Source organism: Paludibacterium sp. (genome assembly GCF_019232825.1).
In the GTDB taxonomy this organism is placed as follows: Bacteria; Pseudomonadota; Gammaproteobacteria; order Burkholderiales; family Chromobacteriaceae; genus Paludibacterium.
Genome location: NZ_JAFAND010000093.1, coordinates 1 through 53231, shown reverse-complemented (window position 1 = coordinate 53231; position 53231 = coordinate 1). Strand labels below are relative to the sequence as shown.

At 61.2% G+C, this 53231-nt stretch carries 52 protein-coding genes, 2 tRNA genes and 2 pseudogenes; 29 read left to right on the top strand and 27 right to left on the bottom strand.

Annotation, left to right across the window (positions count from 1 at the left end; all coding sequences use genetic code 11):
* Positions 1-169: 169 nt before the first annotated feature.
* The 6 genes from JOZ06_RS12530 (at position 170) to JOZ06_RS12505 (ending at position 6296) form a co-directional block, all read left to right on the top strand.
* The gene (locus tag JOZ06_RS12530; protein ID WP_293232894.1) at positions 170-1363 is read left to right on the top strand and encodes a porin; all 1194 of its coding nucleotides are present in this window, start codon (positions 170-172) and stop codon (positions 1361-1363) included.
* A 102-nt stretch (positions 1364-1465) separates the two neighbouring features.
* Positions 1466-2260 carry a type I methionyl aminopeptidase gene (gene map, locus JOZ06_RS12525; protein ID WP_293232892.1) on the top strand — a complete coding sequence of 265 codons (795 nt, stop codon included), beginning with the start codon at positions 1466-1468 and terminating at the stop codon, positions 2258-2260.
* A 351-nt stretch (positions 2261-2611) separates the two neighbouring features.
* Positions 2612-3304: a hypothetical protein gene (locus JOZ06_RS12520; RefSeq protein WP_293232890.1), complete on the top strand. Its 693-nt coding sequence runs from the start codon at positions 2612-2614 to the stop codon at positions 3302-3304.
* Between the two features lie 96 nt (positions 3305-3400).
* Positions 3401-4087 carry a response regulator transcription factor gene (locus JOZ06_RS12515; protein WP_293232900.1) on the top strand — a complete coding sequence of 229 codons (687 nt, stop codon included), beginning with the start codon at positions 3401-3403 and terminating at the stop codon, positions 4085-4087.
* A 1-nt stretch (position 4088) separates the two neighbouring features.
* Positions 4089-5366, top strand: a complete 1278-nt coding sequence (locus tag JOZ06_RS12510; protein WP_293232888.1) for an ATP-binding protein — start codon at positions 4089-4091, stop codon at positions 5364-5366.
* A 72-nt stretch (positions 5367-5438) separates the two neighbouring features.
* On the top strand, positions 5439-6296 hold the full coding sequence (locus JOZ06_RS12505; RefSeq protein ID WP_293232886.1) for a flagellin: 858 nt from the start codon (positions 5439-5441) through the stop codon (positions 6294-6296).
* 59 nt (positions 6297-6355) lie between these two features.
* Here the strand turns inward: JOZ06_RS12505 and JOZ06_RS12500 are convergent, their stop codons facing one another.
* From JOZ06_RS12500 to dnaB, 3 genes are read right to left on the bottom strand one after another with little or no spacing between them, the layout of a single operon-like run.
* Positions 6356-6964, bottom strand: a complete 609-nt coding sequence (locus tag JOZ06_RS12500; protein ID WP_293232884.1) for an alpha/beta fold hydrolase — start codon at positions 6962-6964, stop codon at positions 6356-6358.
* Positions 6957-7271 (bottom strand): (2Fe-2S) ferredoxin domain-containing protein, encoded by a 315-nt coding sequence (locus tag JOZ06_RS12495; protein ID WP_293232882.1) that lies wholly within the window; start codon positions 7269-7271, stop codon positions 6957-6959. The genes JOZ06_RS12500 and JOZ06_RS12495 overlap by 8 nt, the downstream gene beginning before the upstream one ends.
* A gap of 10 nt (positions 7272-7281) precedes the next feature.
* Positions 7282-9729, bottom strand: coding sequence for a replicative DNA helicase (gene dnaB / locus JOZ06_RS12490; protein ID WP_293232880.1), 2448 nt, complete (start codon positions 9727-9729; stop codon positions 7282-7284).
* Between the two features lie 205 nt (positions 9730-9934).
* Between dnaB and sodB the strand changes: the two genes are divergently transcribed.
* A complete protein-coding gene (gene sodB / locus JOZ06_RS12485; RefSeq protein WP_293232878.1) occupies positions 9935-10516 on the top strand; it encodes a superoxide dismutase [Fe] in 582 nt (193 codons plus the stop codon).
* Positions 10517-10588: 72 nt separating this feature from the next.
* Here the strand turns inward: sodB and JOZ06_RS12480 are convergent, their stop codons facing one another.
* Complete coding sequence (locus tag JOZ06_RS12480) at positions 10589-11032, bottom strand: carboxymuconolactone decarboxylase family protein (RefSeq protein WP_293232876.1); 444 nt, start codon at positions 11030-11032, stop codon at positions 10589-10591.
* 199 nt (positions 11033-11231) lie between these two features.
* Between JOZ06_RS12480 and JOZ06_RS12475 the strand changes: the two genes are divergently transcribed.
* The gene (locus tag JOZ06_RS12475) at positions 11232-11726 is read left to right on the top strand and encodes a hypothetical protein (RefSeq protein ID WP_366814763.1); all 495 of its coding nucleotides are present in this window, start codon (positions 11232-11234) and stop codon (positions 11724-11726) included.
* Positions 11727-11770: 44 nt separating this feature from the next.
* Here the strand turns inward: JOZ06_RS12475 and JOZ06_RS12470 are convergent, their stop codons facing one another.
* From JOZ06_RS12470 to tig, 8 genes are all read right to left on the bottom strand, one after another.
* Positions 11771-13615 carry a peptidylprolyl isomerase gene (locus tag JOZ06_RS12470; RefSeq protein ID WP_293232874.1) on the bottom strand — a complete coding sequence of 615 codons (1845 nt, stop codon included), beginning with the start codon at positions 13613-13615 and terminating at the stop codon, positions 11771-11773.
* A gap of 67 nt (positions 13616-13682) precedes the next feature.
* Positions 13683-13759: transfer RNA gene (locus tag JOZ06_RS12465), tRNA-Asp, on the bottom strand.
* 4 nt (positions 13760-13763) lie between these two features.
* Positions 13764-13839 (bottom strand) — tRNA-Val (locus JOZ06_RS12460).
* A gap of 48 nt (positions 13840-13887) precedes the next feature.
* Positions 13888-14157 carry an HU family DNA-binding protein gene (locus tag JOZ06_RS12455; RefSeq protein ID WP_293232872.1) on the bottom strand — a complete coding sequence of 90 codons (270 nt, stop codon included), beginning with the start codon at positions 14155-14157 and terminating at the stop codon, positions 13888-13890.
* A gap of 175 nt (positions 14158-14332) precedes the next feature.
* Positions 14333-16744, bottom strand: a complete 2412-nt coding sequence (gene lon / locus JOZ06_RS12450) for an endopeptidase La (RefSeq protein ID WP_293232870.1) — start codon at positions 16742-16744, stop codon at positions 14333-14335.
* Between the two features lie 146 nt (positions 16745-16890).
* Positions 16891-18174: an ATP-dependent Clp protease ATP-binding subunit ClpX gene (gene clpX, locus JOZ06_RS12445; protein ID WP_293232868.1), complete on the bottom strand. Its 1284-nt coding sequence runs from the start codon at positions 18172-18174 to the stop codon at positions 16891-16893.
* A gap of 19 nt (positions 18175-18193) precedes the next feature.
* Positions 18194-18829 (bottom strand): ATP-dependent Clp endopeptidase proteolytic subunit ClpP, encoded by a 636-nt coding sequence (gene clpP / locus JOZ06_RS12440; RefSeq protein ID WP_293232866.1) that lies wholly within the window; start codon positions 18827-18829, stop codon positions 18194-18196.
* Between the two features lie 24 nt (positions 18830-18853).
* Positions 18854-20161, bottom strand: a complete 1308-nt coding sequence (tig, locus tag JOZ06_RS12435) for a trigger factor (protein ID WP_293232864.1) — start codon at positions 20159-20161, stop codon at positions 18854-18856.
* A 432-nt stretch (positions 20162-20593) separates the two neighbouring features.
* On the opposite strand from tig, the gene umuD reads away from it, so the two are divergent.
* Together umuD and JOZ06_RS12425 are read left to right on the top strand one after the other, a co-directional pair.
* Positions 20594-21025, top strand: a complete 432-nt coding sequence (umuD, locus tag JOZ06_RS12430; RefSeq protein ID WP_366515099.1) for a translesion error-prone DNA polymerase V autoproteolytic subunit — start codon at positions 20594-20596, stop codon at positions 21023-21025.
* Positions 21007-22305, top strand: a complete 1299-nt coding sequence (locus JOZ06_RS12425) for a Y-family DNA polymerase (protein ID WP_293232861.1) — start codon at positions 21007-21009, stop codon at positions 22303-22305. Before umuD ends, JOZ06_RS12425 begins: the two co-directional genes overlap by 19 nt.
* Before the next feature lie 73 nt (positions 22306-22378).
* Here JOZ06_RS12425 and JOZ06_RS12420 read toward each other — a convergent pair whose 3' ends face one another.
* Both JOZ06_RS12420 and JOZ06_RS12415 read right to left on the bottom strand, forming a co-directional pair.
* Entirely contained in the window at positions 22379-23170 is a 792-nt protein-coding gene (locus tag JOZ06_RS12420; RefSeq protein ID WP_293232859.1) for a hypothetical protein, read from the bottom strand.
* A gap of 25 nt (positions 23171-23195) precedes the next feature.
* A complete protein-coding gene (locus tag JOZ06_RS12415) occupies positions 23196-23705 on the bottom strand; it encodes a hypothetical protein (RefSeq protein ID WP_293232858.1) in 510 nt (169 codons plus the stop codon).
* A gap of 389 nt (positions 23706-24094) precedes the next feature.
* Between JOZ06_RS12415 and JOZ06_RS12410 the strand changes: the two genes are divergently transcribed.
* Positions 24095-25246 (top strand): anthrax toxin-like adenylyl cyclase domain-containing protein, encoded by a 1152-nt coding sequence (locus tag JOZ06_RS12410; protein WP_293232856.1) that lies wholly within the window; start codon positions 24095-24097, stop codon positions 25244-25246.
* Between the two features lie 10 nt (positions 25247-25256).
* On the opposite strand, the gene JOZ06_RS12405 is transcribed toward JOZ06_RS12410, so the two are convergent.
* The 6 genes from JOZ06_RS12405 to JOZ06_RS12380 are packed head-to-tail and all read right to left on the bottom strand — an operon-like array spanning position 25257 to position 32297.
* Positions 25257-26663, bottom strand: coding sequence for an efflux transporter outer membrane subunit (locus JOZ06_RS12405; protein ID WP_293232854.1), 1407 nt, complete (start codon positions 26661-26663; stop codon positions 25257-25259).
* Positions 26664-26679: 16 nt separating this feature from the next.
* Positions 26680-27786 carry an ABC transporter permease gene (locus JOZ06_RS12400; RefSeq protein ID WP_293232852.1) on the bottom strand — a complete coding sequence of 369 codons (1107 nt, stop codon included), beginning with the start codon at positions 27784-27786 and terminating at the stop codon, positions 26680-26682.
* A gap of 8 nt (positions 27787-27794) precedes the next feature.
* Positions 27795-28922 (bottom strand): ABC transporter permease, encoded by a 1128-nt coding sequence (locus JOZ06_RS12395; RefSeq protein WP_366814758.1) that lies wholly within the window; start codon positions 28920-28922, stop codon positions 27795-27797.
* Positions 28919-30664 (bottom strand): ATP-binding cassette domain-containing protein, encoded by a 1746-nt coding sequence (locus JOZ06_RS12390; protein WP_293232850.1) that lies wholly within the window; start codon positions 30662-30664, stop codon positions 28919-28921. Before JOZ06_RS12390 ends, JOZ06_RS12395 begins: the two co-directional genes overlap by 4 nt.
* A 1-nt stretch (position 30665) precedes the next feature.
* Positions 30666-31655 carry a secretion protein HlyD gene (gene hlyD / locus JOZ06_RS12385; protein ID WP_293232848.1) on the bottom strand — a complete coding sequence of 330 codons (990 nt, stop codon included), beginning with the start codon at positions 31653-31655 and terminating at the stop codon, positions 30666-30668.
* Between the two features lie 9 nt (positions 31656-31664).
* Positions 31665-32297 carry a TetR/AcrR family transcriptional regulator gene (locus tag JOZ06_RS12380; RefSeq protein ID WP_293232846.1) on the bottom strand — a complete coding sequence of 211 codons (633 nt, stop codon included), beginning with the start codon at positions 32295-32297 and terminating at the stop codon, positions 31665-31667.
* Between the two features lie 197 nt (positions 32298-32494).
* Between JOZ06_RS12380 and JOZ06_RS12375 the strand changes: the two genes are divergently transcribed.
* From JOZ06_RS12375 to JOZ06_RS12365, 3 genes are all read left to right on the top strand, one after another.
* Positions 32495-34042 (top strand): sensor domain-containing diguanylate cyclase, encoded by a 1548-nt coding sequence (locus JOZ06_RS12375; protein WP_293232844.1) that lies wholly within the window; start codon positions 32495-32497, stop codon positions 34040-34042.
* 233 nt (positions 34043-34275) lie between these two features.
* Positions 34276-35559: a patatin-like phospholipase family protein gene (locus tag JOZ06_RS12370; RefSeq protein ID WP_293232842.1), complete on the top strand. Its 1284-nt coding sequence runs from the start codon at positions 34276-34278 to the stop codon at positions 35557-35559.
* A 6-nt stretch (positions 35560-35565) separates the two neighbouring features.
* Complete coding sequence (locus tag JOZ06_RS12365; protein WP_293232840.1) at positions 35566-35973, top strand: hypothetical protein; 408 nt, start codon at positions 35566-35568, stop codon at positions 35971-35973.
* Between the two features lie 45 nt (positions 35974-36018).
* On the opposite strand, the gene JOZ06_RS12360 is transcribed toward JOZ06_RS12365, so the two are convergent.
* The 3 genes from JOZ06_RS12360 to JOZ06_RS12350 form a co-directional block, all read right to left on the bottom strand.
* Positions 36019-36201, bottom strand: a complete 183-nt coding sequence (locus tag JOZ06_RS12360; protein ID WP_293232838.1) for a hypothetical protein — start codon at positions 36199-36201, stop codon at positions 36019-36021.
* 100 nt (positions 36202-36301) lie between these two features.
* On the bottom strand, positions 36302-36550 hold the full coding sequence (locus JOZ06_RS12355) for a hypothetical protein (RefSeq protein ID WP_293232836.1): 249 nt from the start codon (positions 36548-36550) through the stop codon (positions 36302-36304).
* 94 nt (positions 36551-36644) lie between these two features.
* The gene (locus tag JOZ06_RS12350; protein WP_293232834.1) at positions 36645-37223 is read right to left on the bottom strand and encodes an HD family hydrolase; all 579 of its coding nucleotides are present in this window, start codon (positions 37221-37223) and stop codon (positions 36645-36647) included.
* A gap of 489 nt (positions 37224-37712) precedes the next feature.
* Here JOZ06_RS12350 and JOZ06_RS12345 point away from each other — a divergent pair.
* The 10 genes and pseudogenes from JOZ06_RS12345 to JOZ06_RS12300 all read left to right on the top strand — a co-directional run.
* Positions 37713-38117, top strand: a pseudogene (locus JOZ06_RS12345) (methyl-accepting chemotaxis protein); the annotation flags it as partial.
* Positions 38094-38477 carry a CZB domain-containing protein gene (locus tag JOZ06_RS12340; RefSeq protein WP_293232896.1) on the top strand — a complete coding sequence of 128 codons (384 nt, stop codon included), beginning with the start codon at positions 38094-38096 and terminating at the stop codon, positions 38475-38477. The pseudogene JOZ06_RS12345 and the gene JOZ06_RS12340, both read left to right, overlap by 24 nt.
* 295 nt (positions 38478-38772) lie before the next feature.
* Entirely contained in the window at positions 38773-41604 is a 2832-nt protein-coding gene (locus JOZ06_RS12335) for a ribonucleoside-diphosphate reductase subunit alpha (RefSeq protein WP_293232832.1), read from the top strand.
* Between the two features lie 43 nt (positions 41605-41647).
* Positions 41648-41848: a hypothetical protein gene (locus JOZ06_RS12330; RefSeq protein WP_293232831.1), complete on the top strand. Its 201-nt coding sequence runs from the start codon at positions 41648-41650 to the stop codon at positions 41846-41848.
* Between the two features lie 99 nt (positions 41849-41947).
* Positions 41948-43012 carry a ribonucleotide-diphosphate reductase subunit beta gene (locus JOZ06_RS12325; RefSeq protein ID WP_293232829.1) on the top strand — a complete coding sequence of 355 codons (1065 nt, stop codon included), beginning with the start codon at positions 41948-41950 and terminating at the stop codon, positions 43010-43012.
* Between the two features lie 3 nt (positions 43013-43015).
* Positions 43016-43579 (top strand): TIGR00730 family Rossman fold protein, encoded by a 564-nt coding sequence (locus tag JOZ06_RS12320; protein ID WP_293232828.1) that lies wholly within the window; start codon positions 43016-43018, stop codon positions 43577-43579.
* Between the two features lie 222 nt (positions 43580-43801).
* The gene (locus JOZ06_RS12315; protein ID WP_293232826.1) at positions 43802-43951 is read left to right on the top strand and encodes a hypothetical protein; all 150 of its coding nucleotides are present in this window, start codon (positions 43802-43804) and stop codon (positions 43949-43951) included.
* Positions 43952-44468: 517 nt separating this feature from the next.
* Positions 44469-44657, top strand: coding sequence for a hypothetical protein (locus tag JOZ06_RS12310; protein WP_293232824.1), 189 nt, complete (start codon positions 44469-44471; stop codon positions 44655-44657).
* Positions 44654-45406, top strand: a complete 753-nt coding sequence (locus JOZ06_RS12305) for a hypothetical protein (protein ID WP_293232823.1) — start codon at positions 44654-44656, stop codon at positions 45404-45406. The genes JOZ06_RS12310 and JOZ06_RS12305 overlap by 4 nt, the downstream gene beginning before the upstream one ends.
* A gap of 128 nt (positions 45407-45534) precedes the next feature.
* Positions 45535-46074, top strand: a complete 540-nt coding sequence (locus JOZ06_RS12300; RefSeq protein ID WP_293232821.1) for an AAA family ATPase — start codon at positions 45535-45537, stop codon at positions 46072-46074.
* 13 nt (positions 46075-46087) lie between these two features.
* On the opposite strand, the gene JOZ06_RS12295 is transcribed toward JOZ06_RS12300, so the two are convergent.
* Positions 46088-46912 carry a LysR family transcriptional regulator gene (locus tag JOZ06_RS12295; RefSeq protein WP_293232819.1) on the bottom strand — a complete coding sequence of 275 codons (825 nt, stop codon included), beginning with the start codon at positions 46910-46912 and terminating at the stop codon, positions 46088-46090.
* Between the two features lie 105 nt (positions 46913-47017).
* Here JOZ06_RS12295 and JOZ06_RS12290 point away from each other — a divergent pair, with 105 nt between their 5' ends.
* Together JOZ06_RS12290 and JOZ06_RS12285 are read left to right on the top strand one after the other, a co-directional pair.
* The gene (locus JOZ06_RS12290) at positions 47018-48082 is read left to right on the top strand and encodes an aspartate-semialdehyde dehydrogenase (protein WP_293232817.1); all 1065 of its coding nucleotides are present in this window, start codon (positions 47018-47020) and stop codon (positions 48080-48082) included.
* A gap of 160 nt (positions 48083-48242) precedes the next feature.
* A complete protein-coding gene (locus tag JOZ06_RS12285; protein WP_293232815.1) occupies positions 48243-48944 on the top strand; it encodes a Crp/Fnr family transcriptional regulator in 702 nt (233 codons plus the stop codon).
* Between the two features lie 12 nt (positions 48945-48956).
* Here JOZ06_RS12285 and JOZ06_RS12280 read toward each other — a convergent pair whose 3' ends face one another.
* Complete coding sequence (locus JOZ06_RS12280) at positions 48957-49517, bottom strand: hypothetical protein (protein ID WP_293232813.1); 561 nt, start codon at positions 49515-49517, stop codon at positions 48957-48959.
* 165 nt (positions 49518-49682) lie between these two features.
* Between JOZ06_RS12280 and JOZ06_RS12275 the strand changes: the two genes are divergently transcribed.
* A complete protein-coding gene (locus JOZ06_RS12275; RefSeq protein ID WP_293232811.1) occupies positions 49683-50648 on the top strand; it encodes a quinone oxidoreductase in 966 nt (321 codons plus the stop codon).
* Between the two features lie 193 nt (positions 50649-50841).
* Entirely contained in the window at positions 50842-51168 is a 327-nt protein-coding gene (locus JOZ06_RS12270) for a DUF2442 domain-containing protein (RefSeq protein WP_293232809.1), read from the top strand.
* Positions 51169-51492: 324 nt separating this feature from the next.
* Here the strand turns inward: JOZ06_RS12270 and JOZ06_RS12265 are convergent, their stop codons facing one another.
* A complete protein-coding gene (locus JOZ06_RS12265; protein ID WP_293232807.1) occupies positions 51493-52215 on the bottom strand; it encodes a hypothetical protein in 723 nt (240 codons plus the stop codon).
* Positions 52216-52401: 186 nt separating this feature from the next.
* On the bottom strand, positions 52402-52659 hold the full coding sequence (locus JOZ06_RS12260) for a hypothetical protein (RefSeq protein ID WP_293232805.1): 258 nt from the start codon (positions 52657-52659) through the stop codon (positions 52402-52404).
* A gap of 344 nt (positions 52660-53003) precedes the next feature.
* Between JOZ06_RS12260 and JOZ06_RS12255 the strand changes: the two are divergent.
* Positions 53004-53231: pseudogene (locus tag JOZ06_RS12255) on the top strand (phospholipase); the annotation flags it as partial.

The window sequence follows — 53231 nt, the reverse complement described above, 5'->3', positions numbered from 1 at the left end:
CGACAACTATGTCGCCTGTACGAAAGGTATTTGTCGCATTTATGTAGGTTGTTGTATATGTAATACGAATGTAACAAGCTTTAACAATAATCCCCACCAACCCAGGCAGCAGTCCTGGTGACCCGTTACCTACAACCTGACTTCTATTAAGTCGATTCGGGAGCTTTGCATGAACAAGAAAATCATCGCCGTCGCTCTGGCTGGCGCTTTCATCACCCCGCTGGCAATGGCCGACGTTACCCTGTACGGCTTCATCAGCGCTGGCCTGGAAAGCGCCACCGCTTCCGGCACCTCGGCTGCCGCCAACAACACCTATGTTGGCCGCACCCGCGTTTCCGACGAAAACTCGCGCATTGGTTTCAAGGGCACGGAAGACCTGGGCAACGGCACCAAGACCGTTTGGCAAGTTGAAAGCAGCCTGAAGAGCTTCACCCAAGGCGGCACCAACGACAAGGGCGAAACCGCAACCTTCGCTACCCGCAACAGCTTCGTCGGCTTGTCCGATGCGACGCTCGGTCAATTGGTGCTGGGCTACAACGACTCGGCCTACAAGCGCTACACCAACGTCGGCGCCAACGTCATGGCCGACACCACCGCCGACATTTCCGGCGACAACGGTGGCGTATTCAACATCATCGGCCGTGGCTATGCCCGTCTGAAGAACTCGGTGCACTATGATTCGCCGACCTGGGCCGGCATCAAGTTTGGTGCATCCTACGGCTTCGACGAAACCACCGGTAACGGCCGCGACGCCGCCCGTGCTAGCTTGGGTGCCGCGTACACTAACGGCGGCTTGAAGATCGGCGCTGGCTGGGATCGCGTCAACGACAGCTCGGCTTCGCTGTCCGGCACCTCCGGCTTCGCCTTCAAGAACAACGGCAACACCACGTCGCCGACCGCCTCGGTGGTGGGTACTCACGTCACCTACATGCAGTTGGGCACCAGCTACACCTTCGAAACCGACACCATGTTGGCCGCCCAAATCGAACGTGCTGACTATGGCCTGGCCAGTGGCGCGAGCGACATGACCCAGACCGCCTGGACCCTGGCTGCGACGCAAGCCTTCGGCAACGCCTCGATCAAGTTGTCGTACACCAAGCTGGGCGATCTGAACAACCCGACCGTCGGCAACCCGAGCGACTACGACGCTACTCAGTGGGTATTGGGCGCAACTTACAACCTGTCGAAGCAAACCCAACTGCTGGCCTTTGCAACCCGCATCGACAACAAGGCGTTGCAAAACGTGAACTTCTCGGTCAACCCGCTGTACACCACTCCGGCTTCCGGCACCACCTCTGCGACCTCGTTGTCCCCGGGCAACACGCTGAAGGCCATCGGCGCCGGCATCAAGTACAACTTCTAAGCCATTTGCCGCACGAAGTCAGTTATATCGGGCATCCCATCGGGATGCCCGTTTTTCTTTACTTTGCTAAAATGACGCTTTAGCCCCCAATAAAGAATTCGCATGCCCGTTACCATCAAGACCGCCGAAGACATCGAAAAAATGCGCATTGCCGGCCGCCTGGCGGCCGAGGTGCTCGATTTCATCGCGCCCCATGTCAAGCCCGGCGTCACCACGGAAGAACTCGATCGCCTGTGCCACGACTACATGGTCAACACCCAGGGCACGATCCCGGCGCCGCTGAATTACGCGCCGGAGGGCATGACGCCCTACCCCAAATCGATTTGCACGTCGATCAACCACGTCATCTGCCACGGCATCCCTAATGACAAGCCGCTGAAAAACGGCGAGGTTCTCAATATCGACATCACGGTGATCAAAGACGGCTATCACGGCGATACCAGCCGCATGTTTTACGTCGGCGAGGTCAGCCCGCAGGCGCGGCGGCTGTCCAAGATCACCTATGAATGCATGTGGCTCGGCATCGAGAAGGTTCGCCCCGGCGCCCATCTCGGCGACATCGGCAGCGTCATCCAGCGTCACGCCGAGTCGAGCGGCTATAGCGTGGTGCAGGAGTTCTGCGGCCACGGCATTGGCAAGAAATTCCACGAAGAACCGCAGGTATTGCACTACGGCCGACCCGGCACCGGCATCGTGCTCGCGCCGGGCATGATCTTCACCATCGAGCCGATGATCAATCAAGGCAAGCGCCACCTGCGCGTGCTGGCCGACGGCTGGACCGTGGTCACCAAGGACCGCAGCTTGTCGGCGCAGTGGGAGCACACCGTGCTCGTCACCGAAACCGGCTACGAGGTACTGACCTTGTCCGATGGCGCGCCGCCCAAACCGGTTTTCTGAGGCGAACGGTAGGTTTTGTAAAAAAAGCGGCAAATTTGCCGCTTTTTTATTTTTGCCGGCGGAAATTTTTGCCGCCCGGCAGCAAACCACCCACGAATAATGCATATTGGCATACTACTGCACCATCAAAATCCCTTGAACTGACCAATACTTGCACGAGGCCGCGGCAAAAATCTCCGGCAATGCTCTTTCATTTATTTTTTCTTGGCGATTCTTTACTTTTCTTTACCTGCAAAAACCTGCTTTCAGGCACAGGCTGGCCGATAAATTGCTGGCATGGGCAGGCGCCCGGCACGAATGACACGCCCGATGGCGCGCGCACATCATTCATCAAGGTAGAGGGAGAGCATCATGACAATATCCAGTATCAGTAACAGTTGGGCCACGCAAAGCACCACCGGCACGTCAGGTACCACGCAGACACGACATGGGCACCACCACCGCGCCGACATGCAGTCGCAGCAAGGCGGCGATCAAGGGGGCGGCCTGATGCAAAGCGTATCGGAAGCGTTGAACCAGATGGGCATCAGCTTGCCGCAACCGGGTAGTGACAGTAGTGCCAGCAGCGACAGCAATTCCAGCAGCGACGGCAGCACCAGCAGCACAAGCGCCACCAGCAGCGCCAGCAATTCGGACAATGTGCCGCAAGCCATGGGCCAGTTGATGCACGATCTGTTCGATGCGATTCGCTCGCAATCGTCGGCGTCCGGCACCAGTAGCGATAGCAGTTCAACCAGCACCAGCAGCACGAGCGGCAGCAGCAACTCGCCCTACGCCAATTTCTCCAGCGGCCTGCAATCGCTGATCAGCCAGCTCTCCAGCGGTTCGAGCGACTCGAGCAACAGCACCGATTCGCAACTGTCGACCGACTTCACCAATCTGGTATCGGCCATCCAGGCGCAGAACGGCAGCGGGTCCTCGTCGTCGACCAGCAGCAGTAGCAGTAGCAACGCGACGCTGTTGACCTTCCTGCAGAACCTGCAAAGCAACCTGGCGAACCAAACGCCGCCGAGCATCGGCAGCTTGGTCGGCACCAGCAGCTGATCCCACCTGCCCGGCGCGCGCGGCGCGCCGGGCTAGCGGCTGACGAACGCGGCAAAATGCCGAATAATGCAACCTTCCTTCTCCGCCAACCACGCCATGCAGCATGTATTACTGATTGACGATGATCTGCCGTTAACCGCCTTGCTGGCCGATTTCTTGCGCCAGGAGGGCTTTCAAGTCAGCTGCCGCCACGACGGCGCCAGCGGTTGCGATCTGGCGCTGAGCCAAGCGGTGGACATCGTGGTGCTGGATATCATGATGCCCGGCATGGACGGCATTGCCGTACTGCGCGCGCTACGCGCGCAAAGCGCGGTGCCGGTGCTGATGCTGAGCGCCCGCGGCGACGCCATCGACCGCATCCTTGGTTTGGAGCTGGGCGCCGACGACTACGTGCCCAAGCCCTGTCCGCCGCGCGAGCTGTCGGCGCGCATCAAAGCCATTTTGCGCCGCACCGATTCGGCGCATGCCGGGGTGTTGCCCGAACCGTTGGCCGTGGGGTCGCTGTCGCTACAGCCGGAACGGCGTGAAGCACGCTGGGAAGATGCCCTGCTGCCCCTGACCGGCATCGAGTACAACCTGCTGGAGGTCTTGGTGCGTCACGCCGGGCGAGTGGTTAGCAAGCGCCAATTATCGGAACAGGCGCTGGGACGAGATCTGGAGCGCTTCGACCGCAGCATCGACGTGCACATCAGCAGCATCCGCCAAAAACTGCCGCGCCAATCCGACGGCCAGTCGCGCATCCTCACCATCCGCGGCATGGGCTACCAGTTGGTCAAAGGCTGAAATGCGGCGGCTTTTCGGCAAATTCATCCTCGCCTTTTGGCTGGCCTTTGCCGCCATTTCACTCACGGTCGCGGTGACCGCGTGGCTGATTCGCCATGAGCACGCGCAGTGGCTGGAAGCCACGTTCTCGCCGCCGCCGATGACCGAATCGCTGGTGGCGCTGCTGCAGGCAGGGCAGCTCGACAGCGTGCGCATCCTCTTGGCTGCGCATCCGCCGCACCATGGGCCACATTGGCGCGTACTCGACGAACACGGCGCATTGCTGGCCGGCCCAACCGAAACGCGCCCGGTGCGCAGCGAGCAGCGCGTCACCGACAACGCGGGGCACAGCTATCGTTTGCAATGGCTGGCGCCGGCCCTCGACGATCCGCACCCGCCAGGGCCGCCCGGCCCGCCCCCCGCGCCCTGGCTGTTCATCGGCGTGGCGCTCTTGGTCAGTCTGGGCTTCAGTGCCGGGCTCGCCTGGTATATGGTCGGACCGGTACGCGCGTTACGGCTGGCGTTGCGCGCCGTGGCCAACGGCCAACTCGACACGCGCATCGGCGGCAAAATGGGCCGGCGGCGCGACGAACTCGCCGATCTCGCCACCGATTTCGACGCTATGGCCCGACAATTGGAACAGCACAGGTTGGCACAGCGACGGCTGCTGCATGACGTCTCGCACGAGTTGCGCTCGCCGCTGGCCCGATTGCAGGCCGCCATCGGCCTGATCCGGCAAAACCCCGAACGGCTGGACGATACGCTCTCGCGTATCGAGCGCGAGTCGCACCGGCTCGACGCGTTGGTCGACGAAGTACTGACGCTCGCGCGTTTGGAAAACCACGTCAGCCAGCCCGAAACCACTGTCGACCTCATTGAGCTGCTGACGCAGATCGCCGATGACGCTAGCGTTGAGGCGGAAGGCGCCGGCTGTGTCATCGACATCGATGCGCCAGGGGAATTCGTGCTGTCCTGCCAAGCCACGCTGATTTACCGTTGTTTCGAAAACGTGGTGCGCAACGCAATCAAATTCTCGCCGCCTGACACCGAAATCATCATTAGCGCGCGCCATGACAGCGACGGACTGTATGTCACCGTGCGCGACCATGGCCCCGGCGTCGCCACTGATGAGCTCGACAGCATTTTCGAACCGTTTTATCGCGCCGGTGGCGGCGAGGGCCATGGCTTGGGGCTCGCCATCGCCCGGCGCGCCATTGCCTCGCATGGCGGACGCATCGTCGCGCAGCTTCCGGCGGACGGCGGGTTGGCGATCGATATATTCCTACCCAAAAACGGCTAATGTCTTGATTTAACAAGCGCCGCGCCCTACACTTAGAATCCGTTGTATACGATATGCAGCAGGAGTCGGCACATGGCCTTGACCGTCAACACCAATACCGCATCACTGAACGCGCAGCGCACGTATTCCCGCAACCAGCAAGCGGTCAGCCAAGTGCTGGCGGAGCTCTCGTCGGGGTCCAGCATCAACAGCGCCGCCGACAACCCTGCAGGGCTGGCGATCTCACAAGGACTGACCACGCAGATCAACGGCGACCAGCAAGCGCTGACCAACGCCAATAGCGGTATTTCGCTGACGCAGACCGCCAGCGGCGCGCTGAGCCAGATCACGCAAAATACTCAGCAAATCCAGCAACTGGCCATCGAAGCCAGCAACGGCATTTTGTCCAGCTCGAACCGTCAGGCGCTGCAACAGCAAGTAGACCAGCTGACGCAGGCCAATTCGCAGATTGTCCAAACCACCAATTTCAACGGCACGCCGCTCTTATCGGGCAATAATGGCGTGACGCTGCAAATCGGCCCCAACGGCACCGCCAACAATCAGGTCACGATCAACAGCGCCGGGCTCGACAACACGCCGGCCAATGGCGGGCTCAATACCTACAACGCCAACCTGAACGCCACCGGCACCATCGACATCACCACCCAGGCCAACGCGCTCCATGCCACGAGTCAGATCACGCAAGACTTGAACACACTGAGCAACACCCAAGCCACGGTGGGCGCGGCGCAGAACAGTCTGTCGGCGACGATCAACAACCTGGCCAACACGTCGATCAATAGCCAAGCCGCGCGCAGCCGCATCAGCGATACCGATTTCGCCGCGGCCTCGGCGGCATTGGCGCAAAACCAGATTCTGGCCAACGCCGGCGCCTCGGTTCTGTCGCAGGCCAATGTCTCGCAAAGCGCGGCGCTGACGCTGCTGCGTTGATCCACCCTTCACACCAAAGCAAAACGCCCGGAGATCCGGGCGTTTTGCTTTGGTGGCGCTCAGAAACGCTGTTTGATGAAGTTCGCCAGTTCCACCAGCCGGCCATGGAAGAAATGGCCGACGCCAGGGAAAACCGTAACCGGCAGGCTTTGCGGACGTGCCCAAGCAAGCACGTCGGCCAGCGGCACCACGTCATCCTCCTCGCCGTGAATCACCAGCGTATCGGCCGGCACTGGCGGAGTCGGCAACGCATACTTGCCGACGGCGACACCGATCAGCAACAACTTGTCGGCCTCGATACGCTCACGCGCCCGGGCAGCCACAAAACCGCCGAACGAGAAACCGGCCAGCACCAGCGGCAGATCGCCGTGATCGGCGCGCGCGCGCTCGACCACCGCCAGCACGTCATCCACTTCGCCGTCGCCATGATCATGCTCGCCTTGGCTCGCACCCACGCCACGCAAATTGGGGCAATAGCAGGCATATCCCAATTGCGACAGCGCCTTGGCCGTCGTCTGCACCACCTTGTTGGTATTGGTGCCGCCCTGGGTCGGATTGGGGTGGCAGATCACCGCCACACCGCGGCACTCGCCTTCCGCTTGCAAAAATAACGTATCGAGATCGCCGACCGGCCCGTCGACGACAACGGATTGTGTACTCTTAGCCATCGATCTTCAGCCTTTCCACTGGCTCGCCAGCCTTCAAATGCGACGCGACGATCTCGTCGATGTCCTGCCGGTCGACGAAGGTATACCAAGTCTCTTGCGGATAAACCACCATGACCGGGCCGAAATCGCAGCGACCAAGGCAGCCGGCCTTGTTGACCCGCACGCCACCGGGGCCCGACAAACCGAGCGCTTTGACCTGATCCTTCATATAGCCTAGCAGTTCGCTCGCGCCGTGGTTGTTGCAGCAGGCTTCCCCGCCCTCGCGTTGATTGCAACAGATGAATACGTGGTGTTGGTAGTAGCTCATGGTCGCCCCGTTAACCGTCACTGTCCGCCCAGCCGGCAGCGCCATGCAGGGCGGCATTTTCGAATTTGGCATACTGGCCGACGAAGGCCAGCCGCACCGTGCCGGTCGGCCCGTTACGGTGCTTGCCGATGATAGCCTCGGCAAGGCCCTTGTCCGGCGAGTCCGGATTGTAGTACTCGTCGCGGTACATGAAGATGATGATGTCGGCGTCCTGCTCGATCGCGCCGGATTCACGCAAGTCGGACATCATCGGCCGCTTGTTCGGGCGCTGCTCCACGCTACGCGACAGCTGCGACAGCGCAATCAGCGGCACCTTCAGCTCCTTGGCCAAGCCCTTCATGCTGCGTGAGATTTCACCCAGCTCCGACGCGCGGTTTTCGCCGTTGCGTCCCGAGCCGCTCATCAACTGCAGGTAGTCGATAACGATCAGGCCCAGCTCGCCGCCATGCTGGCGCGCCAGACGCCGTGCCCGGGCACGGACCTCCAGCGCGGTCAGCGCCGGTGTTTCGTCGATGTACATCGGCGCCTCGGACAACTTGCCGATGGCGAAGGTCAGTTTTTGCCAATCCTCGTCACCCAGCCGGCCCGTGCGCAGCACATGCTGATCGAGCCTGCCGACCGACCCCAGCATACGCATCACCAATTGCGTGCCGCCCATTTCCATCGAGAACACCGCTACCGGCTTTTTCTCTTCCACAGCCACATGTTCGGCGATGTTCATCGAGAATGCGGTATTGTGCGTCACGACATAATCATCCGTAAGATACAACCGCGAGGGATGCGAGACCGAGATGCACTGTGTCTGCGTACGGCGGGTAGGCTCGATTGCTCTGATAACCGGCATTTTGCGGCGCATGCGCCCAACGCTCAGCCGTTCACGCTTGCCCTCGAACAAAAACAGGCTTTGCGGTTCTGGATGACTGATCGTGCATTGATAGGCTGTCATACCTGCCTTGCGTACGCCATCTTTGGTATGAAATGTCGATTTCTCCGACACCGAGCACCAAGCACCGAGCGAGCGCGCCAGTTCGCAAACGTCTTTCGCGAGTTGTGCACTCGCAGAGGAAAAACGTACGCTACCCCACGATTCGACCCATCCGTCGGTATCGAGCAACCCACGCAACAGGTCGAGACGAACAGATTTTTCGGCATCGAGATAACAGCGCGGGATGAATTTATCAGAGCTGGTACGCCCCCATAGCCCCAGCGTCTCGAGTGCGAGTTTGAGCGGATTGGACGACGGACGTTCGCCCTGCGGCGCCGCGCGACGCTTGATGCGCCAATCGTATTGTCCGGCGTACTCGAGCTCTAACCGAGCATCCACTCGTGCGCGCATCCTGTTTAGGGTTTCGTCCGCTTTCACGCTAAAACGTACGGCAGTACCGCCCAATGAACCATCACCCAGTAAAGCGCCAAGCACCCAGGCGTCGACAGGAAGGTCGTCGCCATGGCCGAAATCCCCGCTAGGCAGATCGATCCACAACCGGTTCTGATAACGCTTACGCGTCAGCAGTTGACGAATCGCGGCGGTTTCGAGAATACGCGGCGCGGTCCACCCACGATAATGAACGCGCCACAGGTGTTCATCACAGCACTCAGCCGTACGGCCATCAGAAAACCGAATCCTATATACTTGCCTTTCACCTTGTGGGTAGAGCCCCGTCACCATGGATGGCGCGCCATCGAGTGATGCCAATGCATCGCCGATCTCCAGCTCATCCATCCGCTTCCACCCTCTCAGCGTCTTGACGCGTGCGTCAAGTGGCTGCGCCTTACCCATTGATGGCCGGCCGGCAACGATGACCAGATCGCCGGGCTGCAGGCCCGAGGTGCGCGCGTCCAGATCGAGGAAGCCGGTCGGCACTCCAGTCACTTCGTCCGGATTATCGCGGCTATAGAGCATGTCGATACGCTCAACCACCTCTTTCAAAAGGCCGGGCATCTCCAGAAAGCCCTGCTTGGATTTGGCCGTGCTCTCCGCGATCTTGAACACTTTGCCTTCCGCCTCGTCGAGCAATTGCGAGGCGTCGCGCCCTTGCGGGTTATAGGCCGCCTCGGTGATTTCGGCGCCCACCGAGGCGAGCTGGCGCATGATGGAGCGTTCGCGCACGATCTCGGCATAGCGGCGAATATTGGCCGCCGATGGCGTGTTCTGCGCCAGCGACGCAATATAGGCAAGCCCGCCCACATCGCCCAGATCGGCGTTCTTGTCCAGGCTCTCGGCAACGGTCACCACATCGGCGGGGCGAGATTGTTCGACCAGGCGCGCGATATGCTGATAAATCAGGCGATGGTTGTGCCGGTAAAAATCGGCATCGGACACAACGTCAGCGATCTTGTCCCAGGCGGCATTGTCCAGCAACAGCCCACCCAGAACCGATTGCTCGGCCTCCAGGGAGTGCGGCGGCGTACGGATACTTAGTGCCGCCTCTTCGTATGATTCGTTCTGCTCACTCATCTATGCTTGGCGCGTATTCAGACTAAACGTTAATTCTATCAGTTTTATGTACACCCCCGCAGGTGCTGCAATACGTTTTGGCGCCACAGCCCATAGGGGAAACAAATCCTGACGATATGAGTCAACTATTGGCATGTCATCGCCGCTTACAGTAAACTTGAGCCAGAACAAAGATTGGCCAATCCCAACGAATTAGGAGAGCACGATGGAACACAAGTTACCCGATCTGCCGTACGCCCTGGACGCGCTCGCGCCCGCGATTTCCAAAGAAACCCTCGAGTTTCATTATGGCAAGCATCACCAGACTTATGTCACCAATCTGAACAATCTGATCAAGGGCACCGAGTTCGAAAACGCCTCGCTGGAAGAAATCGTCAAAAAATCCTCCGGCGGCATCTTCAATAACGCCGCTCAAATCTGGAACCACACTTTCTACTGGTTCGGCTTGTCGCCCAACGGCGGCGGCGAACCGACCGGCGCGCTGGCCGATGCCATCAAAGCTAAGTGGGGCTCGTTCGACGAATTCAAAAAAGCTTTCGCCCAAACCGCCGTCGGCACCTTCGGCTCCGGCTGGGCTTGGCTTGTCAAGAATGCGGACGGCTCGCTCGACCTGGTTTCCACCAGCAACGCCGCCACGCCGCTGACCACCGACAAGAAGCCGTTGTTGACCTGTGACGTTTGGGAGCATGCGTACTACATCGATTACCGCAATAGCCGCCCGAACTATCTGGAAGCGTTCTGGAAGCTGGTGAACTGGGAGTTCGCCGCCAAGAATTTCGCTGCCTGATCTGTCTGGCAGCCGATAAAAAAGGACCCGACGGGTCCTTTTTCTTTGGCGTCACCGGCGCAACGGTACGGATCAGGCCAAAACCGGCGGCGTGCGCGACGCCACCATCAGGCGGTTCCAGGTATTGATTTCACCGACGCACAACGTCAGATTGGCCACCTCTTCCGGGGTAAATTGGGCCTGGACCTGCGCATAAACCGATTCAGGCACTTCCTGACCAACCAGCACCGTGACCGCCTCGGTCCAGGCCAAAGCCGCGCGCTCGCGCGGGCTGAACACCGGCGCTTCTTTCCACGTGGCCACCAGATTGACTTGATGTTCGCTCAAGCCGTGCTGGCGCGCCAACGGTATATGCATGGCCACGCAGAAAGCACAGCCGTTGATTTGCGAGGCACGCAAGCGCACCAACTCCAGCAGGCCCAGGTCCAGCCCGCATCCTTGCACATAGCTATGCACGCCGAGCATGGCCTTGTAGCCCGCCGGGATCAATTGGCCGACGTCAAATCGTTGTTCCATTTGTATTTTCCTTACTTGATTCGCGAGACAAAAGCGGATTGCATCCACTGGCGAATCATAATGAACAAATAGCATGATTTGTATGGCCATTTATAGTGAACTACGCACGGCCATTCTGACCGGCAGCCCCTCCCCGGGGTAACGGCTCCCGTCGAGCCGCGACCTCACCAGGCAACAAGATATTTCCCGCAGCACCGTCATGGCGGTTTTCGACCAATTGGTGGCGGAAGGCCACATTGCCGGCACCACAGGCAGCGGCACGTGCGTCTCGCCTTCGTCGCCGACAGCTATAACCTGCCGCCATGTCGCCGTCGCGCCGCAGGCCGTGCTGGCGCAGTTCATGGCCGAAGGTCACTATGCGCGCCATCTCCGCCAAATGCGCCTGCTGTACGGGGAACGCGCCGCCGCGCTGCAAGAAGCCTGCACAAGGGAGCTGGACGGCCTACTCGCTTTGCCGCCCATCACCACAGGGCTGGATGCCGTAGGCCTATTGCCGGAAAACACCGACGACCGCGTCATGAGTGCGGCGCTGGCACACCATGGCATCGAAACCCGGCCATTATCGGCTTACTGCATTACGCATGCGGCGCCGCCCGGGCTGGTCATGGGCTTTGCGGCCTACGACATCGAAGCCAGCCGGCGGGCACTCATGGCGATGCAATCCATTTTGGCGCAGCAGCACGCACGTACATAAAACAAAAGCCCCTTACGGGGCCTTTGTTTTCATGGGGGTGTGACTTATTCGTCTTGCGACTGACTATTGAGCTGCTGCTTGCCGCCCGTCAGCGGGTAACGCGCGCGCAGCGATTGCAGGTAGCCGGCCACTTGCGCGTTGGTATTCATGTTGTCGAGCAGACCCGACAACTGCGCACGCTGCTCGGGCGTCAGCGCCGGTGCCGGTTTGACGGCCTCGACCCGGTAGATCACATACTCGCCCGACGCGCGCTTGATGCCCGCGTAGGCTGGCAACTTGGCCGTATTGGCGGCAAAAATCGCCTGCAAATCGGCCACCGGCAGACCGAGCCCTTGCTGGCGCGACAGGTCGCGCGGCTGCGTCCATTGGGTAGCCGCCGGCTTACCCGCCTTCAGATCGGCCAACATGGCCTGCCCCTTGGCAACGGCAAGCTTGGCGCCATCCGTGGCGATCAGCTGCATCTTGATCGCATCGCGCACCTCGTCGAGCTTGAGCTGATGCGCCGGCTGGTGATCGGTGACGCGCACCACCACCAGGGTGTTATTGCCCAAATCGACCGGTTCGCTGTTGTGCTTCTTGACCAGCACGTCATTGCCGAAGGCGGCATCGAGCACCTTGGGGTTCGACAGGATCGGATCGTTGCCGGACGGCGCGCGCGCCAGCCAGCCCGACTGCTGCGGCACAAGCTTGAGCGCGTCTTGCACACCCTTGAGCGAATCGCCTTGCTGATAGGCCACCTCGGTCAAGGTGTCGCTTTGCGCGCGGAACAGGTTGCCGGCCTTTTGCAATTTCAATTGCTGCGCGACCTGGTCCTTTACCGCATTGAAATCAGGCACCTGAATGGCTTCGAGCTTGATGATATGGAAGCCGAACTCGCTACGCACCACCTCGCTGATTTGGCCCGGCTTCATCTGGAAGACCACATCGTTGAACGCCTTGACCATCGCGCCGCGCGGGAAGAAACCCAGATCCCCGCCCTTGGCCGCCGAGCCCGGATCTTGCGAGCGCGCGCGCGCCACGTCGGCAAAGCTTGCCGGGTTGGCGCGGACTTGCTTCAGAATGGCATCCGCCTGTGCCTTGATCTTGGCAACGTCGGCAGGTTGCGCGTTCTGCGGCACCGCCAGCAGGATATGCGAAGCACGTCGCTGCTCCTGACCAAACTCAGCCTGGTGCTGCTGATAGAACTTGTGCAATTCGTCGTCGCTGACGCTGACGTTTTGGGCCAATTGCGCCTGAGACAGCACCACATAGGATAGCTTGACCGCCTCCGGCGCCTTGAATTTGTCGCTATTGGCCTTGTAATAGGCCGCGACGGTCGCGTCGTCGAGTTTGACCTGAGAGGCGAAAGCCGGCGCGGCCAACACGGTGGCGCTTACCGAACGCGTCTCGCCCAAGAGTTGCCCGATCCGTTCAGCCACGGCATGCGAAGAAATCTGCCCGGCGGTAAACGGCTCCATTTGGTTTTGCACCAGCAGGTCGCGTCCAATGCGTTCCTCAAATTGCGGCCCGGTCATTTGACGGCGGTCGAGGAATGCTTTGTATTTGTCGAGGCTGAATTGCCCGTTGTCTTGGAAGGCCGGAATCGCGGCGATGGCCTGTTGCAGCTGCATCGGCGCCACCTGCAAACCGGTTTTGCCGGTTTCGTTCAGAATCAGGCTGCGTTGAATCAGACCTTCGAGCGCGCGCTGCCGTGCGGCGGCGTCGACCGGCTGACCGTCCAGCTCGCGATCGATGTCGCGCAGCGCGATCTTGGTGCTTCCGACCTTGACCAGATAGGGATCTTCCGCCACGGAACTGTAGCTGCTGACGCCGAACCCGACGAACGTCAGAGCGACGAGACCGAGGATCACCTGGATGACGACTTTGTTGTTCTCGACAAACTTGAACATGGCGACCTAACTAGTTGTGTAAAAGAAAAAGGTGAACGTTAGAGCGCGTTCACCTTTGTGTGTCTTCTGGCGGAGCGGACGGGACTCGAACCCGCGACCCCCGGCGTGACAGGCCGGTATTCTAACCAACTGAACTACCGCTCCAACCTGGTGGGCGTTGACGGAGTCGAACCGCCGACATTCTGCTTGTAAGGCAGACGCTCTACCAACTGAGCTAAACGCCCGGAGGTCTCGCCCGGAGGGGCGAGACCGACCCTTATGGAAGGGTCAGATTATAGCGCGTCTTTCAGTGCCTTACCAGCACGGAACTTCGGGGAACGAGCAGCAGCGATCTTGATGGTTTCGCCGGTTTTCGGGTTACGGCCACTGCGAGCAGCACGTTCGCCAACATAGAAGGTACCGAAGCCAACCAGCGTTACGGTATCACCCTTCTTCATCGCTTCCGTTACGGACGCAATCATGCCGTCGAGCGCTTTTGCAGCCGCTGCCTTCGAAATGTCAGCTTGTGCGGCGATAGCATCAATCAGTTCAGACTTGTTCACGTAAGTCCCCTTTCGTCATTCTCGGTCTACGTAGGTAGTTGATAAAAACCGCAAGCTTTATAACAAGTCGCAAATCCTTGTGTCAAGCGGCTTTCGGAGCATTCTGCCATTTAGCACAACGCGAAGGAAGCCCTTTCTCCCCTGCTGTGGCAAGGATTTGCTAAACACCTGTTTTTTAATGCGTCATAACCGACACACTTTTGCCGGAATCGCCCGTGGAAAGGACTTCTGCGGGCTTTTCCTCCTCTACGATCGGCTCAGGCTGTCGCTCGAGAGCCAGAGTCAGCACTTCATCAATCCACTTAACCGGATGGATTTCGAGCTTGCTTTTGATGTTAGCAGGAATTTCCGTCAAGTCTTTAACATTCCCCTTGGGAATCAAAACGTGCTTAATACCACCCCGCAAAGCCGCCAACAGCTTTTCCTTCAGGCCGCCGATCGGCAGCACTTCGCCGCGCAGGGTGATTTCGCCGGTCATGGCCACGTCGGCGCGTACGGGAATGCCGGTCAACACCGACACGATCGCCGTGGTCATGGCACTGCCCGCGCTCGGGCCGTCCTTGGGCGTGGCGCCCTCCGGCACGTGAATGTGCATGTCCAGCTTTTCATAGAAATCGCGCTTGATGCCAAGGCTGGCGGCACGGCTACGCACCACGCTCATGGCGGCGGTGATCGACTCCTGCATCACCTCGCCCAGCTGACCGGTGCGGATGATATTGCCCTTGCCCGGTAGCGCCACCGCCTCGATGGTCAGCAATTCCCCGCCCACTTCGGTCCAGGCCAGCCCCGTCACTTGGCCAATGCGGTTTTCTTCCTCGGCCATGCCGAAATCGAAGCGGCGCACGCCAAGGTATTTCTCCAGATTCCGGGCATTGACCGTCACCTTGCCGCCGCCCTTCTTGAGCAGATGTCCGGTCACCACCTTACGGCAAATGCGCGCCACTTCCCGGTCGAGACTACGCACACCCGCCTCACGGGTGTAATAGCGCACGATATCGCGCAAGGCGGACTCTTGGATCACCAGCTCGTCTTCCTGCACGCCATTGGCCTTCACCTGCTTCGGCACCAGGTAGCGCTGGGCGATATTGACCTTTTCGTCCTCGGTATAACCGGCCAGACGGATAATCTCCATCCGATCGAGCAGCGCCGGCGGGATGTTGAGCGAGTTGGCCGTGGCGACGAACATCACGTCCGACAAGTCGTATTCGACCTCGGCATAGTGATCGACGAACGAGTGGTTCTGCTCCGGATCCAGCACCTCCAGCAGCGCGGAGGCCGGGTCGCCGCGGAAGTCCGCGCCCAGCTTGTCGACTTCGTCGAGCAAGAACAGCGGGTTCTTCACGCCGACCTTGGTCATGTTCTGCAGCACCTTGCCCGGCATCGAGCCGATATAGGTGCGGCGATGGCCACGGATTTCGGATTCGTCATGCACACCGCCTAGCGCCATGCGCACGAACTTGCGCCCGGTGGCGCGGGCCAGCGACTGGCCAAGCGAGGTCTTACCCACCCCGGGTGGTCCGACCAGGCACAAAATCGGCGCCTTGAGCTTATCGACGCGCTGTTGCACCGACAGGTACTCGAGAATGCGCTCCTTGACCTTGTCCAAGCCGAAGTGATCTTCGTCCAGCACTTCCTCGGCGTTGGCCACGTCCTTGTTGACCTTGGTCTTTTTCTTCCACGGCAGGTCAAGCAAGGTATCGATGTAGTTGCGCACCACGGTCGCCTCGGCCGACATCGGCGACATCATGCTGAGCTTCTTGAGTTCGGAAAGCGCCTTCTCGCGCGCCTCCTTGCTCATACCGGCAGTGCGGATCTTCTTCTCCAGCTCCTCGAAGTCGCCGGCCTCGTCCATCTCGCCCAGCTCTTTCTGGATGGCCTTGACCTGCTCGTTCAGGTAATACTCGCGCTGACTTTTTTCCATCTGGCGCTTGACGCGGCCGCGGATGCGGCGCTCGACCTGCAGAATGTCGATTTCGCTTTCCAGCTGCGACAGCAGGTGCTCCAAGCGCGTCTTAACGTCGAACATCTCCAGCACTTCCTGCTTCTGCTCAAGCTTGAGCGGCAGATGAGCGACGATGGTATCGGCGAGACGGCCGGCCTTTTCGATGCCCGCCAGCGAAGACAGAATCTCGGGCGGGATCTTCTTATTCAGTTTGACGTACTGCTCGAACTGGGCGAGCAGCGCGCGGCGCATAGCCTCGGTTTCGGTGCCGTCGTCTTCCTCGACCGGCAAGGGCATCACCGTGCAGACGAAGCAGCCGTTTTCCTCGCGCACATCCTTGATGCGGGCGCGCTGACGCCCTTCGACCAGCACCTTGACGGTGCCGTCAGGCAGCTTGAGCATCTGCAGCACCGTCGCCACCGTGCCCACGCTATAAAGATCCTCGGGCGAAGGCTCATCCTTGGATGCCGATCGCTGTGCGACCAGCAGGATGTGCTTACCTTCGTCCATGGCGGTTTCCAGGGCGCAGATCGACTTGCTGCGTCCTACAAACAAGGGGATGACCATATGGGGAGAGACCACCACATCGCGCAACGGCAAGAGCGGCAACACGGTTTCTTCCAAGAGTTCTGTGGCTTGTGACATATCACCAGACCTTGTTCTGATATTCTTGCAGGAAAGATGGGGCGCGGAAACCAAATATCAACCACCCCATACTAAATCAGTTTTTTGACGTAGAGAATAAAAAACCGCCCGGAGGCGGTTTTTTCGTCAGCACCCTTTATGGCGCATCAAGCCGACTGCGCCTTGTCGTCGGCATCGCGATAGATGAACAGCGGGCGCTCGCCCTTCTCGATCACCTTCTCGTCCACCACTACCTTTTCGACGTCGGTCATCGACGGCAAATCGTACATGGTGTCGAGCAGCGCGCGCTCCAGAATCGAGCGCAGACCGCGCGCGCCCGTTTTGCGCGCCAGCGCTTGTTTGGCGGTAACGCGCAGTGCCGATGGGCGCACCTCCAACTCCACGCCTTCCATGGAGAACAGCTTCTGATACTGTTTGACCAGCGCGTTCTTCGGCATCGTCAGAATCGTGACCAGCGCTTCCTCGTCCAGCTCTTCCAAGGTCGCGGCCACCGGCAGGCGGCCAATCAACTCCGGAATCAGGCCAAACTTGATCAGGTCTTCCGGCTCGACTTCCTTGAACAACGAGGATACGTCACGGCCGTCATCCGACGACTTCAGCTCGGCGCCAAAGCCAATGCCACCCTTTTCCGAACGGCGGCGGATGATCTTTTCCAGACCGTCGAACGCGCCGCCGCAAATAAACAGGATATTGGTGGTGTCGACCTGAATGAACTCCTGGTTCGGATGCTTGCGCCCACCCTGCGGCGGAATCGAGGCAACCGTCCCTTCGATCAGCTTCAACAGCGCCTGCTGTACGCCTTCGCCGGAAACGTCGCGCGTAATCGACGGGTTCTCCGACTTGCGCGAAATCTTGTCGATCTCGTCGATATAGACAATCCCGCGCTGCGCCTTCTCCACATCGTAGTCGCACTTTTGCAGCAACTTCTGGATGATGTGCTCGACGTCCTCGCCCACATAGCCGGCCTCGGTCAACGTGGTGGCATCGGCAATCACGAACGGCACATCCAACAGACGGGCCAGCGACTGCGCCAGCAGCGTCTTGCCCGAGCCGGTCGGCCCGATCAGCAGGATGTTGCTCTTGGACAGTTCGACGTCATTGCCCTCTGCGGTGCTCGATTGCGTGTACAAACGCTTGTAGTGGTTGTACACCGCCACCGACAAGGTCTTCTTGGCCAGATCCTGGCCAATGATGTACTGATCGAGGCTTTCGCGGATTTCCTGCGGCGCCGGCAATTTGTGCGCTTCGCCCGGCTCGACGCCCAGCTGAACGGCTTGGGTCAATTCCTCGCGAATGATGTCGTTGCACAGCTCGACGCATTCGTTGCAGATAAAAACCTGCGGCCCAGCGATCAGCCGCTGGACTTCATGCTGGCTCTTTCCGCAGAAAGAGCAATACAGCAGTTTCTCGTTACTGTTCTTGTCAGCCATTTACACGTGTCCGTAGCGGTTACGCCTTGACGTTTTCGCGTCGCGACGACAGGACCTTATCGATCAGGCCATAGGCCTGCGCCTCATCGGCCGACATGAAATTGTCGCGCTCGGTATCCTGTTGCACCTTTTCCATCGACTGGCCAGTATGCTTGGCCATCAACTCATTCATGCGCGACTTCATCTTCAACAGTTCGCGCGCATGAATTTCGATATCGGTCGCCTGGCCGCTCAAGCCGCCGCCGCCGATCAACGGCTGATGGATCATCACCCGGCTATTGGGCAGCGCGAAGCGCTTGCCGTGCGTGCCGGCGGTCAGCAAAAACGCGCCCATGCTGGCGGCCTGGCCGACACACAGCGTCGAGACGTCAGGCTTGATGAAGTTCATCGTGTCGTAAATCGACATGCCGGCGCTGATCGAGCCGCCCGGCGAGTTGATGTACAAGGAAATATCCTTGTCCGGGTTTTCCGATTCGAGGAACAACAGCTGCGCCACGACCAGATTGGCCGACTCGTCGGTGACCGGACCCACCAGGAACACGATCCGTTCCTTCAAAAGGCGCGAGTAGATGTCGTAGGCGCGCTCGCCCCGGCCGCTCTGCTCAACCACCATGGGCACAAGACCCAACCCCTTCGGTTCCATCATCGACATCATCGGCCATCTCCAGTTATTGGTTTATTAGGCTTGGCTGCCCATCAGTTCATCGAACGCCAGCGCCTTCTCCACAACATTGGCACGACCCAGGACAAATTCAACCACATTGTCTTCGATGACCATCGAGGTCGGGCCATCCAAGCGCTCGGGGCTCGCATAGTACCAGCCGATGACTTCTTCCGGATCCTCGTAGCTTTCGGCGAACTCGGCCACCAATGCCTTCACTTGTTCCGGCTTGGCATCCAGCTTATTGGCCTCGACCAGCTCGGAGATGATCAGGCCGAGCGAAACGCGGCGGCGCGCTTGTTCATCGAACAGTTCGGCCGGGAACGGCAGGTCCTTGATCTTCATGCCGCGAGCTTCCAGGTCCTGGCGAGCCTTGTCGCGCAGACGGCCGACTTCCAGTTCGACCAGCGACTTCGGCAATTCAACCGGGGTCACGTCCAGCAGAGCCTGCATGACGTTTTCCTTGGTGCGCGACTGCAGACGGCGCTTCACTTCGCGCTCGACGTTCTTTTTGATTTCGTCACGCATCTTGGTCACGTCGCCGTCGGCCACGCCCAAGAGTTTGGCGAACTCGCCATCCACTTCCGGCAGCACCGCTTCGGCCACGTTCTTCAGCGTCAATTCGAAGGAAGCGGTCTTGCCGGCCACGTCCTTGCCATGATAGTCGTCGGGGAACGTCACTTCGACCGTCTTGACCTCGCCTTCCTTCATGCCGCGCACGCCGGTTTCGAAGTCGGCCAGCATTTGACCCTGACCCAGCACGAACGGGAAGTTTTCCGACGAGCCGCCGTCGAACAGTACGCCGTCGATCGAGCCCTTGAAGTCGATGATGACGCGGTCGCCGTCTTGCGCTTCGCGCTCAACACGATTGAAACGGGTACGTTGTTTGCGCAGGATGTCGACCGTCTTGTCGATTTCGGCGTCGGTTACCGGGGTAACCGGCTTTTCGACTTCTTTACCAGCCAGATCGCCCAGGGCCACTTCCGGATAGATCTCGAAGGTCGCGGCGAACTTGAAGCTACCCGCCTCGGATTGATCCACCTGCGGCTCGAAACGCGGATAGCCAGCCACGCGCAGCTTTTGCTCGGTCACGGCGCGGTAGAAGCCTTGCTGAACTTGCTCGCCCAGCACTTCTTCGCGGATTTGCGGGCCATAGTTCATCTCGACGATCTTCATCGGCGCCTTGCCCGGGCGGAAACCCTGGATCTTGGCGTTGCGTGCCGCACGCTTCAGGCGCTCGGTCACTTGCGCGTCGATGGCGTCCATCGGCAGCGCGATATTCATACGGCGCTCGAGGCTGCCCAACGTTTCCAACTGTACTTGCATGTCAAATCCTAACTGTGTACGAGTTTAGTCAACCGAGACACAAGCCCGGCCGGCATCGGACGGCAAAGACACATCCGGCGGCGGGCGCTGCGCTCAAATCTCGCCAGCCACAAGCGATTGCGGCAGCTACCACGAAAACCATCAGTATACCATGGCTAACGGAAGGAAAGCAGCACACCCTCCGTGCATAGCGCCAATGCATTATCCCACGAAATTCAGCTGCCAAATTTGATTTTTGATGCAATAATCAAAATACCTACTTACAACAACCATCGCCTCATGAAGCCATCGGACAAACCGCGGGGCGGCGCCCGCCTCGGCGCCGGCCGCCCGCAAGGCAGCGGACGCTGCGACGCCGGCGAACCGCAAACGCAGCTGCGCATCCCGCGCATCGACAAGGACGCGGTACTCGCGCTCGTCGCCACCCGGCGGCTGCTGCGCGGCGTCCAGGCCTGGCGTCCGGACGAAGAGGCCGCGGCGCGCCAGCTGCCGCTCTACGGCAACCGCGTGCCCGCGGGCTTCCCCTCGCCCGCCGACGATTACCTGGAGAGCACGCTCGACCTTAACCGCTACCTGATCCACGACGCGCCCGCGACGTTCATGGTGCGCGTCAAAGGCGAATCGATGATCGGCGCCGGCATCGCCGAGGGCGACATTCTGGTCGTGGAAAAAGGTCGCGAAGCACTGCACGATCAGATCGTGCTGGCCGTGGTCGACGGCGAATTCACCGTCAAGCGGCTCTACCGGCGTGACGGCCGGGTGGCGCTTTTGCCGGAGAACCCGGCTTTTGCGCCGATCGAGGTGCGAGATGGGCGGGAGTTGACCGTCTGGGGCGTGGTGACGGCATGCGTGAAGAAATTCTGAGCCGCGCCACGCCGCCGGCGCGCTACGCGCTCATCGACGGCAACAGCTTCTTCTGCAACTGCGAACGGCTCTTCAGACCCGATCTGATCGGCCGCCCCATCGTCGTGCTGTCCAACAACGACGGCTGCATCGTCGCGCGCTCGCGCGAAGCCAAAGAGCTGGACCTCCCCATGGGCGCGCCTTTTCACCCGCTGCGCGCGGCGCTCCGCCGGCTCGGCGTCGCCGTGTTCAGCTCCAACTATGCGCTCTACGGCGACATCAGCCGGCGCATGATGCAAGTCATCGGCGAATTCAGCCCTGAACAAGAGATCTATAGCATCGACGAATGTTTCTTGCGCCTGACCGGCGAATTCGACAGCCAGACTCAGGGCCGCGCCATCCGCCGCGCCGTTTGGCAGCGCGTCGGCATTCCCTGCGCCGTCGGCATCGCCCCCACCAAAACACTGGCGAAGTTCGCCAATCATCTGGCCAAGCAAGAGCGCGGCTATCGCGGCGTATTCGATTGGCACTGGCTGGACGAGCACGGCGCGGCCCGCCAACTGGAACGGGCCGCATTAACCGAGATTTGGGGAATCGGCCGGCCGCTGGCCGAGCAACTGCTGCGTCATGGCATCACGCACCCGCGCGCGCTGGCCGAGCGTGAGCCCGCCTGGTTGCGCCGCCGCTTCGGCGTGGTGGTCGAGCGCATCGCCCAGGAGCTTAACGGCCTGCCATCGCTCCCACTGGAGGACTTCGCCCAAGGCAAGCAGTCGATTCTGTCCAGCCGCTCTTTCTCACGCCTCACCGGCGACATCGACGCCTTACGCGCCAGCGTTGCCTATCACGCCGCGCGCGCTGCGGAAAAGCTACGCGCCCAGCGTGGCGTGGCACACCTTGTCGGCGTCAGTTTGCGCACCAACCCGCACCGGCAGGACCTGCCGCAATACCGGAACTACTGCTGTCTGGCCCTGCCCCAGCCCAGCGACGACACGCTCGCCATCGTCGACACGGCCGCGCGAGCGCTCGCCGCTATTTACCGCGAAGGCTACGCCTACCAGAAAGCCGGCGTCATGCTGCTGGAAATCCGCCCCGCCGACCGATTGCAGTACGATCTGTTCGCGCCGCTGCCCGACGGCAAACGGCAACGGCTGATGCAAACCATCGACAGCATCAACCGCCGCCACGGCCACGGCACCCTGCGCCTGGCCGCCGAGGGGCTCAGCCAGGACTGGCGCATGCGCCGGGCATTCTTGTCGCCGTGCTACACCACCAGCTGGACGCAACTGCCGGTCGCGCGCTAAGGGAAGCGGCGGCCAATATCGGTCCTAGACCGCATCAACCGCCGCCATGAACGTATCGCAGCCATCGAAACCACTAGCGGACAGCGGCGGCAGGTGAGGCAGCCGCGGCTACCGGCGCCTTCGGCGCGGCAGGGTCAGGCTGCTTACTCGGCGCCGCGCCAGGAAACTCGCTATCCTCCAGCGTTTCAACCGCGCGGGTCGTGCCAACGCTCAAGCACTCGACCATGGTCGTCAAGACCGCGCTGCGCATCCCGTCCGACCCGAACGCCTTCTGGATTTTATGCACCACCGCGTCGGTCGCGGTATTGGCGCGAATCTCCACCCCGCGCGCTTGAAACACGCCCGCCTTGTGGTTGAGGAACATCTGCCGGCTCCATAGCGGCACTTTGACCGCTTGATCGGCCGCGGCGGTTCCCAACGCGGCGCCGACAATCGCCAGCGGCACCATCGCCGCCGGCCCCGCGGGCGTACCGGCCGCGCTCAGCGTTGCGCCGAGCGCCGCGCCGGCGCCTTTGGCGAATTTACCCGCCTTCTTGTTCTTAATCGTCTCCCGGTGCGCATGCGCCTTTTCTTCCAACTCGTTGAGTTTTTTTAGATGCGCATCGGAGCCAATTTCGAAACGCTCGCGCCCCTTGCCGTCCAGCTTGCTTTTCGGTTGCTCAGGCTGCGTTTCCGCAGGCGCGGCCTCGACTGACACCGCTCCGGAGGCTGCCGGCTTACTGGTCTCGAACGCGGAGATAGCCGACGGCAGCGGCACAGCGGCGGGATCAGGCTTGGCCGGCGCGGCCGGCGCATTGGCGCGAACGTGATTACCAGCTTCGGGCACCGACTGGCTGCGCGTCATCGAAATGGATGTGATAGTCATAGTGATCTCCTTTGTTATGATTTAGTCAGTGCAATTGATCCATCAGCGCCGAGGCGCGCTGATACAACCCTGGCGCGGTGGCATGCGTGGCGCACAGGTCCAAGCAACGGCGCAAGGCTTCGCGCGCACCCTCGCGCTCCTCCAGCGAAGCCTGGCACTCGGCGACACGGAATAACGCGCCCGGGTCTTGCGGCGACAAATCGGCCGCCGACGAAAAATGCATCAATGCCGACGCCGATTCGCCCAACTGCTGCAGCGCACTCCCCAACGCCAAGTGCAGTTGGCCATCATCGGGGCGAAGAAAGGTCAGTAAGAAAAAGGCACGCGCGGCGGTGCTGTATTCCCCCGCCTGATAAGCTTCAGCGCCCTCGCGGTAGCATGCCGCCATGTCTTGCGGCGCCAACGCCAGCGCATCGGCCAAATTGGCGTGACCATCGAGCAAAGCCAAGTAGTCGTCGGCAAACACTTCGTCATCGAGCGCTGCCGTCACTGCGTATTTCTGGCATAGCGCGCCGGGAAAGACCGGAATATCCATGCAATCCTCCTTGTGCAATCGCTGTCATTTCAGCGAGACCATTGAGCCATGCCACCACCGCGCCAATCCTGCGACACTCTGATCAATCAATGAGCGATACCGATATTGCTGACAGCCAAACCGACAAAGCCGCGCAATAGGTAGGAAAATAGGGACAGTCAACAGCAATGTGACGCACCAAGCGCCGTCAGCGCCCACTAAGACAAAAGCCCCGGCCATCGGATGAACCCGATTGCGCTCAGCGAACAAAAAACGGAAAAACCGCGAGAAAATACCGCAGACGGCGCCATTCACACGCCGCGGCAGAAGAACCGAACTTTAGGACAACGCCGGAAAGTCGCTGACACAACAAGGGATTAGCATCATCGATATCTCCGCAGAGGTTCGACATGCTAAAGATCGCACCACGGCCACATTCCATTGCCAGCCAAATCGACACACCGCCCACGCCGACGGCGTCACCGCCAGCCGGCATCGTCAGCGACCGACAGACGATCGAACGGCTGACCGGCCTCGCCGCAAAACACCTGGCGCCACTGCAGCAGTTCGCCCATGACAGCGGACTCATCATTGCCTTCCGCCCCGTCGAGCAGCTTGCCACCGCCTATATCGATGCCGGCTATCCGAGTAAGAATTTTCATATCAAAGGCAAGAGCGCGAACTGGGGACCGATGGCGGGCCTCATCCCGATAGACCAGGCGCTGAGCAAACTAGCAGGACAAAGCGCGCGCATCGGCAAATTCAATAGCCAGACACAACAATGCCTACAGGAGGGTCACGCCGTCGCCGGCAATGTGGAACTGCCGTCCTGGCGCCTGGCCGAGCTGACGGAGAAAGGGCTGATCCACATCGAGGGCGGCCGCGATGCCTCCATGCTCAAGCTGCATGCCAAGGCACCCGATGGGAGCCGCCACGTCTTTCACGCGGAAAAGACCGCCGGCGGCTACCGCGTGACCTGCCAAGGGGAACCCGTGCAGGTCTTGTGTCAGCCGGAAAGCGGCCTGCCGCTCACCGCCGACTATGACCTGATGCTGGTGGCGCCGTCGATCGAACACTATGGCGGCGAGGATATTCCACCCATCGCCGATGTGACCTATAGCCATTTCCAAGCGCGCGTGGCCGGCTACAAACAGACGCCGGACAAACTCTTGGCGGCCTGGCCCGGCCCGAAACAGTTCTACGCCGCCGAATTGCCGGAGCTCGGCAACGCCAGCGCGCGCGTACGCGACCTCATCCTTCCGCTCAACCAGGCGCTGGACTGCCAGCCCGGGCGCGAGCTGGTGCACCACAATATGGATGCCACCAGCCCGGCCGCCGACCCCACCGGCAACTACCCGGTCACGCTGTTTCTGCCGCACGCGCTCGGCGGTCTATCCGGCACATTGCTGATCGAGGATGCCGCGGCGCTCGCCCAGGTCATTACCCAAGCAAAAAACGCCGGTTACCAAGTACCGATCAACCCGCTATGGGAACCGACGCTGCAAGGCATCCGGCGCGGCGATTACGACCATGCCCTGACAATCTGGCGCCAACGCGGCTAACGCGCCGCCTTTACCAGCCGCCGCCAAGCGACTGAAACAACCCGACCAACGCCAGCGATCGCGACGCGCGCGCTTGCACCCAGGCGTCGGTGGCTTGCTGCAGCTGGCTATCGGCCTGCAGCGCATCGAGTTCGGCCGCCTCACCCACCGCGACGCGGCGCCGGGTCAGGTCAAGCGTGCTCGCCGCCGTTTGGCGCGCACCGCCAACCGCATCGAGCCGCGCGGTCTCGCGATCGAAGCGCATCAACGCCGTCTCGGTATCCGACAGCGCCTGCAGCACCGCCTTGCGGTAAGCCGCCAGCGCCGCGTCGTAAGACGCTTGGCTCGCCTTGAGCTGGTTCGTCAGCGCGCCGCCGGTCAACAGCGGCAGCGACAGCGCCGGCCCGGCGCTCCAATAGCGGCTGGCCCCTTCGGTCAGTTGCCCCTGATGGATGGCGTCCACGCCGAAAGCGCCCACCAGCGAAAAACGCGGATACTGCGCCGCCGTGGCCACGCCGACGTCGGCGCTGGCAGCCGCCAGATCGCGTTCGGCACGCTGCACGTCCGGCCGGCGCAACAACAGGTCCGAGGGTAGACCGACGCCGAATACGCCCCGCGGATCGGGCAGCGGCGCCTCGACGGCCAGTTCGGCGTCCAGCGCGCGCGGCGCCTCCCCGGTCAGCAGCGCCAGCGTATCCAGGTCGGTGCGCATGCCCGCCTGCAGTGGCGGCAACGCCGCCGCCGCGCTTTGGACCGCGGCCTGCGCCTGATTGACCGACAGCTGGCTAGCCTCGCCCACCGCCATCTGCAAGCGCGTCAGCCGCAGCGATTCATCCGTCAGCGCCAGGTTGCGCGCCGCCAGTTGCGTACGCTGCTGCTGCATGCGCAGATCAAGATAGTTGCGTGTCACGTCGGCGGCGGTCGCCAACCGCGCCGCCCGCACCATCGCCTCGACGCCGCCTGCCCGCGCCGTGGCCGCCTCGACCGAGCGGGCGTTGTAGCCGAACAGATCCAGCTCCCATGACGCCGACAAACCGGCACGCGTATCGGTGAATTGGTTTTGCGGATGGGCGAACGGGATATTGGCGAACTGCTCGCCGTTGAGGCTCAGACGGTCATGCGTTTGCTGCGCCGACAGCGACACTTGCGGCCAGTCCGCCGCGCCGGCCGCCTGCGCTTGCGCCCGAGCCTGGCGCAGGCGCGCCCAGGCGGCGCGCACATCCAGATTCTGCCGCTCGGCCCGCTCGACCAAGCCATCGAGCACCGGATCGCCGAACGCGCGCCACCAGTCTTGCGCGGGCGCCCCCTCATTCAACACCGTGCCCGCCACGCCAAAATGCGCCGGCACATCGTCATCTTGCGGACGCTGGTAATCCGGCCCGACCGCGCAGCCCGCGAGGCCCGCCGCCAATAGCACCCATCCCCATTTCATTTTCATGCCGCTTACCTTTCGCTTATGCCACCCGGCGCCGGAATACCGTGTATGCCGTTGCCAGCGTCAACACGGCAATCAACAACAGCGGCCACAAGCTCGGCCACACCAAGGCAGCGTCGAATTGCTTCAAGAACAAGCCTTTGACGATCACGATAAAATGCCGCAGCGGATCGATGAAACTCAGATAGCGCAGCAGCGCCGGCATGTTCTCCACCGGCGCCAGATAACCCGACAGCACCACCGCCGGCACCATGAAGCTGAACACGCCTAGAAACGCCTGCTGCTGCGTGGCGCACACCGATGAAATCAGCAGGCCGAAACCCACCAGCGACAGGCCATAGCACAGCATCGCCCCGTAAAGCAGCCACAGCGAGCCGGTGAACGGCACACCGTAACCCCACACCGCCGCCGCGGCGATGATACTGCCCTGAATCATCGAGACGATCAGCGCCGGCACTGCTTTGCCCACCATGATCAGCCCTGGCGTCAACGGCGAGACCAGCAGTTGCTCGAACGTGCCCTCCTCGCGCTCGCGCGCCAGCGACAGCGCGGTCACGATCATCGCGCCGATGGTGGTGATGATCGCCACCAGACTCGGCAGCACAAACCAGCGGTATTCGAGATTCGGGTTATACAAATTCTGCACCACCACCGCGGAGGGCGGCGCCGCGCCGCGTGCCGCCAACTGATCGTCGACGTAGCCGGTGACGACCGTCTGCACGTAGCCGAAAGCGATCTGCGCCGCGTTGGAGCGGCGGCCGTCGATCAGCGCCTGCAGCGGCGCCGCCCGCCCCGCCGCGAGGCGGCGCGAGAAGTCCTCGGGAAAACGCAGCGCCAACAGCGCGCGCTGCTCGTCGATCGCCTCGCGCAGCGCCTGATCGCCATGCACCAGCAACACGTGCGAAAAGGCCCCGGTGCTGGCCAAGCGCTGAATCAGCTCCACCGATGCCGCGCCGCTATCCTGATTGAGCACCGCCAGGGTGCTGTTCTTCACCTCCAAGGTGGAGGAAAACGGGAACACCAACACCTGGATCAACACCGGCATGATCAACAACAGCCGCCCTTGGCGGTCGCGCAGCAGGCTTTGCAGTTCCTTGACGATCAACGTCCACAAGCGGTAGCCCATGTCGCCCCCTAATCCAGCCGGCGCGCCGTCTTCAGCGCCACGAGTCCGAGCCAGAACAGCGCCGACACCAATAAGAACGCCATCTGCCGCCACAGCACCGGCCATACCTGGCCGGCCTGGAACAGCGTCTGCAGCGCGCTGACGAAATAACGCGCGGGAATCAAATAGGTCACCGCGCGCACCGGCGCCGGCATGCTGGCAATCTCGAAAGCGAAGCCCGACAACATCGTCGCCGGCAGGAATGCCGCGTTGAGCGCCGCCTGCGCGGCATTGAACTGATTGCGCGTCACGCTCGACAGCAGCAAGCCAAGCCCCAAGGCGCTGCCGAGAAACAGACTCGACACCACCCACAACACCAATAGCGAGCCGTGGAACGGCACGGCCAGAATCCACACCGCCACCATCAGGCAGATCAGCATCGACACCATGCCCAGCAGGTAGTACGGCAGAATTTTCGACAGCAGCAACTCGGCTTTGGTGACCGGCGTCGACAGCAGAGCCTCCATCGTGCCGCGCTCCCATTCGCGCGCCACCACGAGCGAAGTCAACAGCGCGCCGATGATGGTCATGATCACCGCAATCGACCCCGGCACCAGGTAATTGCGGCTCACGGTCGACGGGTTGAACCAATAACGCGGCGCCATCTCGATCTGTGACGACACTTGACCGCCCGCGGCGCGCGCGCGCTCGGTCAGCCACACCTGCCACAAACCTTGCACGTAGGCGGCGACGAAATGCGCGGTGTTCGGTTCGGCGCCATCGGTCATCAGCACCACCGGCGCGGTCGTATTTCTCGTCGCCAGCCGGCGGGCGAAATCAGGCGCCAGCACCACAACCCCGCGCACCTTGCCGGCGCGCAGCCATTCGATCATTTCTTGCCGCGAATGGCCGTACACCGCTTGAACATACGGCGAGCCATAGAGCGCGTCGGCAAAGGCCTGCGACTCGGCGGTGGCGTCCTCGTTGACGATGCCGATGCGCATGCGGCTGGCGTCCAAACTCACGCCGAAACCAAAAATGAACAGCAGCAGCACCGGCAGAATAAAGGCAATCAATACGCTGCTCGGATCGCGCACGATCTGATAGCTCTCTTTGCGGCATAGCGCCATCAGCCGGCGCCAGGAGATCCGGTTCATGATGCCGCCTCCCGCGCCGCGTCGCTCGCCGCCACCAGATGGATGAAGGCGTCTTCCATCGTCGGGTCAGGCAGCGCGCTGCTAACGGCGCGCGCCTTCAGGTCATCGGGCGAGCCGGTGGCGATCATCTGACCGCGGTATACCAGCGCGATACGGTCGCAGTATTCGGCCTCATCCATGAAGTGCGTGGTCACCATCACCGTCACACCCTTCTCCACCAGGCCATTGATATGGGTCCAGAATTCGCGCCGCGTCACCGGGTCCACGCCCGAGGTCGGTTCATCCAGAAACAAGATCGCCGGCGCGTGCATCAACGCGCATGCCAGCGCCAGGCGCTGCTTGAAACCGAGCGGCAGATCGTTCGGCACCGTGTCCAGATACGGTCCGAGCGCGAACACCCGCACCATCTCGTCGATCTTGGCGCGCTGCGCCGCGCCCCGCAGGCCATAGACACCGGAAAAGAAACGCAGGTTGGCCGCCACCGACAGCTTGCCGTAAAGCGAAAACTTCTGCGCCATATAGCCCAGCCGCTGCCGCGCCTGGCTCGCGCTCTTTTTCAGGTCGATGCCCATCACCTGGGCATCGCCCGAGCTGGGCGTCAACAGGCCGCACATCATCTTGAAAGTGGTCGACTTGCCGGCGCCGTTCGGTCCGAGCAGACCGAAAATTTCGCCACGCGCGACTTTGAACGTGACATGGTCCGTGGCGACGAAATCGCCGAAGGCACGCGTCAGCGCGCGCGCCTCGATCACCGCCTCCGCTTCCACACCCGCAGGCAACGCACTGGCCGGCATCACCTCGGCCAGCACCGATTCCCCACCGGGCCCACCGCCCAGGATATCGATGAAGGCATCTTCCAGCCGCGGCGCCACCTCGACCAGTTCGGCCTCGGGGCCGGCGCCGCAGGTGGCCAGATCCGGCAAACGGCCGGCCTCGGCCAGTACCAGACGCACCGCGCGCCCTTGAATCACGCCATCGATGACCGCCGGATCGGAAAGCGCGCGCGTCAACACCCGGCGCCGGTTGCCGGCGATACCGCGTATCTGCATGCTGCGCCCGGCCATGCGCCGTGCGAGTTCGGCCGGCGTGCCGTCGTACGCCATGCGCCCGGCATTCATCAGCCGCACTTCATGGCAGAGCTCGGCCTCGTCCAGGTACGACGTGCTCCACACCACCGCCATGCCTTCGTCCGCCAAGGCATTGACCATGCGCCACAGCTCGCGGCGCGAAATCGGATCCACCCCCACGCTCGGCTCATCCAGCAGCAATACCTTGGGCCGCCCCAATAGCGCGCAGGCTAGACCCAGTTTTTGCTTCATTCCGCCGGACAGTTTGCCCGCCGGCCGCGCGGTAAACCGGGTGAGATCGGTAAACGTCAGCAGTTGCTCGAAACTTTGCCTGCGCGCCTCGCCCACCACCCCGCGCAAATCGGCGTACAGCACCAGGTTTTCCAACACGGTCAGGTCTTCGTACAAGCCGAACTTTTGCGGCATGTAACCCACCACTTGGTGCAGCGCCGCCGCCTGATGGATCGGATCGAGACCCGCCACCCGCAAACGCCCGGCGCTCGGCCGCAACAGCCCGGCAAACATCCGCATCAGCGTGGTCTTGCCGGCGCCGTCCGGCCCCACGAGCCCGGTGATCTCTCCGGCGCGCAATGTCGTCGACAACGCCGCCACCGCCGGCTCCGCCAATCCCGGGAACCGTCTCTCCAAATCCTCGGCGACGATCATTCCGTCCATGTCACTGTCCGTTGGCCAAACGCACCGTCACCGGCATGCCCTGACGCAAGCCGCTGTCCGGATTCGACACTACAACCCGCAGCCGGTAGACGAGCCCCGTACGTAGATCCGGCGTCTCCACGTTCTTCGGTGTAAATTCGGCGCTGGGCGACACGTAACCGACAACGCCGTGGTACGGTTGATCCGGTCGACCGTCGGTGGCCACCCACACTTTGGTGCCCGGCGCCACGCGGCCCAAGTCCGGCTCGGACACATAGGCGCGCACCCACACCGGCGCGTTCAACGACAGCGTGAATAGCGTCGCGCCGGCCGGCAGTATCGCCCCCGCCTCGGCCGCGCGCGTCATCACCACGCCGCCCTGCGGCGCTTTGAGCACGGTATCGCTCAACTGCAGCCTGGCGCCGGCCAGCGCCGCCTCGGCCTGCGCCAGCGCCGCCTTGGCCGCGTCACGGTCTTCTTGGCGGTAACCACGGCGGTATTGCGCGTACTGCGCTTGTGCCGCCGCCCATTGCGCCCGCGCTTGATCGCGCGCCGAGAGCGCGTCGTCATAAGTGCGCTCGGCCGTCGCCCCCGTGCCGCGCAACGCCGCCTGCCGTGTCAGCGCCGCCTCGGCATCGGTCAACGCCGCTTGACGTTGCGCCACCGCGGCCGCGGTCTGCGCGACTTCCTCCGGTCGGTAGCCGGCTTCCATTTGCGCCACTTTGGCCTTTTGCGCCGCGACATTGGCCGCCGCTTCCGCCAGCGCGTGGCGATACGGCTCGTCGTCCAGCCGCGCCAGCGCCGCGCCGGCGGGCACGTTGTCGCCCTCATCGAATGCCAGCGACTGCACTCGCCCCGCCACGCGGAAACCCAGACTCACTTGGCGAATATCGACGTTGCCATACAGCAGCAACGGCGCCTGCGGCCGCGTCGCCGTCCATACTCCCCAGGCGGCGCCCGCCGCCGCCACAATGACCGCTACCGTTATCAGGATGCGTTTTCTCTTTTCCATGTTCACCCCTTAACCCTGATCCGCCCGCAACCCCTTCAAAGCCCAGTCAAGCCGCTGCTCGATCGCCGCACGATCCACCGCGAGCTCCCCCTCGATGCGCACCCAGTTTTCCGGCAAGCCCGGCATGCCGGCCAGCATTTGCGCCACCAACACCGGCCCACCCAACGTCGCCATCAAAAACAACATCTGCCGCAGCGGATCGGCGCGACAAAGCTCACCCGACTCCTGCGCCGCGCGGATGGCACGTAACAGCAATAGCGGGTGGCGTGCCTCCAGCGAGCGGACAAAAGCAATCACCACGGTTTCGCCCGCCGCCACGTCCTGCAACAAGTGCGCGACAAACACCCGATGCTCGACCATGAAACCCATGAGCTGCAGCAGCATCCCCCTCAGCCGCGCCAGTGGCGTCACACCTTGCTCCTGACGCCACTGCAGCTGAGCGAACAACGGCTGATACCAGGTTTCGATCAACGCTGACAAAAAAGCGTCACGGCTGCCGAAGTGATAGACGAAGCCGCCCGGATTGACCCCGGCGCGCGCCGCCAGCCCGCGCACCGTCAGACCGCGCAGTCCGGTTTCCCGCGCCATTTCCATGCCAACGTCTAGCAAAACTTGGCGTGTTGATGATGATCGATTAGTCATATTTCCATTTTATACATGCGTATAAATAATGCAAGTCGTATATTTTTAAGGAAACAAGGCCCTGTGCGGGCGATATTATGAAGGCCGGGCAATAAAACCACTGTCATCAGTTAGTCCGCACTAGTAATGTCATGTGAGTGAGATACAATCGGCCCCAATTAATATATAAATCGACAAAACAATACGGACGCGCATCCTTGCTGGTATTCGACATTCCCACCATCGCCGCCCTTGCCGTCGTCGGCAGCGCGGTTTTTTCCGCATGCTCGTTCGGTGTCTGGCGCCATTTGCCGGAGGAGCGCTGTCTGCGGGATTGGGGCATCGCCTTGGCTTTGCTCTGCCTGGGCGCGATCGAACTGTATTTGCGCAAGCCCGCCATTGCCGTCTGGACCATCCCTATCGGCAATGGCCTGTTCGCCGCCGGCGAATCATGGAAACTCGTCGCGCTGCGACGTCTGATGCGACGGCCGCAGCGCCGCTTCGAAACCTGGCTGCCGGTCGCCGCCTTCGTGATCGCCGCGCTGCCGTGCTGGTGGTACGTCGCCATTCAACCGTCTTTGACGGCGCGGCTCATCTGGGTTTCGTTCATCATGGGCTGCTGGTACGCCGGTTACGGCTGGACACTGGCACAACACCGCGACCACCAACTGGCCGGTTGGCTGCGGCTTACCATCGGGCTGCAGATCGCGGGTTTTCTGCTCTATTTCGCCCGCGCCTGGGTATCGCCTGCCGCCACGATCAGCCCCGATTACACAAAAACCACCAGCATGCTTATCGCCATGCCCGGTTTTTACGGGCTGCTGTTCAATATCTGGATGTCGCTCACCATGGTGTTGGTGATCTCCTCGCGCATGCACGACCGCATTGTCGAAACGCTGGGCTTCAACCGCGAAATCCTGGTCAACTCGCCGCTGGCCACCGCCGTCTACCGCGATGACGGCCACTGCGTGCTGGTCAACGACGCCTATGTGCAGTTGGTGGAAACGCCAAGGGCCGAACTGTTGGATCAAAATTTCCGTCATCTAGGGCGCTGGCGCGACGCCGGCCTGCTCGACGCCTGCGAGCAGGCGCTGGAAGCCCACCAAAGCGCCCGGTGCGAATTTCACACCACAACACCCTCGGGGCGTGCGATTTGGCTCGATTGCCGCATCCACCCGTCGTCGATCCTGGGCACCACCCATCTGCTGTTGCAATTCAACGATCTGACCGAGCGCAAACGTCTGGAGGATCAGCTGCGCCAGATGGCCTTCCACGACCCGCTGACCATGCTGCCCAACCGCCGCCTGCTGATGGACCGCATCCAGCAGGCGCAACGCACCAGCGAACGCCAAGAAAGCTACGCCGCATTGCTGTTCATCGACCTGGACAAATTCAAGCAATTGAATGACCGCCACGGCCACAGCGCTGGCGACCGGCTCTTGGTGGCGCTGTCCGAAAGCCTCAGTCAGACCGTGCGCAAGAGCGACACCGTCGCCCGCCTCGGCGGCGACGAGTTCGTGGTGATGCTGGAAGATCTCGGGCCTGACCGCCAACAGGCGCTCGACCATGCGCAAGACATGGCCATGGTGGTGCATCAAGCCGCCAACCGGTGCTTCAGCCTGGGCGACGTCGATTACTTCGCCTCGGCCAGCATCGGCATCCGCCTGTTCATCGGCACTCACGAGTCGCCCGAAACCCTGTTGCAAGACGCCGATAGCGCCATGTATCAGTCCAAACTCAACCTGAGCTTGCCGCGCTTTTACTAGTACTACCGTTGTAACGCCTGGTCCCGCTTCGTGGCGGCGTTGGCGCAATCGCCGAAGGCAGTGCGCCGCCCAACGACGCAGGGGGTCATTTGCCAGGCTAGCCCTTGGGCCCGGCGGACGGCGTCGGCCAATGCGCCCACATGCCGTCGGCCGGAAACCCGATGTGCGCCGAGGGCGAACCACGCGCCATTTCCCTGGTCTGCCTTTGTTTTATCCGCCAGAAGGGATAAACCATGCAGATCAGCCGCCACGACCACCGCGTGCTGTACGACTTTTATCGTCAATGCCAAGCCTCGACCGAGCCGGTCCTCGACCTGGAAGGCGCACGTTACAAAATCGTCCGCCATCATGACGGCGACTTCACCGTCATTCAGCTCGAACGCGCCGCAAAGAAGTTGGAGACTTTCTTCAACCGCGCGCCGGCGACCGCCGGCCATGCAGGCACCACCATCGCCGCCATTCTCAACGACCCGCGAAAACACGCCGACTTTCAACTGCCGGTCGATCGCCATTACCAGGGCATTTGCTTCAGCGGCGGCGGCGCCAAAGGGTTCGGCTATCTCGGCATCGTCGACGAACTGGGACATGAGCAGATCCGGCACGTCCAGCAAGTTTCCGGCGCCTCCGCCGGAGCGCTCACCGCGATCGCATTCGCCATCGGCCTATCGGCGGACGAACTGCGCGCCGCGTTCAAGGACCAGCCCGCCACCCTGAAGCAGAAAGTGCTCGAACAAAGCCTACGCGCCAAAATTCTCTACGCGCTCAAACGCGCCCCCTACCTGACGCACCTACCCGACATCATCGGCGCCCAAGCGAGCGACGGCGACTGGGACGCCAAAATTGAAAGCATCACCTTTGCCCAGCTGGCGGCGTTGAAAGACCGCGTCGGCGACACGCCGGCAGCGCAGGGAACCTTGAAGGCGTTATTCATCTCCGCCAGCCTCATCGACAAAAAACACAATCTGACCTCGGAGGTGAAGCTATCAAGCGACACCACGCCCGATATGCCGATCTACAAAGCCGGCCTGGCCAGCGCGGCGCTGCCGGTGCTGCTAAAACCGGTGGCGGCAAGCCTGGCGGAAGCCAACCTGCCGCCGCAGTTCCCCAACAAGAACGGCATGGTCAAACTGCGCGATGGCGGCATACACAACAACCTGCCGTTCCGCTACCTGACGCAAGCGCAAAGCAATCTGATTCTGTCGTTCGACGGCAATGAGCGCATCCACGAAAAACCTTTGAGCTTCGGTGAGAAGATCAAGCAATGGCTATGCGACGAGCCGGTGTACAAACGCCGCCGCGCCGATCATTTGCTGGCCGAACGCTACGGCGTGCATTACCTCCAGCCCGAGGTCGCACTGACCGACACCAAGAAAGCGCGCGCCAACCTGGCGCACATCAGTCACCGTTGCGCGCGGGATTTTCACTACTACCGCCGGCAGCAAAGCGAAACGCCTAGCGTGGAGATGCACGACATCGCTCAAGAAGACCTGGAACTGAACCGCAGAAAGTATGGATAGCCGCCCATGACCCTCCTTGCCACCGAATTCCGGGCCATCGCCTGCGACGTTCTGCAAATCGATCGAGCCGGGCTCTACGACGATCAGATCGCGATCACCCTGCTCGACAGCGACGAACAGCCGCTAGTCTTGCACCTTCACCACAATGCGGCCGAACATCTGATCAGCCTGACCGGGTTATTGGGAGTGGAAATCGACGACAGCCTGCCGGCCGAGGTTCTGCTCGCCATTGGTCAAGCCGCGACCGAACCGCTGCGTGCGGGGTATGGCCTGGGCATCCTGCCGGAGACGCGCCATTTGGTGGTGTTCAAATTGATGCCGGAAACCCTGTTCACCCGCGAGCGTTTGCGCGAAGGGCTGGCCGAACTGTTACGCCAAGCCGCCATGTGGAATCGCACACTGGCGCGGCGCTGAAATGCGCCGGGCGCCCACGGCGCCCGGCAAAGCCGAAAAAAACGATTACCACCAAGCGGCCGCGCCCTGTTCCAGCAGGCGGCTCAACGATGCCGATTCCGACGCCGTTTCGGTCAATAGACCAGCCGGCGCATCGGCGCAATCCGGATCACGATCGGGAAGCAGTAACATCCCGCCGCCATCGGTTAAGGTCCAGTGTGCGTCCATGCTAAAAGCCTTTTCAGCCATGTCGATCTCCATCAAGCATTCGTGACAAGGATAAGGCGGCCTTGACTGCCAGCCGCTAGAACGAAGGAACGGAGATCATCGGAAAAGTTGCGCCGCCTGGCTAATAGAAGGGGCCGATGCTTTGGTCGAGCAGACGGCCCAGCACGCCGTCGTCAAAATTCAGCGCAACAACCCCGTCGAAGTCGAATGACGACGCCTGCTGCAGCCCGTTTTGCCCCCTGCTCGCCACATTGCCGCCATCATCGGCGCGCTCGCCGCAGCGGGACGCGTGTCCGGGAATCAAGAAAACACCGCCCTCATCGTCAAAAATATAGCCGCACGTCCTTACCACGACTTCGGTAGACATCATCGATCTCCTATCCATGTAAAAAACAAGGCGGCCCGCCGCGTCACGAGCCGCCTATCACAACAGAAAGAAATCGACCTAAAAAGTTGCCTTGCTATCAGGCTCCGAAGAGCCCCTGCTCGCGCGCCGCGTCGAGTTTTTCCTTCATATAAACCCACAACGCCGGGCAGCCTTCGCTGATCGGCGCCGACAACCGATTGATCACCTGCTCGTAGCGAATGCCGTTTTCGCGCCAGCTCTGGCCGTTATTGGCCAGATTGAGCAGACACGGCATGGCGCGGTCGGCGGCGTTGGCAAACTTGGCTTCCGGCGTCTCGCCGGCCTCGAACTCCTGCCACAAGGCCAGCAACGGCTCGGCCTGGTGCGATGGCAGCAGCCCGAAAATCCGCTGCACCGCCTTCAACTCCTCCGCCTTGCGCTCGGCCCAACCGCCTTCGGCGTAAACAATGGTGTCGCCGGTGTCGATTTCGCCGATATCGTGCACCAGCAGCAATTTGATCACATGGTGGATATCCACCGGCTCGATGGCGTATTCGACCAGCGACCAGGCCAACAGCGCGATCTGCCAGCTGTGTTCGGCCGAATTCTCATAGCGGGACAATCCCAGCGGCCGCGTTTTGCGCGTCACGCCTTTGAGTTTGTCCAGCTCCAGAATGAAATCGATGATTTGCTGCATCGCGGCCTCCGAGACAAAGCGCCATGGTATCACACCCCCTCACCCCCTTCGCCGAGCGCCAATAACCTTTCTAGTAAAATGGTTTTTGGCCATAATGGTTCCTTCGCGCCGCTCCGGCCGGCGTGCGCCGTTCTACTCCAATAACAGCAAAAGGAAGCGCAAATGTTTGGCAAGGGAAAACAAATAGAGGCATTGCAAACCCGCATTGCCGAGCTGGAACGAGACAATCAAACATTGCGCCAGCAAGCGGCGCAAGCCGACCACAGCGCCGAACTTGCCGCCGTGCGCAAGGAACTGACCTTTTTCAGCGAGCGCCGAGACAGCTACGTCGGCGCCTTCGATCAGTCGCTTCAAGCCACCGAGGTGCTGCGCAATACCATTGCCTCCTTGTCGGCCGGCCTGGACGACGAATATCGCGACGCCAGCAGCTCGCTGGCGCAGCTGTCGCACGTGCGCCATTCCCTCGACGCCATGCTTTCCGCCTTCAGTCAGATCACCACTCACCAGCAGAGCACGGCCAGCTCCATGGATCTGCTGGCACAGAAAAGCGGCGAAATCGCCGGCTTCGTCAAACTCATCCGCGAAATCGCCGATCAAACCAACCTCTTGGCGCTGAATGCCGCCATCGAGGCCGCGCGCGCCGGCGAACAGGGCCGCGGTTTCGCCGTCGTGGCCGACGAAGTGCGCAAACTGGCCGAGCGCACCTCGCTCGCCACCGGAGAAATCGCCACCCTGGTCGATGGCATCGAAACCGCTTCAAAAAATACCAAAGCGCAAGTCAACGCGTCGGCAGACAACGCCAGCAGCTTCCTCGACGAAGCGCAACGTACCTCGGCCGAAATCCGCCAATTGGCCAACAACGCAGAGAACATGGCCAACGCTATTGGCCACAGCGCCCACGCCAGTTTTCTGGAAGTCGTCAAGTTCGACCATTTGGTATTCAAACTCGGCATCTACAAAGCGCTGCTCGGCCTGCAAACATTGACGCCCGAACAACTCTCCGACCACCATGGCTGCCGCCTGGGAAAATGGTATCGCGAAGGTCGCGGCGCCAGCGAATACAGCCATCATCCGCGCTACAGAGACCTCGATCAGCCACACGCACAAGTTCACGAATGCGGGCGTGCCGTCATCGAGGCTTATGCACGCGAGGACTTCGCTGCCGTGCGCACCCACCTGGCCGCCATGGAACAGGCATCCGGTCGCGTAACCGACATTCTCGACAGCTTCGAAGCGCCCGTCGGCAACCGTTAAACCCTCCCGGCGGGCGCACTCACGCCCGCCGCCGTACCCTTCCTGCAACACACCCTCCGGCGCCGACGCTATATCTGGCGCGCCTTGCCGCCTCTCGCCACAAGGGATTGTGGCTTTCAATCATGAAAATTCCTTTGTCAATACTTGAATAGGCGAATTGGGACCACTAGAATTTGCGTCACACAAGGCTTAAAAACAATACATCTTGTGTTGCAAACAACGGCGCGCCTCAACCCGGCTACCACCAGCTCGGCCGGCGCAATAACAAGAAACCATCTGAAACAACGAGGACTCCATGTCATCGACTTTGCATGCAAACACCGGTGCCGAGGCGCAAGACGCCGACGCGGCGCCCGATTACAGTGCCTGGCAAACCATTCGCCGCAATGGCGCGGTGGTGCCGTTTGAACCGGTCAAGATTTCCGTCGCCATGAGCAAGGCCTTCCTGGCCGTGCTCGGCCAGCATGCGGCCGGCTCCGCCAGCCTGCGCGACAGAGTCGCCGCCCATACCGATACCGTGGTCGCCGCGCTGATGCGGCGCAAGCCCGACGGCGGCGCCATCCATATCGAAGAAATCCAGGACCAGGTCGAGCTGTCGCTGATGCGCGCCGGCGAACATGACGTGGCCCGCGCCTACGTGCTCTACCGCGAGGAACGCGCCCGCGAGCGCGCCCAGCGTCCCGAGCACCACCACGAAATCAACGTCGTCGCGAGCAACGGCCAGCGCCAGCCGCTCAACCTGACCGCGTTGCGCGCCACCATCGGCGCCGCCTGCAAAGGCCAAGCGCAAGCCGACGCCGACGCCATTCTGGCCGAAACGCTGAAAAACCTGTACGACGGCGTGAGCGCCGACGAAGTGGCCAAGTCGTCGATTCTGGCCGCGCGCGCGCTGATCGAACGCGACCCGTGCTATGACCTGGTCACCGCCCGTCTGTTGCTGGGCTCCATTCGCCAGGACATCCTGGGCGAACCGGTGGCGCAAGAAGCGATGGGCGCGCTCTACCCGAGCTACTTCGCCCGCTTCATCGCGCAGGGCATCGCGGCGGAACTGCTCGACAGCCGCCTGGCGGAATTCGATCTGGCCAAGCTCGGCGCCGCGCTCGACGCCGAGCGCGACCTGCAATTCGGCTACCTCGGCCTGCAAACGCTGTACGACCGCTACTTCCTGCACATCGACGGCCGGCGCATCGAAATGCCGCAGGCGTTCTTCATGCGCGTCGCCATGGGTCTGGCGCTGAACGAGCCGGAGCGCGAGGCGCGCGCCATCGATTTCTACAACGTGCTGTCGACCTTCGATTTCATGTCGTCGACGCCGACGCTATTCAATTCCGGCACCCGCCGCAGTCAGCTCTCCAGTTGCTATCTGACCACGGTGGCCGACGACCTCGACGGCATCTACGAAGCCATCAAGGAAAACGCCCTCCTATCCAAGTTCGCCGGCGGCCTGGGCAACGACTGGACCCCGGTGCGCGCCATGGGCGCCCACATCAAGGGCACCAACGGCAAATCGCAAGGCGTGGTGCCGTTCCTCAAGGTGGTCAACGACACCGCCGTGGCGGTGAATCAGGGCGGCAAACGCAAGGGCGCGGTCTGCGCCTACCTGGAAACCTGGCACGCCGATATCGAGGAATTCCTGGAGCTGCGCAAGAACACCGGCGACGATCGCCGCCGCACCCACGACATGAACACCGCCAACTGGATTCCGGACTTGTTCATGAAGCGCGTGCACGAGGGCGGCGACTGGACGCTGTTCTCGCCGTCGGAGTGCATCGACCTGCACGACCTCTACGGCGCCGCGTTCGAGAAACGCTACCGCGAGTACGAAGCCCTGGCCGACCAGGGTCTGATCAAGGTATTCAAGCGCGTGCCGGCCTTGAGCCTATGGCGCAAGATGCTGACCATGCTGTTTGAAACCGGGCATCCGTGGATCACCTTCAAGGACCCGTGCAATATCCGTAGTCCGCAGCGCCACATTGGCGTCGTGCACAGCTCCAACCTGTGCACCGAGATCACGCTCAACACCAACGACGAAGAAATCGCCGTGTGCAACCTGGGCTCGATCAACTTGGCGCGCCATATGAAGGACGGCGAGCTGGACGGCGACAAGCTCAAGCGCACCGTGTCTGTCGCCATGCGCATGCTCGACAACGTCATCGACATCAACTTCTACCCAGTGAAGAAGGCGGCCAATTCCAACCTCAAGCACCGTCCGGTGGGGTTGGGCATCATGGGCTTCCAGGACTGCCTGCACATCAAGCGCGTGCCCTACGCCTCGGCCGCCGCGGTCGAATTCGCCGACCGCGCGATGGAGCTCGTCGCCCATCACGCCTACTGGGCATCGACCGAGCTCGCCGAAGAGCGCGGCCGCTACCCGAGCTACGGCGGCAGCCTGTGGGATCAAGGCGTCTTGCCGCAAGACAGCATCAAGCTCTTGGCCGAAGAACGCGGCGGCAACCTTGAAATGGACCAAAGCGCCACACTCGACTGGGCGCCGCTGCGCCAGCGCATCCGCCAACACGGCATGCGCAACTCCAACTGCCTGGCCATCGCCCCCACCGCCACCATCGCCAACATCATCGGCGTATCGGCCTCGATCGAGCCGACCTACCAGAACCTGTTCGTCAAATCGAACTTGTCGGGCGAATTCACCGTCACCAACGAATACCTGGTGCGCGATCTGAAACAGCATGGCCTGTGGGACGAGGTGATGATCTCCGACCTCAAATACTTCGACGGCAGCCTGGGCCGCATCGACCGCGTGCCGGCGGCGCTGCGCGAACTGTACGCCACCGCGTTCGAGATCGACCCCAAGTGGCTGGTGGAGGCCGCCTCGCGCCGGCAGAAATGGATCGACCAGGCGCAGTCGCTCAACCTGTATATGGCCGGCGCATCCGGCAAGAAGCTGGACGAGCTCTACCGCCTGGCCTGGCTGCGCGGACTGAAAACCACCTACTACCTGCGCACGCTGGCGGCATCGTCCGGCGAGAAATCCACCGGTCGCGGCGGAGAGCTCAACGCCGTGCCGGTGGCGGGCGGCGAAGCGCTACGCGCGGCGGCGGGAATCGAACCCGCGACCGACGCCAAGTTTTGCTCGATTGACAATCCGGACTGCGAAGCCTGCCAGTAACAGCGGCGGCGGACTGACCGGCAACAACCAGAAAGGAAACAGCATGAGTGCCTCCGTCTTTTTGGCGTGCCAAAACGCCACCAACGGCGTCACCAACAACACGGTGAGGCTGACGTTCGACGCCCCCGGCCCGGACACGCCGCGCGCGTTGGCGGGCATGCTGATTCTGAGCAAGGCCAGCGTGCCGCTCTATGCCATCCGCCAGCAGGACCCGGCGCCGTTAGACGCCGATAGTCCGGCCTAGCCTTTCCAGGCCACGCCGCGGATCGCCCCCGAACGGGCGCGCCAGACGCGCCCGGCGGGCGGCGTACCCCCTAAAAACATAAAAATTATCGAGAAACCCATGTTGAACTTTGACGAAACCATCGAACCCAAGACCGCGCCGCCGGCTGCCAGCCGCGTCAACGTGGTCGACAAGCGCATCATCAACGGCACCACCGACGTCAACCAGTTAGTGCCGTTCAAATACAAATGGGCGTGGGAGAAATATCTATCGCAGTGCGCCAACCACTGGATGCCGCAGGAAATCAACATGCAGCGCGACATCGAGCAGTGGAAGACCGGCCAGCTCAGCGAAGACGAAATGCGCATCGTCAAGCGCAACCTGGGCTTTTTCGTGACCGCAGACAGCCTGGCGGCCAACAACATCGTGCTCGGCACCTACCGCCAGATCACCGCGCCCGAGTGCCGGCAGTTCTTGCTGCGCCAGGCGTTCGACGAGGCGATCCACACCCACGCCTATCAATACATCGTCGAAAGCCTGGGGCTCGACGAAGGCGAAGTGTTCAATGCCTACCATGAAATCGGCTCGATCAGCGCCAAGGACGATTTTCTCATTCCGTTCATCGACGTGCTGACCGACCCGCAATTCAAGACCGGCACCGTCGCCAACGATCAGAAACTGCTCAAGTCGCTGATCGTGTTCGCCTGCATCATGGAAGGGCTGTTCTTCTACGTCGGCTTTGTGCAGATCCTGGCGCTCGGCCGGCAAAACAAGATGACCGGCGCCGCCGAGCAATACCAATACATCCTGCGCGACGAGTCGATGCACTGCAATTTCGGCATCGACCTGATCAACACCATCAAACTGGAAAACCCGCAGCTGTGGACCGAGTCGTTCAAGGCCGAGCTCAACGACCTGTTCCAGCACGCGGTCGACCTGGAGTACGCCTACGCCGAGGACACCATGCCGCGCGGCGTGCTGGGCCTGAACGCCGGCATGTTCAAGGAATACCTGCGCTTCATCGCCAACCGGCGCATGACCCAGATCGGCATGGAGCCGCTATTCCCCGGCGCCGACAACCCGTTCCCGTGGATGAGCGAGATGATCGATCTGAAGAAGGAAAAGAACTTCTTCGAGACCCGCGTCACCGAATATCAGACCGGCGGCGCGTTGAGCTGGGACTGAGCGGTGCAATCGCTTTGCGTCTTTTGCGGATCGAGCGCCGGCAGCCGGCCGGTTTACGCCGACATGGCGCGCGCCACCGGCCGCGCCTTGGCACAAGCCGGTCTCTCGCTGATCTACGGCGGGGGCCAGGTCGGTCTGATGGGCGCGGTGGCCGACGCGGCGCTTGAGGCCGGCGGGCAGGTGATCGGCGTCATGCCGCGCCATCTGGTCGAACGCGAAATCGCTCACAAAGGCCTGTCACGGCTCGACGTAGTCGAGACCATGCACGAACGCAAGGCGCGCATGGCCGAACTCGCCGACGGCTTTATCGCGCTGCCCGGCAGTACCGGCACATTGGAAGAGCTGTTCGAGCAATGGACCTGGGCCCAACTCGGCCGCCACGACAAACCCTGCGGCGTACTCAATATCGCCGGCTACTACGATGCCCTGCTCGCCTTCGCCCGCCACATGAGCGACGAAGGTTTCATGCGCAAGGAATACCTCGACATGCTGGTGGTGGCGCAAACCCCGGAGGCCATTCTACGGGGGTTTGCGAGCTATCGGCCGCCGCCGAGGAAGTGGGGATAGCCGTCAGCGAAATGGCATTTTTTTGTAAAAACGTCTGCCGCTGATTTCCCGTCAAGCTCGCCACACAAACCCCGCCACGCGGGGTTTGTCATATATCGTGCCGCCGGCATGAAGCACGATGCCTTGATTCATCTTTTTCCATTGCAGAGAAAACTTGATTTTTGCAATATATTCAACGATATATTGTTTGTCATTTGACAAACTCCCCAGGAAAAGGAGGACATGATGGCACTGACCAAACCGGCGAGCACGACTCGCAAAACCACCACCACGGCGACCACCGCAAAAACCGCGGCCAGCCCGAAAACCACGGCAAAGACCACCACCAAGGTGAAAGCCGCCGCGCCCACTGCCAAGAAAATGGGCAAGTAAGCGTGGTTGGGGGCAAGGCCTTTCCTACCGCGCCGTAACACGGCAGGAAAGGCCACCCTCTTTAGGGTCTGTCTGCAAACTATTTGTGAACTGCGCTGACCTGGCAAATGGCCAGATGCTAGGCGGGGGGCGCCGGCCTTAGTCATTCTAAGGCCAAGCCGCCCAACGACGCAGATGGCCGTTTACCAGGCCAGCCCTTCGGGGCCGGTATCCGCCGGCGCATCGCGTTGTCGCTTGTCCCTGGCAGTGAATGACACTGCGGCGGGACGCGCTTCTAGCGCTGCATCCGGCTGATGCCGGCCGCAGCCGCAAATAGTTTGCAGACAGACCCTAGCCGCAAGCCTCCTACTGGGGGGCTTTTTATTTGCTGAAACGCTCATGTGCCATGACTGATCGAAAGGCCGCCCTACTTCAACCACGCACCATTGCCAAGGGCATTCAAACTGCTAGAATCGAGCCACGCTTTATCCGCTAAACATAAGGCCAGAAAAGGTTTTTAGACGCGAGGAGGACCTTCATGATTTTTGCGTCCAAGAAGAACGCAGAAGTAGAGAAGCTGATTGATATGCTCGACAAAAGCAAAGGCGTCGTCATTGACGACACCCATGGCAGAATCCGGCTCAATCTGGACGACCCCGACACACGGCAACGGATACGCGATACTGCCCATGCCTTCTTTCAGTCCATGCCTAAAGTAGGTCAATGACAGCACTCGCGCTGCTCATCATCGTCATAAGTGGTCATCTGTTTGTCGATCGAAGACCACTTTCGCGCTTTAAACAAGCAAAATCATCAGGGTGGGACGCCTACTTTCATGTCGGCGCCTGGGGCACTCTATTCGCTGTGATCTCCGCTCTTTTCATTGCGATCGGCATGGGATTAGCACATCAGTTCGGCTATTCGCCGCACAGAATATTGCCAGAGCTAAGTCTTGTCCTTGCGCAGGTCATCCAACCAGGCCATCTTGCACTGTTTTGCTGGGCAACACTCACGTGTCTATTGGGACTGATCTTTGGTCTCTTGGCCAACAGCGAGAAGCACATCAAGCGCGCTGTTGCTGAAATTACATTAACCGATGAGTTGGATCACATCTTCTATGTAGCAGTGGCACAAGAGCGGCTCATTCAAGTTACGACAAAATCCCGAAAAATTTATATTGGCTTTGCCACAACGCAAATCACAAATGACGATTTTTCCAGGCGGGAATATACCGCCATACTGCCATTTGCTAGCGGTTATCGTGACAAAGACACCCTCAAAATTCAGTTGGTGAATGACTACCATGGGTTCTACAACCGAACAGGAGAAGATCTCAGTCAATATAAGGTCGTGATTCCCGTCGCTGAAATCAGTTGCGTGGCATTTTTTGACCACGCGGCTTACAGCCACATCTCCCAAGCAAACGCGCCAATCAGTGACAGCACCTTGGCTGACGCTCAGTTTGCACTACCTTAAACCGCAGTTCTCTCTTCTGCCACAAGCCTTCCAGAGAGGCTTTTTATTTGCCAGGGCACTTCCCTGACAGCTGGTGGTCAAGGTGAATCGGGCGATTCGCTCGCCATTGACATGGAGGGAGGGGCTGAATGAGCAGGTTTGTCGTTATTTCAGGGTATTCGGGTGGAGGCAAGTCCACCTTGCTGGCGGAACTCAATCGGCGTGGCTATCGCGTGGTGGAAGAACCCGCCAAGCGCATCGTCAGCAACCAACTGGCCTTGAATGGCGCCCTGCGGCCGTGGTTCGAGCCTCGCGTCTACGTGCTACGCACGCTCGTTATGGCGTTGGAAGACATCATCACCGTACAGAAAACCGCCAAAGCAGACGAATGGGTTTTCTTCGACCGCAGCTGGACCGACTCCGTGGTAACTTACCACCTCCTCAGCAGCGAGCCACTATCGAGCCTGCTGGGACAACTGCCGCGCAACCACCACCGAGTGTTTCTAGCCCCGCCCTGGCCGGAAATCCAACCACAAGACGCCACGCGTTGGTACAGTATTGAGAGCGCCACGGCGGAATATACACAGTTGCTGGAAGGCTATCCCAAGCTCGGCTACGACGTCTGCATCCTGCCCAAGACCAGCGTGGCCGAACGCGCCGATTTCGTTCTGCACACACTGGGCATATAGCCGCCACCCCGCATCAACACACCGCCGCGCCCAGCGTTTCGCTGATGATGCGCCCCAGCGTCTCGGTCGCTTGCCGGTCAGCTTCTTCGTGCGCGAATAGCCGCAGCGACAGGGGTTGCAGCGCGGGCAAGCCCTGGCTGCGCGGCAGGTCGGCGGGACAGAGGGCATCGGCCAGCACGGTCACCGCCAGGCCGGCACGGACAATGGCGATATTCGGCAAGATACCGTCGGCGACGATGGCGGCCCGCCAATCGATCCCCGCGGCATCAAGCGCTTGGATGGCCGCCTGGCGCATGCCGCAGCCATCGGGATGCAGCGCCAGCGGCACCGGTCCGCCCTGCCACTCGCCCAGCCAGCATAATGACAACCGCGACAATTCCACGCCGCCACGCGACGCCAGCGGCTTCATGCCGATCACCACATCGTAGCGAAAGCCGAGCAGCGGCAATAACTCGCGCGTCGACGCCGAGTGAATCTCCAGTTGCAACGACGGCGCCTCATCGTGCAAGCGCCGCAAAATCTCCGCCAGGGCAAACCCTGCCAGATCCTCGACAATGCCGACGCGCAGCGTTCGCTGCACGGCCAAGCCGTGCACGGCGCGCTTGGCCTCATCCGCCAGGTCGACCAAGCGCTGCGCGTATTCGACAAAGCGCTCGCCGGCCACCGTCAAACGAATCGCTCGGCTAGTCCGCACCAGCAAAGGACCGCCAACGAGGCCTTCCAGCCGCTGAATTTGCTGGCTTACCGCCGATTGAGTCCGGCCCACCTGCTCAGCGGCGCCGACAAAACTGCCCTGGCGAATCACCGCCAGAAAGGTCTTCAGTAGATCCGCGTCCATAAATCAATATTTCTTATCTTTTGCTTAATCATTATTCGTTTAACTTATTCAACCACAGCCACTACGCTATTGCCACCATCTCAAGCAAAAAAGAAAGGACGAAACATGGCATACCGTATCGCAGTCGGCGGCGCCACCGGCAATGTCGGGGGCGTCATGTTGGCCACGTTGGCCGCGCGTGGCTTCCCCGCCGAACAGGTCGTGGCCTTGGCATCCGCCCGTTCCGTCGGACAGACCGTCGACTACGGCGGCAACCGGCTCACGGTGTCGGATTTGGCTCGCCACGATTTCAACCAAACGGACATCCTGTTTCTCTCCACCGGCGGCGAGAATTCGAGCGTGCTCTCGCCCCAGGCAGCCGAGACGGGCTGCGTGGTAATCGATAACAGCTCCGCGTTCCGGATGGCGCCCGATGTGCCGCTGGTCGTGCCCGAAGTCAACGTCTCCGCCTTGGACGGCTGGTCCGCTCGGCGCATTTTGCCGGTGGCCAATTGCTCGACCATACAGCTTGCGGTGGCGCTGGCGCCGTTGCACCGCGCCGCCGGCATTCGGCGCGTCGTGGTCGCCACCTATCAATCGGTATCCGGTGGCGGCAAGCGCCAGGTGGCAAGACTGCGGCAGGAAGTGGAAACGGCCCGGCTAGCGGGCTCGACGGTGACATGGCCGACGCCAGAAACCGACGAAGCGGCGGTGCCGTATGCGTTCAACGTCATTCCGCACATCGACAGCTTCCTCGATGACGGCCGCACTCGGGAAGAATGGAAGATGGAGCAGGAGTTGCACAAAATCCTGGCCCCCGAAATCCGCTTGAGCGCCACTTGCGTGCGGGTTCCGGTGATGGTGGGCCACGCCGAGGCCGTGAACGTCGAATTGGCGAGGGCCCTCGACGTGGCAACGGCGCGCCGCTTGCTGACCGAGGCGCCCGGCATCACCGTGCACGACGTGCCTGCGCCGGGCGGTTACGCCACCCCGCTGAGCGCGGCGGGCGAGGATGACGTCTTCGTCTCCCGCTTGCGCGCCGACCCCACGGTGACAAACGGCTTGAATCTCTGGGTGGTGGCCGACAACGTCCGCAAGGGCGCGGCGCTCAACGCGGTGCAGATTGCCGAGGCGCTGATCCAGCGCGCCGACTTCAATGCGCACGTCGCCCGGCGCCGCGGCACCGCATAAGCCGCCTTGGGGAGCGCGCCGAATGGCGCGCCTCAGGCCAACACCCAGCGCGTCTAATCACTCTGGCCACGACGTATCGGCCCGACGACGGATGGACGCCATGACGGAATCGTTACATTAATGGGGCCTTCCATGCCAAGGCGGCGAAAAGGCCTGCTTCATGAACCACGGCGAAATCACGACATTTCTATCCGCGTACCCCAAACTGTGCGCACAGTTTTCCGGTACCACGCTGCACGACCTGCTAACCCTGTCCTCGGTCGAAAGGATTAAATCGAAAGAGTACGTCTTCTGCATCGATGAAAGCAGCGACAATTTATTCTTGATCGTCAGCGGCATTATTTCCGTTGTCATCTCCGACAAGAAAAGCCGGGTGATCGAAATATTGGAGCCGGGCGACTTTATCGGCGAGGCGGCGCTGCTGTTGGACAGGATCTACCAACATGACGCCAGAGCGCTTTGCGATAGCACCTTATTGTGCATCCCCAAGGATATGCTCAATAACATCCATGGCATGCATGCCGAGCTCAGCCTGATGCTGGCGCGCAATTTGGCGAAACGCTGGTTTGCCCTGACCGAGAACATCAATTTGACCTCGCATGCGGATGCGCTGCGCCGGGTCGGCAACTATCTGCTGCACTTGAACTATAAAGATGGCTGCGCCCGCTTTCCTTGCGACAAAGCGGTGATCGCCTCGCTATTGAATATCGAGCCGGAAACCCTGTCGCGCACGCTGCAGGTGCTGCGATCGCAGGGCACCATCCATGTCAGCGGCAGAAATATCACCCTTCTCGACGCGTTGTCGCTCCAGCAGATCGCCCGCGGCACCGAGGCGGATGAGGTCCCGGCAACAGCGTCATGATCGCGGGCGTCGTCACATCCCCAGGGCGCTTTTGCGAATTTCCGTGACCACGCGGCGGTAATCATCGAGATTTCCGCACAACATCGTCCGTGCGTTGCCGTTGCTATCCCAAACGGTCCGTTGCAACCGCAAGCGCAATTGGCTTTCGCGCGCGCTGCCGGCAGGCCGGATGCTGAGCAGCAGCTCGGTGGTTTGATGGTCCGGTTTGCCCGGCAATGGCAGTTTCATCTTCAGCAGGCCGCGCAGCACTTGCCGGGCTTCGCTGACCAACACCTCATCCTTGTCGGCGCGAATCAAGTTGAAATCGGCGTCCTGGTCGAGCGGCTGATAACCCAGGCGCGGCAGCGCGCGTTGCGTGGCCTGAAACGCCTGTGCCGGCGCCAGCGCCAACACCGCGTCTTGCCACCGCGCCTGATCGGCCATGCCGGCCGCATCGCAATCGACGCGCAACTGGCTGGAACTGTAGTGCAAATAGGTGCCACCACTCCCTTGCACTTGCTCACCGTCAGCGGCAAAACCGGGAGGCGCCATCAACAGGCTTGCGCCCTGCAGCAGAATACACATTTTTCTCATGACGAAATTCTAACAACGCCATTGCGTCATGTCATTTGGATTGAAAATTCTTGTCCGCGCCACCATCAGCATTTCTTATTACTGACGCCAATATTATTCGTTTAACACGCCCCGCGATTGGCACTACGCTATCGCTCATACCCATCCTTGGACGCGGAGTTTTTCTTGAAAGCACTCACCTTCAGCCGCTTCGGCGAACCGGACGTTCTCGAATACATCGACGTTCCCGATCCCATCCCCACCTCTGGCTATGCGATCGTTCGCACCGAGGCGATCGGCCTGAACTTTGCCGACGTATACCGCCGGCGCGGCCACTATCACCTACAAGGCCAACCGCCATACATCGCCGGTTATGAAGCGGCGGGCACGATCCTCTCGGCCGAAGGCGACAGCCCCTTTCCCGTCGGCACCCGCGTCGTCTTTGCCGACGCCCCCTACGCCAATGCCGAGCTGGTATCCGTGCCGTTCGACAAGCTGATTGCGCTGCCGGACGATATCGCTTTCGACATCGCGGCCGCCTCGGCGCTGCAAGGCCTCACCGCGCAGTATCTGGTATCGGATAGTCACGCGATTCAAGCGGGAGAGACCGTTTTGATCCATGCCGCGGCGGGCGGTGTCGGGCTATTACTGGTGCAAATGGCCAAGCGCTTGGGCGCGAAGGTCATCGGCCTGACCTCCCGCGCCGACAAAGTGCCGCCGGTACGCGAAGCCGGCGCCGATGAAGTGCTGTTGTACGAATCGGACTGGGTGCAACAGGCGCAAGCCGGTAGCCGCGATGGCCGCGGCGTCGACGTGGTGTACGAGTCGGTCGGCACCACACTGCTCGACAGCCTGCGCGCCACGCGCACCGGCGGTCATGTCGTGTTTTACGGCATGGCGGCCGGCGATCCGCCGCACGTCGATCCGCGTTGGCTGATGGACCGGTCGCAGACACTGAGCGGCGGCGATCTATGGAACGTACTGACCTCGGCGCACGAGCGCCGTCAGCGCGCCGCGATGCTGTTCGACGGCATTCGCAGTGGCGCCGTGCGGGTGCATATCGCCGCGCGTTTTGCGCTGGCCGATGGCGCACAAGCGCATGCGTTCCTGGAAAGCCGGCGGTCGAGCGGCAAGGTGCTGCTCATTCCCTGAGCGAGGAGGCGCGAGCCCTGGGCATGCTCACGCGACAGGGCTCGCGTGGCCTTCCTGCATGCGAACACGCCTCTCCACCATGGAAACTGACTGACAGGTAAACCTGTCATATCGTGGGATATATCTACTAGATGCGTGGCACAACAAGATAGCGCTGAGCATAGCTGCGGACAGCGCCAATGGAGATAGCCTTATGACAGTCGTGAAAGCCAAAGAACCGCTCGATGAACCGGTGACAGCAGACGTACTCGCCCAGGCCATCACGCGTGGGCACGATCGCCAATCCACCAGTTCACACGCCACATCGATACGCTATCTGCCCGCCCCCCGTGCCCTGCTGATCGGCTTTGCCAATGCAAGCCCCGTGATGCTGCCTGTGGCCAACTATCCTGAACTCGCCACGCTCGATCAGGCAGCACTTGAGCGTTTGCAGCTTGGTTTTGGCGGCAGCGCTCTGTGCCTGGAAGAACAAGACGTGCATATCTCGATCGCTGGGCAGATTTCGGGAAACCAACAATGAATGAGTGTTTGCGCAAGAAAGTTGCCGGCGCTTAAGTCTTGTTGCATGTCTATAAACCGTGCGTTGCTTCGCGAACGCACGCTACACACTCCCAGCCCGGGCACCTCACGGGGTCCGCCTAATGACAATCCCGACAACGCACAGACCCCGCAGAAAACACCATGAGGCTTGATGCGCTGGCGCAGATCACAAGTTGCGTTGTTCCATCATAACCCCCGCTCAAGCAAGCGTTTCGAGAAACCCCATTCATTGTCATACCAGGCCAGCACCCTAACCAAGCGACAGCCGCTGCCCGGCAAGCCCGAGCACCGGCCCAAATGCCAATTACTTACCCTTCGCTTTGGGGGCTGGTGCCGCACTCCCGGCCGAAGCATCTTTGCCTGCGGCGATATTAACGGCACCGGTGACGACTGTCTTGAAATTAGCGATATAGTCACTTGCCCCGATGATGCCGTTGCCATAGGCCATGCAAAGGTGAAATAGCGCGACATTGGTAAAATGAGAGGCCGCATCCTCTCCTTGGAGGTTGACAATGGATTCGTTGGCGGCACTACTCGCATCCATCTTTTGCGATGCCGGCGTGTCGGCGACCTTCACATTCAGCCCCACGCTAACGCCACCAGAGGTTGAGAAATTCTTGCCGGCTTCGGCAGGACTGACACACATAACGGGAGAAAACCGATCAGTCGATCCTTCCGCCCCCACCATACCGGATGGATCGCGCCGAAAGAGCACATATGCCTGACTATCGCTCGGTTTGGTCAGCACGATTTTGCCGAGCAAATGACAGTCTTTAATCTTTTTCAATCGCCTACCATCGCTGGTTTTGATGACATCAGGCGAATTGTCATCGCACGTGGTACTTTGCCAACAATTTCCTGTATCAAGATCGGTGATTTGACCCGCGGTAAAAGAAGAGCGCTCTCCCTGCATGTAGGTACCACCACGATCATTATCGATATATTTGGATTCAAACACGCCGCACCCGCTGATTAGCACGGCCGCAGCAGCGCTCAAGACCAGCACGGCTACCCTTTGGTCACTCATACCCCCTCCCATGCGAATGTTGATTATGCATATTGCATTTGCTTTGTAGTCAACGATAGGGGGTATTGAATAGTATTTTTTGCGCAGCGCAACCGCCGAGAGCCAGAGAGCCTCACTATCGGTCAAGCCGCCGCAGGGAAGAAGTGCCGGTCCGGGCCCCTCACGGGGCCCGCCTCCGGTTAGTGCTTAATCAGCGGTGAGAACCAAGCAGCCGGCCACCTCCCGCGCCCGCGCCGCCACGGGAAGATACAGCCATGAGGTGTTGGCGTCGATCGGCGCCGCGCGCCACGCCAAACGGCTATCGACCACCAAGCGGCAAACGTCCGGATTGCGACGCTGTTCGCGTGGGTTGCACAACACCGAGATCAAAGAAAGCAACTGCTCTTGGCGGAAACGCTGGGTTGGAGAAACGACGTGAACTGCCTTACCATCATGAGTAGCCATGACTCGCTCCTGTACAGTGGGTTTGGTTAGCGGGTCCGGGGTGCTGGTAACGCCCCGGGCTCGCGCCTCAATAAAACACGGCGAATGCCGCGCCCACCACCTTATCCAGCAAGCGCCGATTCGACAAGATAGCGTGACTGTCAGGAAAATCTGAAAATTCAACACCCACTAATTGTTTCCCAAGAGGAAACGATTAATTGCCGTTTACATCGTTTATTTACCTACTATTCCGCCGTAGGCTAAGGCATCACTCACCTTATCTTGCGCTTGCTATGCCCCGCTCCTTTTCAGCGCCCACCGTATTGCCAGGCTCCGCCCTGGTCCACCGCCTGTCGGCGCCCGCTATGCCACCCAGCGGCGCCGTGCTGTTGCTGCATGGCGTCGGCAGCAATGAATCGGACCTGCTGGGGCTCGCGGATGGCCTGGCCGACGATGTGCTGATTGCGTCATTGCGCGCACCGCTCCCCCTGTCGCCGACCCAATTTGCCTGGTTCGCCGTGCGTTTCACGCCGCAAGGGCCGCAGATCGAGGCGGCGCAAGCCGAGGCCAGCCGCCAGGCGCTGATCGGATTC

Excerpts from the sequence above, each read along its gene's own strand:
- JOZ06_RS12530 (WP_293232894.1), top strand. The coding sequence starts at position 170 with ATGAACAAGAAAATCATCGCCGTCGCTCTGGCTGGCGCTTTCATCACC.
- map (WP_293232892.1), top strand. The coding sequence starts at position 1,466 with ATGCCCGTTACCATCAAGACCGCCGAAGACATCGAAAAAATGCGCATT.
- JOZ06_RS12520 (WP_293232890.1), top strand. The coding sequence starts at position 2,612 with ATGACAATATCCAGTATCAGTAACAGTTGGGCCACGCAAAGCACCACC.
- JOZ06_RS12515 (WP_293232900.1), top strand. The coding sequence starts at position 3,401 with ATGCAGCATGTATTACTGATTGACGATGATCTGCCGTTAACCGCCTTG.
- JOZ06_RS12510 (WP_293232888.1), top strand. The coding sequence starts at position 4,089 with ATGCGGCGGCTTTTCGGCAAATTCATCCTCGCCTTTTGGCTGGCCTTT.
- JOZ06_RS12505 (WP_293232886.1), top strand. The coding sequence starts at position 5,439 with ATGGCCTTGACCGTCAACACCAATACCGCATCACTGAACGCGCAGCGC.
- JOZ06_RS12500 (WP_293232884.1), bottom strand. The coding sequence starts at position 6,964 with ATGGCTAAGAGTACACAATCCGTTGTCGTCGACGGGCCGGTCGGCGAT.
- JOZ06_RS12495 (WP_293232882.1), bottom strand. The coding sequence starts at position 7,271 with ATGAGCTACTACCAACACCACGTATTCATCTGTTGCAATCAACGCGAG.
- dnaB (WP_293232880.1), bottom strand. The coding sequence starts at position 9,729 with ATGAGTGAGCAGAACGAATCATACGAAGAGGCGGCACTAAGTATCCGT.
- sodB (WP_293232878.1), top strand. The coding sequence starts at position 9,935 with ATGGAACACAAGTTACCCGATCTGCCGTACGCCCTGGACGCGCTCGCG.
- JOZ06_RS12480 (WP_293232876.1), bottom strand. The coding sequence starts at position 11,032 with ATGGAACAACGATTTGACGTCGGCCAATTGATCCCGGCGGGCTACAAG.
- JOZ06_RS12475 (WP_366814763.1), top strand. The coding sequence starts at position 11,232 with ATGGCGGTTTTCGACCAATTGGTGGCGGAAGGCCACATTGCCGGCACC.
- JOZ06_RS12470 (WP_293232874.1), bottom strand. The coding sequence starts at position 13,615 with ATGTTCAAGTTTGTCGAGAACAACAAAGTCGTCATCCAGGTGATCCTC.
- lon (WP_293232870.1), bottom strand. The coding sequence starts at position 16,744 with ATGTCACAAGCCACAGAACTCTTGGAAGAAACCGTGTTGCCGCTCTTG.
- clpX (WP_293232868.1), bottom strand. The coding sequence starts at position 18,174 with ATGGCTGACAAGAACAGTAACGAGAAACTGCTGTATTGCTCTTTCTGC.
- clpP (WP_293232866.1), bottom strand. The coding sequence starts at position 18,829 with ATGATGTCGATGATGGAACCGAAGGGGTTGGGTCTTGTGCCCATGGTG.
- tig (WP_293232864.1), bottom strand. The coding sequence starts at position 20,161 with ATGCAAGTACAGTTGGAAACGTTGGGCAGCCTCGAGCGCCGTATGAAT.
- JOZ06_RS12425 (WP_293232861.1), top strand. The coding sequence starts at position 21,007 with ATGCGTGAAGAAATTCTGAGCCGCGCCACGCCGCCGGCGCGCTACGCG.
- JOZ06_RS12420 (WP_293232859.1), bottom strand. The coding sequence starts at position 23,170 with ATGACTATCACATCCATTTCGATGACGCGCAGCCAGTCGGTGCCCGAA.
- JOZ06_RS12415 (WP_293232858.1), bottom strand. The coding sequence starts at position 23,705 with ATGGATATTCCGGTCTTTCCCGGCGCGCTATGCCAGAAATACGCAGTG.
- JOZ06_RS12410 (WP_293232856.1), top strand. The coding sequence starts at position 24,095 with ATGCTAAAGATCGCACCACGGCCACATTCCATTGCCAGCCAAATCGAC.
- JOZ06_RS12405 (WP_293232854.1), bottom strand. The coding sequence starts at position 26,663 with ATGAAAATGAAATGGGGATGGGTGCTATTGGCGGCGGGCCTCGCGGGC.
- JOZ06_RS12400 (WP_293232852.1), bottom strand. The coding sequence starts at position 27,786 with ATGGGCTACCGCTTGTGGACGTTGATCGTCAAGGAACTGCAAAGCCTG.
- JOZ06_RS12395 (WP_366814758.1), bottom strand. The coding sequence starts at position 28,922 with ATGAACCGGATCTCCTGGCGCCGGCTGATGGCGCTATGCCGCAAAGAG.
- JOZ06_RS12390 (WP_293232850.1), bottom strand. The coding sequence starts at position 30,664 with ATGGACGGAATGATCGTCGCCGAGGATTTGGAGAGACGGTTCCCGGGA.
- hlyD (WP_293232848.1), bottom strand. The coding sequence starts at position 31,655 with ATGGAAAAGAGAAAACGCATCCTGATAACGGTAGCGGTCATTGTGGCG.
- JOZ06_RS12380 (WP_293232846.1), bottom strand. The coding sequence starts at position 32,297 with ATGACTAATCGATCATCATCAACACGCCAAGTTTTGCTAGACGTTGGC.
- JOZ06_RS12370 (WP_293232842.1), top strand. The coding sequence starts at position 34,276 with ATGCAGATCAGCCGCCACGACCACCGCGTGCTGTACGACTTTTATCGT.
- JOZ06_RS12365 (WP_293232840.1), top strand. The coding sequence starts at position 35,566 with ATGACCCTCCTTGCCACCGAATTCCGGGCCATCGCCTGCGACGTTCTG.
- JOZ06_RS12360 (WP_293232838.1), bottom strand. The coding sequence starts at position 36,201 with ATGGCTGAAAAGGCTTTTAGCATGGACGCACACTGGACCTTAACCGAT.
- JOZ06_RS12355 (WP_293232836.1), bottom strand. The coding sequence starts at position 36,550 with ATGATGTCTACCGAAGTCGTGGTAAGGACGTGCGGCTATATTTTTGAC.
- JOZ06_RS12350 (WP_293232834.1), bottom strand. The coding sequence starts at position 37,223 with ATGCAGCAAATCATCGATTTCATTCTGGAGCTGGACAAACTCAAAGGC.
- JOZ06_RS12340 (WP_293232896.1), top strand. The coding sequence starts at position 38,094 with ATGGCCAACGCTATTGGCCACAGCGCCCACGCCAGTTTTCTGGAAGTC.
- JOZ06_RS12335 (WP_293232832.1), top strand. The coding sequence starts at position 38,773 with ATGTCATCGACTTTGCATGCAAACACCGGTGCCGAGGCGCAAGACGCC.
- JOZ06_RS12330 (WP_293232831.1), top strand. The coding sequence starts at position 41,648 with ATGAGTGCCTCCGTCTTTTTGGCGTGCCAAAACGCCACCAACGGCGTC.
- JOZ06_RS12325 (WP_293232829.1), top strand. The coding sequence starts at position 41,948 with ATGTTGAACTTTGACGAAACCATCGAACCCAAGACCGCGCCGCCGGCT.
- JOZ06_RS12315 (WP_293232826.1), top strand. The coding sequence starts at position 43,802 with ATGATGGCACTGACCAAACCGGCGAGCACGACTCGCAAAACCACCACC.
- JOZ06_RS12310 (WP_293232824.1), top strand. The coding sequence starts at position 44,469 with ATGATTTTTGCGTCCAAGAAGAACGCAGAAGTAGAGAAGCTGATTGAT.
- JOZ06_RS12305 (WP_293232823.1), top strand. The coding sequence starts at position 44,654 with ATGACAGCACTCGCGCTGCTCATCATCGTCATAAGTGGTCATCTGTTT.
- JOZ06_RS12300 (WP_293232821.1), top strand. The coding sequence starts at position 45,535 with ATGAGCAGGTTTGTCGTTATTTCAGGGTATTCGGGTGGAGGCAAGTCC.
- JOZ06_RS12295 (WP_293232819.1), bottom strand. The coding sequence starts at position 46,912 with ATGGACGCGGATCTACTGAAGACCTTTCTGGCGGTGATTCGCCAGGGC.
- JOZ06_RS12290 (WP_293232817.1), top strand. The coding sequence starts at position 47,018 with ATGGCATACCGTATCGCAGTCGGCGGCGCCACCGGCAATGTCGGGGGC.
- JOZ06_RS12285 (WP_293232815.1), top strand. The coding sequence starts at position 48,243 with ATGAACCACGGCGAAATCACGACATTTCTATCCGCGTACCCCAAACTG.
- JOZ06_RS12280 (WP_293232813.1), bottom strand. The coding sequence starts at position 49,517 with ATGAGAAAAATGTGTATTCTGCTGCAGGGCGCAAGCCTGTTGATGGCG.
- JOZ06_RS12270 (WP_293232809.1), top strand. The coding sequence starts at position 50,842 with ATGACAGTCGTGAAAGCCAAAGAACCGCTCGATGAACCGGTGACAGCA.
- JOZ06_RS12265 (WP_293232807.1), bottom strand. The coding sequence starts at position 52,215 with ATGAGTGACCAAAGGGTAGCCGTGCTGGTCTTGAGCGCTGCTGCGGCC.
- JOZ06_RS12260 (WP_293232805.1), bottom strand. The coding sequence starts at position 52,659 with ATGGCTACTCATGATGGTAAGGCAGTTCACGTCGTTTCTCCAACCCAG.